At 67.1% G+C, this 56,593-nt stretch carries 55 protein-coding genes and 1 other RNA gene (1 of these 56 cut by a window edge); 36 read left to right on the top strand and 20 right to left on the bottom strand.

The features are described from left to right. From TL10_RS17000 to TL10_RS16985, 4 genes are all read right to left on the bottom strand, one after another. Window positions 1-338, bottom strand: partial view of a thiocyanate hydrolase gene (locus tag TL10_RS17000; protein ID WP_043986513.1) — the 5' portion only. The gene continues 1 nt to the left of window position 1, outside the view; only the first 338 of its 339 coding nucleotides appear in the window; the start codon lies at window positions 336-338; only part of the stop codon is in view: it crosses the left edge, with 2 bases visible at window positions 1-2. Beyond that, a complete protein-coding gene (gene scnC, locus TL10_RS16995; RefSeq protein WP_043986512.1) occupies window positions 335-1,066 on the bottom strand; it encodes a thiocyanate hydrolase subunit gamma in 732 nt (243 codons plus the stop codon). The genes TL10_RS17000 and scnC overlap by 4 nt, the downstream gene beginning before the upstream one ends. A gap of 30 nt (window positions 1,067-1,096) precedes the next feature. After that, entirely contained in the window at window positions 1,097-1,936 is an 840-nt protein-coding gene (locus TL10_RS16990) for an SH3-like domain-containing protein (RefSeq protein WP_043400629.1), read from the bottom strand. 198 nt (window positions 1,937-2,134) lie between these two features. Further along, window positions 2,135-5,383: a helix-turn-helix transcriptional regulator gene (locus TL10_RS16985; RefSeq protein WP_043986511.1), complete on the bottom strand. Its 3,249-nt coding sequence runs from the start codon at window positions 5,381-5,383 to the stop codon at window positions 2,135-2,137. Between the two features lie 151 nt (window positions 5,384-5,534). On the opposite strand from TL10_RS16985, the gene TL10_RS16980 reads away from it, so the two are divergent. From TL10_RS16980 to TL10_RS16965, 4 genes are all read left to right on the top strand, one after another. Next, window positions 5,535-6,770 carry a cytochrome P450 gene (locus TL10_RS16980; RefSeq protein ID WP_043986560.1) on the top strand — a complete coding sequence of 412 codons (1,236 nt, stop codon included), beginning with the start codon at window positions 5,535-5,537 and terminating at the stop codon, window positions 6,768-6,770. A 43-nt stretch (window positions 6,771-6,813) separates the two neighbouring features. Next, on the top strand, window positions 6,814-7,638 hold the full coding sequence (locus TL10_RS16975) for a class II aldolase/adducin family protein (RefSeq protein ID WP_081936818.1): 825 nt from the start codon (window positions 6,814-6,816) through the stop codon (window positions 7,636-7,638). Beyond that, window positions 7,638-8,516, top strand: a complete 879-nt coding sequence (locus TL10_RS16970; RefSeq protein ID WP_043986510.1) for an alpha/beta fold hydrolase — start codon at window positions 7,638-7,640, stop codon at window positions 8,514-8,516. The genes TL10_RS16975 and TL10_RS16970 overlap by 1 nt, the downstream gene beginning before the upstream one ends. A gap of 73 nt (window positions 8,517-8,589) precedes the next feature. Then, window positions 8,590-9,300, top strand: coding sequence for a DUF5666 domain-containing protein (locus tag TL10_RS16965; RefSeq protein ID WP_043986509.1), 711 nt, complete (start codon window positions 8,590-8,592; stop codon window positions 9,298-9,300). 3 nt (window positions 9,301-9,303) lie between these two features. Here the strand turns inward: TL10_RS16965 and TL10_RS16960 are convergent, their stop codons facing one another. Continuing rightward, a complete protein-coding gene (locus tag TL10_RS16960) occupies window positions 9,304-9,699 on the bottom strand; it encodes a VOC family protein (protein ID WP_043986508.1) in 396 nt (131 codons plus the stop codon). Between the two features lie 28 nt (window positions 9,700-9,727). After that, window positions 9,728-10,555, bottom strand: a complete 828-nt coding sequence (locus TL10_RS16955) for an oxygenase MpaB family protein (protein WP_043986507.1) — start codon at window positions 10,553-10,555, stop codon at window positions 9,728-9,730. A 36-nt stretch (window positions 10,556-10,591) separates the two neighbouring features. Here TL10_RS16955 and TL10_RS16950 point away from each other — a divergent pair, with 36 nt between their 5' ends. After that, complete coding sequence (locus TL10_RS16950) at window positions 10,592-11,545, top strand: cobalamin biosynthesis protein (protein ID WP_043986506.1); 954 nt, start codon at window positions 10,592-10,594, stop codon at window positions 11,543-11,545. Here the strand turns inward: TL10_RS16950 and TL10_RS16945 are convergent. Genes TL10_RS16945 through TL10_RS16935 form a run of 3 tightly spaced genes read right to left on the bottom strand, consistent with a single transcriptional unit; the run spans window position 11,499 to window position 13,463 of the window. After that, the gene (locus tag TL10_RS16945) at window positions 11,499-12,344 is read right to left on the bottom strand and encodes an SURF1 family cytochrome oxidase biogenesis protein (RefSeq protein WP_043400645.1); all 846 of its coding nucleotides are present in this window, start codon (window positions 12,342-12,344) and stop codon (window positions 11,499-11,501) included. The genes TL10_RS16950 and TL10_RS16945 overlap by 47 nt on opposite strands. Further along, window positions 12,344-12,832, bottom strand: a complete 489-nt coding sequence (locus TL10_RS16940) for a low molecular weight protein-tyrosine-phosphatase (protein WP_043986505.1) — start codon at window positions 12,830-12,832, stop codon at window positions 12,344-12,346. Before TL10_RS16940 ends, TL10_RS16945 begins: the two co-directional genes overlap by 1 nt. Continuing rightward, on the bottom strand, window positions 12,825-13,463 hold the full coding sequence (locus TL10_RS16935; RefSeq protein ID WP_043986504.1) for an HAD-IA family hydrolase: 639 nt from the start codon (window positions 13,461-13,463) through the stop codon (window positions 12,825-12,827). The genes TL10_RS16940 and TL10_RS16935 overlap by 8 nt, the downstream gene beginning before the upstream one ends. 55 nt (window positions 13,464-13,518) lie before the next feature. Here TL10_RS16935 and cobC point away from each other — a divergent pair, with 55 nt between their 5' ends. The 18 genes from cobC to TL10_RS16845 all read left to right on the top strand — a co-directional run bounded on the left by cobC (window position 13,519) and on the right by TL10_RS16845 (window position 31,918). Continuing rightward, window positions 13,519-14,529 carry an Rv2231c family histidinol phosphate aminotransferase CobC gene (cobC, locus tag TL10_RS16930; protein ID WP_082067980.1) on the top strand — a complete coding sequence of 337 codons (1,011 nt, stop codon included), beginning with the start codon at window positions 13,519-13,521 and terminating at the stop codon, window positions 14,527-14,529. Continuing rightward, window positions 14,526-15,650 carry a Nif3-like dinuclear metal center hexameric protein gene (locus tag TL10_RS16925; RefSeq protein WP_043986503.1) on the top strand — a complete coding sequence of 375 codons (1,125 nt, stop codon included), beginning with the start codon at window positions 14,526-14,528 and terminating at the stop codon, window positions 15,648-15,650. The genes cobC and TL10_RS16925 overlap by 4 nt, the downstream gene beginning before the upstream one ends. An 11-nt stretch (window positions 15,651-15,661) precedes the next feature. Continuing rightward, window positions 15,662-16,414: a zinc ribbon domain-containing protein gene (locus TL10_RS16920; protein WP_043399786.1), complete on the top strand. Its 753-nt coding sequence runs from the start codon at window positions 15,662-15,664 to the stop codon at window positions 16,412-16,414. Between the two features lie 11 nt (window positions 16,415-16,425). After that, window positions 16,426-17,514 carry a bifunctional RNase H/acid phosphatase gene (locus TL10_RS16915; RefSeq protein WP_043986502.1) on the top strand — a complete coding sequence of 363 codons (1,089 nt, stop codon included), beginning with the start codon at window positions 16,426-16,428 and terminating at the stop codon, window positions 17,512-17,514. A gap of 272 nt (window positions 17,515-17,786) precedes the next feature. Beyond that, window positions 17,787-18,845 (top strand): LuxR C-terminal-related transcriptional regulator, encoded by a 1,059-nt coding sequence (locus tag TL10_RS16910; RefSeq protein ID WP_052506443.1) that lies wholly within the window; start codon window positions 17,787-17,789, stop codon window positions 18,843-18,845. Next, window positions 18,842-19,912, top strand: coding sequence for a helix-turn-helix transcriptional regulator (locus TL10_RS16905; protein WP_043986501.1), 1,071 nt, complete (start codon window positions 18,842-18,844; stop codon window positions 19,910-19,912). Before TL10_RS16910 ends, TL10_RS16905 begins: the two co-directional genes overlap by 4 nt. 344 nt (window positions 19,913-20,256) lie before the next feature. Continuing rightward, window positions 20,257-21,030, top strand: a complete 774-nt coding sequence (locus tag TL10_RS16900; RefSeq protein WP_043399751.1) for an MlaE family ABC transporter permease — start codon at window positions 20,257-20,259, stop codon at window positions 21,028-21,030. A gap of 9 nt (window positions 21,031-21,039) precedes the next feature. Next, the gene (locus TL10_RS16895; RefSeq protein WP_043399748.1) at window positions 21,040-21,894 is read left to right on the top strand and encodes an ABC transporter permease; all 855 of its coding nucleotides are present in this window, start codon (window positions 21,040-21,042) and stop codon (window positions 21,892-21,894) included. Between the two features lie 3 nt (window positions 21,895-21,897). Further along, a complete protein-coding gene (locus TL10_RS16890) occupies window positions 21,898-23,331 on the top strand; it encodes an MCE family protein (protein ID WP_043399745.1) in 1,434 nt (477 codons plus the stop codon). 60 nt (window positions 23,332-23,391) lie between these two features. Next, window positions 23,392-24,396: an MCE family protein gene (locus TL10_RS16885; RefSeq protein WP_043986500.1), complete on the top strand. Its 1,005-nt coding sequence runs from the start codon at window positions 23,392-23,394 to the stop codon at window positions 24,394-24,396. Then, complete coding sequence (locus TL10_RS16880; RefSeq protein WP_043986557.1) at window positions 24,393-25,730, top strand: MCE family protein; 1,338 nt, start codon at window positions 24,393-24,395, stop codon at window positions 25,728-25,730. The genes TL10_RS16885 and TL10_RS16880 overlap by 4 nt, the downstream gene beginning before the upstream one ends. After that, entirely contained in the window at window positions 25,727-27,037 is a 1,311-nt protein-coding gene (locus TL10_RS16875) for an MCE family protein (RefSeq protein ID WP_043399740.1), read from the top strand. The genes TL10_RS16880 and TL10_RS16875 overlap by 4 nt, the downstream gene beginning before the upstream one ends. Then, window positions 27,034-28,191, top strand: a complete 1,158-nt coding sequence (locus tag TL10_RS16870; RefSeq protein WP_043986499.1) for an MCE family protein — start codon at window positions 27,034-27,036, stop codon at window positions 28,189-28,191. The genes TL10_RS16875 and TL10_RS16870 overlap by 4 nt, the downstream gene beginning before the upstream one ends. Further along, complete coding sequence (locus tag TL10_RS16865; RefSeq protein ID WP_043986498.1) at window positions 28,192-29,643, top strand: MCE family protein; 1,452 nt, start codon at window positions 28,192-28,194, stop codon at window positions 29,641-29,643. After that, on the top strand, window positions 29,607-30,236 hold the full coding sequence (locus tag TL10_RS16860) for an Rv1363c family protein (protein WP_043986497.1): 630 nt from the start codon (window positions 29,607-29,609) through the stop codon (window positions 30,234-30,236). Before TL10_RS16865 ends, TL10_RS16860 begins: the two co-directional genes overlap by 37 nt. Continuing rightward, the gene (locus TL10_RS16855) at window positions 30,233-30,859 is read left to right on the top strand and encodes a membrane protein (RefSeq protein WP_043986496.1); all 627 of its coding nucleotides are present in this window, start codon (window positions 30,233-30,235) and stop codon (window positions 30,857-30,859) included. Before TL10_RS16860 ends, TL10_RS16855 begins: the two co-directional genes overlap by 4 nt. 5 nt (window positions 30,860-30,864) lie before the next feature. Further along, window positions 30,865-31,227, top strand: a complete 363-nt coding sequence (locus tag TL10_RS16850; protein WP_043986495.1) for a DUF732 domain-containing protein — start codon at window positions 30,865-30,867, stop codon at window positions 31,225-31,227. 28 nt (window positions 31,228-31,255) lie between these two features. After that, window positions 31,256-31,918 carry a CAP domain-containing protein gene (locus TL10_RS16845; protein WP_043986494.1) on the top strand — a complete coding sequence of 221 codons (663 nt, stop codon included), beginning with the start codon at window positions 31,256-31,258 and terminating at the stop codon, window positions 31,916-31,918. 135 nt (window positions 31,919-32,053) lie between these two features. Here the strand turns inward: TL10_RS16845 and TL10_RS16840 are convergent, their stop codons facing one another. Further along, window positions 32,054-32,632, bottom strand: coding sequence for a helix-turn-helix domain-containing protein (locus TL10_RS16840; RefSeq protein ID WP_043986493.1), 579 nt, complete (start codon window positions 32,630-32,632; stop codon window positions 32,054-32,056). Window positions 32,633-32,679: 47 nt separating this feature from the next. On the opposite strand from TL10_RS16840, the gene TL10_RS16835 reads away from it, so the two are divergent. From TL10_RS16835 to rnpB, 4 genes are all read left to right on the top strand, one after another. Next, a complete protein-coding gene (locus TL10_RS16835) occupies window positions 32,680-33,660 on the top strand; it encodes an NAD(P)/FAD-dependent oxidoreductase (protein WP_043986492.1) in 981 nt (326 codons plus the stop codon). Beyond that, window positions 33,647-34,276, top strand: coding sequence for a class I SAM-dependent methyltransferase (locus TL10_RS16830; protein ID WP_043399717.1), 630 nt, complete (start codon window positions 33,647-33,649; stop codon window positions 34,274-34,276). Before TL10_RS16835 ends, TL10_RS16830 begins: the two co-directional genes overlap by 14 nt. A 14-nt stretch (window positions 34,277-34,290) precedes the next feature. Next, complete coding sequence (locus TL10_RS16825) at window positions 34,291-34,641, top strand: hypothetical protein (protein ID WP_043399714.1); 351 nt, start codon at window positions 34,291-34,293, stop codon at window positions 34,639-34,641. A 25-nt stretch (window positions 34,642-34,666) separates the two neighbouring features. Continuing rightward, an RNA gene (gene rnpB / locus TL10_RS29700) (RNase P RNA component class A) lies at window positions 34,667-35,056 on the top strand. Window positions 35,057-35,061: 5 nt separating this feature from the next. Here the strand turns inward: rnpB and TL10_RS16820 are convergent. Then, window positions 35,062-36,567 (bottom strand): CYTH and CHAD domain-containing protein, encoded by a 1,506-nt coding sequence (locus TL10_RS16820; protein ID WP_043986491.1) that lies wholly within the window; start codon window positions 36,565-36,567, stop codon window positions 35,062-35,064. Window positions 36,568-36,664: 97 nt separating this feature from the next. Here TL10_RS16820 and TL10_RS16815 point away from each other — a divergent pair, with 97 nt between their 5' ends. Beyond that, the gene (locus TL10_RS16815; protein ID WP_043399708.1) at window positions 36,665-37,444 is read left to right on the top strand and encodes an enoyl-CoA hydratase/isomerase family protein; all 780 of its coding nucleotides are present in this window, start codon (window positions 36,665-36,667) and stop codon (window positions 37,442-37,444) included. Window positions 37,445-37,523: 79 nt separating this feature from the next. Here the strand turns inward: TL10_RS16815 and panB are convergent, their stop codons facing one another. After that, window positions 37,524-38,369: a 3-methyl-2-oxobutanoate hydroxymethyltransferase gene (gene panB, locus TL10_RS16810; protein ID WP_043399705.1), complete on the bottom strand. Its 846-nt coding sequence runs from the start codon at window positions 38,367-38,369 to the stop codon at window positions 37,524-37,526. 162 nt (window positions 38,370-38,531) lie between these two features. On the opposite strand from panB, the gene TL10_RS16805 reads away from it, so the two are divergent. The 7 genes from TL10_RS16805 to TL10_RS16775 all read left to right on the top strand — a co-directional run bounded on the left by TL10_RS16805 (window position 38,532) and on the right by TL10_RS16775 (window position 49,083). Further along, window positions 38,532-39,935, top strand: coding sequence for a WS/DGAT/MGAT family O-acyltransferase (locus TL10_RS16805; protein ID WP_043399702.1), 1,404 nt, complete (start codon window positions 38,532-38,534; stop codon window positions 39,933-39,935). Between the two features lie 58 nt (window positions 39,936-39,993). Next, window positions 39,994-41,520, top strand: coding sequence for an alpha/beta hydrolase (locus tag TL10_RS16800; RefSeq protein ID WP_110789111.1), 1,527 nt, complete (start codon window positions 39,994-39,996; stop codon window positions 41,518-41,520). Window positions 41,521-41,643: 123 nt separating this feature from the next. Further along, complete coding sequence (locus TL10_RS16795) at window positions 41,644-43,185, top strand: alpha/beta hydrolase (protein WP_043986489.1); 1,542 nt, start codon at window positions 41,644-41,646, stop codon at window positions 43,183-43,185. An 82-nt stretch (window positions 43,186-43,267) separates the two neighbouring features. After that, entirely contained in the window at window positions 43,268-44,611 is a 1,344-nt protein-coding gene (gene glnA, locus TL10_RS16790; protein WP_043986488.1) for a type I glutamate--ammonia ligase, read from the top strand. Between the two features lie 28 nt (window positions 44,612-44,639). Beyond that, window positions 44,640-47,594, top strand: a complete 2,955-nt coding sequence (locus tag TL10_RS16785) for a bifunctional [glutamine synthetase] adenylyltransferase/[glutamine synthetase]-adenylyl-L-tyrosine phosphorylase (protein WP_043986487.1) — start codon at window positions 44,640-44,642, stop codon at window positions 47,592-47,594. Between the two features lie 62 nt (window positions 47,595-47,656). Further along, window positions 47,657-48,232, top strand: a complete 576-nt coding sequence (locus tag TL10_RS16780) for a PaaI family thioesterase (protein WP_043986556.1) — start codon at window positions 47,657-47,659, stop codon at window positions 48,230-48,232. Then, window positions 48,229-49,083, top strand: a complete 855-nt coding sequence (locus TL10_RS16775) for a TIGR03619 family F420-dependent LLM class oxidoreductase (protein WP_043986486.1) — start codon at window positions 48,229-48,231, stop codon at window positions 49,081-49,083. The genes TL10_RS16780 and TL10_RS16775 overlap by 4 nt, the downstream gene beginning before the upstream one ends. Here the strand turns inward: TL10_RS16775 and TL10_RS16770 are convergent, their stop codons facing one another. The 3 genes from TL10_RS16770 to glnA (TL10_RS16760) all read right to left on the bottom strand — a co-directional run bounded on the left by TL10_RS16770 (window position 49,084) and on the right by glnA (TL10_RS16760) (window position 51,773). Further along, the gene (locus TL10_RS16770; RefSeq protein ID WP_043986485.1) at window positions 49,084-49,500 is read right to left on the bottom strand and encodes a DoxX family protein; all 417 of its coding nucleotides are present in this window, start codon (window positions 49,498-49,500) and stop codon (window positions 49,084-49,086) included. A gap of 280 nt (window positions 49,501-49,780) precedes the next feature. Beyond that, on the bottom strand, window positions 49,781-50,107 hold the full coding sequence (locus TL10_RS16765) for a darcynin family protein (protein WP_043399684.1): 327 nt from the start codon (window positions 50,105-50,107) through the stop codon (window positions 49,781-49,783). 229 nt (window positions 50,108-50,336) lie between these two features. Continuing rightward, window positions 50,337-51,773 (bottom strand): type I glutamate--ammonia ligase, encoded by a 1,437-nt coding sequence (gene glnA, locus TL10_RS16760; protein ID WP_043399683.1) that lies wholly within the window; start codon window positions 51,771-51,773, stop codon window positions 50,337-50,339. A gap of 167 nt (window positions 51,774-51,940) precedes the next feature. On the opposite strand from glnA (TL10_RS16760), the gene TL10_RS16755 reads away from it, so the two are divergent. After that, window positions 51,941-52,417 carry an RDD family protein gene (locus tag TL10_RS16755; protein WP_043399774.1) on the top strand — a complete coding sequence of 159 codons (477 nt, stop codon included), beginning with the start codon at window positions 51,941-51,943 and terminating at the stop codon, window positions 52,415-52,417. Window positions 52,418-52,479: 62 nt separating this feature from the next. Here the strand turns inward: TL10_RS16755 and TL10_RS16750 are convergent, their stop codons facing one another. The 5 genes from TL10_RS16750 to sucB form a co-directional block, all read right to left on the bottom strand. Then, window positions 52,480-53,235: a DUF4191 domain-containing protein gene (locus tag TL10_RS16750; RefSeq protein WP_043986484.1), complete on the bottom strand. Its 756-nt coding sequence runs from the start codon at window positions 53,233-53,235 to the stop codon at window positions 52,480-52,482. Window positions 53,236-53,250: 15 nt separating this feature from the next. Beyond that, a complete protein-coding gene (lipA, locus tag TL10_RS16745; RefSeq protein ID WP_043986483.1) occupies window positions 53,251-54,183 on the bottom strand; it encodes a lipoyl synthase in 933 nt (310 codons plus the stop codon). Then, window positions 54,180-54,866 carry a lipoyl(octanoyl) transferase LipB gene (gene lipB / locus TL10_RS16740; protein WP_043986482.1) on the bottom strand — a complete coding sequence of 229 codons (687 nt, stop codon included), beginning with the start codon at window positions 54,864-54,866 and terminating at the stop codon, window positions 54,180-54,182. The genes lipA and lipB overlap by 4 nt, the downstream gene beginning before the upstream one ends. A gap of 25 nt (window positions 54,867-54,891) precedes the next feature. Further along, on the bottom strand, window positions 54,892-55,800 hold the full coding sequence (locus tag TL10_RS16735) for a TIGR01777 family oxidoreductase (RefSeq protein WP_043986481.1): 909 nt from the start codon (window positions 55,798-55,800) through the stop codon (window positions 54,892-54,894). Window positions 55,801-55,816: 16 nt separating this feature from the next. Further along, window positions 55,817-56,593: 2-oxoglutarate dehydrogenase, E2 component, dihydrolipoamide succinyltransferase (sucB, locus tag TL10_RS16730; RefSeq protein ID WP_043986480.1), on the bottom strand; the 777-nt coding region annotated here is incomplete at its 5' end.

Genomic DNA, 56,593 nt, shown 5'->3' with positions numbered 1-56,593 from the left:
CAGGCCTCCAGCCTGGCCCGGACACTCGTGAGTCGTTCCCGCAACTCGGCCTCGCTGATGACGCCGCGGGCGACGAGCGAGTGTGCGAGCGAGACCAACTGGCTCTCGGGGTACGGCACGCCGGCGTACACGGTGGCCGAGAGGGCGTCTTCCTCGTCGCGGCGTTCCTTGAAACTGAGCACTTCGGTGTGGCACGCCGAATGGTCGAGCGCGTCGCATAGGCCGTCGAGGCTGGTTTTCCATGGGGGAACCGGGTTTTCCACGCCCCACTTGGCTGCCATGCGTGACCAGACCTGGTCGCGCGCCACGATGTCTTGCAGGGGAGCAATCTCGCTCATCCGGCCGTCCCCGGGTGCGTGGCCGGGCGGGTTGTCACGATCACATTGGTGGTCACGCCCGGCTTGGGGAGCGCCACCCCGATCAGGCAGTCGCGCGTGATGATCTCGGCGAGTTGATCTTCGGTCCACCCGTCGGTGCCCTCGGGGCGCATCGGCATCACCATGAAGCGATGTTTCTGGTTCGAGTCCTCGACCCGGACCTCGATGTCGTCGGGCAAATAGAGCCCGAATTCGGCCAGCACCTGACGGGGCCAGCGGACCAGGCGCCGCCGGTAATTGGGCGTGCGGTACCACTCGGGCGAGTTTCCAAGAATCGGCCGCGGATAGCACGAGCACAGCGCGCAGACGATGACGTGATGCACCGTGGGCGTATCGGCGAGGATCTGGAATGCGACGAAATCGCTTGGGGTGCCGAAGCCGGTGGGCTCCAGCCAGTCGACGCCGACGGCCTTGCTGGCGGCCAGTGAGTCGTTGACGGCGAGTTCGGCGAACTCGGGGTCGAGCCAGGCGCGGGCGACCAGTCGGGCAGCGGGGGTGGGGCCGATCTGCTCGGCGAACTCGGTGAACCGCCGATGCTCCTCGGCGGTGAAAATGCCCTTCTCGATACACAATTCGCGCAGCGCGATCTCGAGCACCTCGAAGTCGGTGATCTCGTCGACCATGGGTTTCACCGTGCGGGCGTGATCGTGGTCATGATCATGGTGGTGATCGGAGCCGTGATCCGTCATGTAGATCCTTTCTGGCAACAGTGAATTGAGTTAGGTGGCGGCTTGGAGCCAGCGTTCGGGGATTTCGGTGCGCAAGGTGTCTTTGGTCGTCCCGGTGTAGTCGTGCCACAGCTCGGACTGGTTGAATTCGACGACGTAGAACCACTCGGGAGGCGCTTCGGGGATGTCCCAGGTCTCGTCTTCCGGCGCCGGGCTTTCGTAGGCCAGGACGGCGACGGTGCCGGTCGCGCCGCGCACATATTCGGGAGTGCGGGTGTAGAAGATGACGGGCAGCTCCCGCACCGTCACCTTGTCGCCGATCTTGAATTTCGGCGTGCCCGCCTTACCGGCATAGATCTGCGGATCGCCGATGCCGACTGCCTCGATGTGGTGCTTGTTGCGTATGACATTGGAGCCGTCACCAACCGACTTGGGTTGGGCGTCGAGAGTCTTCCCGTTGAGCCCGCCCTCGTACCGGCCCTTGACCTCGGCCATGCGCTCCATGAGTTCGCCGAGGGCGATGTGGTGCTTCTCGATCAGCACCCGCGCGACCGACAACAACCAGCGGCCGTAGTAGGGCAGGCCCAGGTATTCGGCCCGGCCCACGTCGACGTTGCCGATCCGGCGCCGTTCCTCCGACAGCCAGATCCCGCGCCAGGCCAGCACCTCGCAGATCACGTACGTCATGTGTTCCCACAGTTCGTACTGCTTGTTGACGTACTCCATGGGCGCATCGGGTTCGCCGCCCACGTCGTGGACCGGTTTCAGGTACGCCGCGATGCGGGCGGAGTCGAGCATGTCGGGGTAGGGGGCGTCGGGAAGTTCCGGATAGGACGATTTCAGTCGGGACGTCAAGCCCAGTTGGGCTGCGCGCTCGGCCGCTGTGCTCATGACAGCTCCTCGGGTTGTGCAGACGCAACAATCTGACGCGAGGGGCCGATTCGGCATCCAACACATGCTGAGGAACGAACGCACCCCCGGCGTCCTCGCTCACATGACTACGTGACGACGATAGCTCCGTGCCCGTGACCTCGCGTCATTTTCCTCAAATTTACTGAATGCTGTTGATGCTCAGCGGTATTCGTCTGTTTACAACGCTCGCCGGCTGGCCTCATGGGCCAGTTGCACTCGGGACGTCAGCCCGAGCTTCGAATAGATGTGTGACAAATGAGCCTGCACCGTGCGCGGCGAGACGAACAGGCGCGCCGCGATCTCCTTGTTGCCCAGCCCGTCTCCGGCAAGCTTCACCACATCGAGCTCGGCGCGGGTGATCGAGTCCCATCCGCTAGTCGAGCGTCGGCGTTCACCGCGTCCGCGCTGTACGTAGGCGATGGCCTCGTCCGTCGTCAGCCCCGCACCTTCGTCCCACGCCGCGGTGAAATCCTCCGGAGACATCGCCGCGCCAAGTGTGGCGACGGATTCGTCGTACGCGGCGTCGTACATCGGGAAGCGGATCATGCCGGTCCGCTGTCGGAATGCCTCGGCGGCCCCCAGGATTCGGGCCGCGCGCCAGGCGTCGTGGCGAAGGATCAGCGCGGCAAGCTGTTCGAGGATGTCGGCAAGAGGCACGAGGGCTCCACTGTCGGCGACTGCGGCCACCGCCTCATGAGCGTGCCGTTCGGCCTCGTCTGATCGGCCCTCGGCCTGCGCGATTCGCGACAATGCCAGCGACGCGAGCGCCAGGTGCCAGCCGGTCGACGAACCGAGGGCCGTCTCGGCCCAGCTGCGTGCAAGCGGCAGGTCATGGTCGGCGATGGCGCTGTGCACAGCGTGGTGGGCCAGATGCACCGCGGCAAGGTCGGGATGCGTACCGCTGAGCTGCTGCCAGTTGTCGGCGCTGGCGGCGCGTGCCGCAGCAATGTCGCCGGCAGCCAGCTCGGCGATCGCCAGTGTCCCGTTGGCCAGCCCGAGGAAGTAGTGGTCGAGTCCGCGGGCCAGGTCGACGGCCTGCAGCGACGTCGCGCGGGCTTCGTCGGTCTGCCCCAAGTTGGCGTAGACAATGCTCAGGCCGAGGGCGGCGCCGACCGCGCTCATCTCGTCGTGTGCCTCCTCGATCTCGGCCAGGACGGCGTGGAATTGCGCGGCCGCTTCGATGAACTCGGCTCGCTGGATGTTGATCCAACCGCAGGACAGTCGGCAGATCCGGAGGCCGTGCCGGTCGTCGATGGTCGCGCCCAGAGTGCAGCCTTCCTCGGCGTACTGCCGTGCGACCAGTGGAAAGCCCGCCGTCTCAGCGACATTGGACTGCCACGCCAGAATCTGGATCAACGACCAGTTGTCACCCACTGCGCGGGCGAGTTCGCCGGCTTCGAGGAAGAAAGTCGCGGCCAGATCGGCATCACCGGTGTACCCGGACGTGAAGCCGCACGCGGTCAGCACCCGGGCGAGTAGGGCGGGGTCAGCGAGCTCGCGGGCAATGGTCAGTGCCTGGCGCGCTGAGTCCATGGTGGCCGACCCGGTGACCCAGGTGTCGAGAAATGCATGCTCAGCCAGAGCGCGAGCGTAGACAGCGGGGGATACGCCGGATTGCTGGTATTGGGACAACGCGGCGTTGAACCACGTGCGCCCCTGCTGGATGCGGCCCCGGGTCCACCACAGCACGTGGAGTGACGAGGTCAGCGCCAATGCTTGTTCGGTGTCGCTGTTTTCCAGGCTCCACTCGAATGCGCCTCGCAGATTGTCCATTTCGGCCTCGGCCTGCGCGACGCGCTGCTCGTGACCAATCTGCACCGGTGCGCTCAGTTGGGCGACCATCGCCGTGTAGTAGTCGCGGTGCCGCGAACGGATGGTGTCGGCTTCGCCTGATTCGCCCAGCCTTTCCAGCGCGTACTGACGCATGGTCTCCAACAGCCGGTATCGGGTGTGGCCGCCGGTGTCGTCGATGACCACCAGTGACTTGTCGGCCAACAGGGTGAGTTGGTCGAGAACCTGGTAGCGCTCGATGGTGTCGTCACCCGCGATGGCACGGACGGCCGTGAGATCGAAGCTGCCGAGAAATACGGCCAAGCGACGGAACAGGATTCGTTCGTTGTCGGTCAGCAGTGCGTGCGACCAGTCCACCGAGGCGCGCAGCGTCTGCTGGCGCCGCACCGAGGTTCGGGAGCCGCCCGTCAGCACCCGGAAGCGATCATGAAGGCTGTCAACGATTTCCGTCAATGTCAGCGTCCGGACCCGGGCGGCGGCCAGCTCGATGGCCAGCGGCATGCCATCGAGGCGACGGCAGATTTCGATCACCGCGGAGGTGTTGTCCTCGGTGAGGGAGAACCCGGCGCGGGCCAGCCGCGCTCGATCGGCGAACAATGCGACGGCCTCGTCGGCCAATGGCAGCGACGGCACCTGCCAGGTCGCCTCGCCGGCGACCCCGAGCGGTTCCCTGCTGGTCGCCAGGATCGAAAGTCGCTGGGCGTCGGCAAGTATCGCCGTGGCCAGCTGTGCGCTGGCCTCCAGCAAGTGCTCGCAATTGTCCAGCACAAGTAGCAGGTGGCGGTCACGCAGGAAGCGCCGAAGGGTGTCGGTGGTCGAGCGGCCGGGTTGGTCCGGCAGGTTCAGCGTCCGCGCTGCGGTGGCCGCGACGGCCTCGGGGTGGTTGATGGGCGCCAGATCGATGTAGCAGACACCGCCGAAGTCGCCGGCGGCCATGGCGGCCACATGCACCGCCAGCCGGGTCTTCCCGGCTCCGCCGGCTCCCGTCAGCGTCACCAGCCGGTGGTCGTCGAGCGTCCGCCGGACATGCTCGATTTCCGTCTGTCGCCCAATGAAATTGGTCAACTGGATCGGTAGGTTGGAACTGCCGACCGCAGTCCGTAGCGGTGGAAACTCGTTGTGCAGGTCGGGGTGACAGAGCTGCGCGACACGTTCGGGCCGGGGCAGATCGCGCAGGGCGTGGGTGCCCAGGTCGATGAGCGTGACCTCGGGCGGAAGCTGTTCGGCCACAAGGGCTTCGGTGACCCCGGACAGGACGGTCTGGCCGCCGTGGGCGAGATCGCGAAGCCGGGCCGCGCGGTTGATGGTGGGGCCGACGTAGTTGTTCTCGTCGCGCAACTGGATGTCCCCGGTATGCAACCCGATGCGCAGCGCGATCGGGGACAGCGGGGCGCGTTGCAGGTCCACAGCGCATGCCACGGCGTCGGCCGCTCGCTGGAAGGCGATGACGAAGCTGTCGCCTTCACCCTGTTCAAGGGGGCGTACGCCGTGGTGGTTCAACGCGACAGCGGAAATGACTTCGTCGAGGCAGGTGATGGCGGCGCGCATCGTGTCGGGTTGGGTGTCCCAGAGCCGTGTCGAGCCCTCGATGTCGGCTAGCAGCAGCGTGACGGTTCCGGTGGGAAGTTCGCTCATGTCAGTCAGCTTGCGTCGGTGCGGATGGGCTAAGCATCAGCCAAATGGCCAATAGTTGTCCAGCATCCACTCCCGCGTAAGCATGTCGGTGGCCAGTTTTTACGCACATCAGCCGACGCAGTACCGGCTGCCGTACCGCGATAGTCGAAACATGACCACTGCAACGGCTTTGCCGACCCTGACTTACGGGCCCGAGAGCACGCTCGACGAGTTCCGTACGGCGCTCACCGGAGCACGTCGGCGCGGGCCGATCGCGTTGGGCCAGTATGGGCCCGAGGTGCTGAGTTATGACCTGGTGCGCACAGTGCTGCGCGACTCCCGGTTCGTCAACCCGCAAGGCAGTGGCCTTGTGGTGCAGGGGATTACGTCCGGGCCGGTGTGGGACCTGGTCGCCAAGCTGTTGATCAGCCTGGAAGGTGCCGAACACAATCGGTTGCGTCGGCTGGTGGCCCGCGCCTTCACCCCGCGGGCGGCCGAGCGGATGCGCGAAGCGTGCGTCGAGGTCATCACCGAGTTGGTGGACCGCCGGCTCGGCGCCGGGCGGTGCGACGTCGTCGCCGACATCGCCACGCCGTACCCGGTACCGATCATTTGCGCCCTGCTCGGCGCGCCCGCGTCGGACTGGCAGTCGTTCACCGGCTGGGCGGCCGACATCACGCAGGTCTTCGGGCTCAGCGTGCGGGAGCACGAGGCGAGAATCCTGCGCGCCTGGACGGAATTGAGCGTGTACGTGGAGCAGTTGATCGCCGACCGCAGAAGTGCCCTGGGCGACGATCTGATCTCCGAACTGATCCGCTCCGAGGATGACGGCGACCGGCTGAGCCACGCCGAGTTGGCGAACCTGACCGCACTCCTGCTGATCGCCGGCACCGACACCACGCGCAATCAACTGGCCGCCGCGGTGCAGGTGCTGGCCGGGCACCCTGAGCAATGGGAGCTACTGGCGCAGCGTCCCGACCTGGCGCCGCAGGCCGTCGAAGAACTGATGCGGCACACGCCGATCGTGCTCGGTGCGATGAGGGTCGCCACCGTCGATGTCGAGCTGGGTGGCATGACGTTCCCGGCGGGCTCGACGCTGATCGTCAATTCCGCTGCGGCCAACCGCGATCCGCAGGTTTTCACCGATCCCGATCGCCTCGACATCACCCGGCAGGGCGCTGCACCGATGCAGACCTTCGGCGGCGGCGTGCACTACTGCCTCGGCGCCCACCTGGCCCGCGTCGAAATGACCGAGGCGCTGCGCGTCATCACCGCGCGGCTGACCGAGGTGCGCGTCGCCGGCCCGGTGCCCTGGAAGCCGATGACGGGCATTTCCGGTCCGGTCGCGCTGCCGATCGAGTTCACTCCCCGACGGTCAGCAAATCCCATCTTTCCCCGCGGGGCCTGACGTGTGATGCTGGGCTCGGCGACCGCGGCGGAAGGGCCTGGCGATGGACGTGAGCACGATCAGCGACGAAATGCGGGAACTGCTGGAACGCGCGCTGGGCCCGTTGCCCGATCCGTGCGATCTGCCGCTTCCGCCCATGGGCCTGTCGCTCGAGGAAGAACGCGAGCAGCGCAAGCGCGACCTCGCGGTGGCGTTTCGCGTGTTCGGCAAGCTCGGGTTCTCCGAAGGCGTCGCCGGGCATATGACAGCCCGCGACCCGGAGCACCCGGAATTGTTCTGGGTCAATCCGTTTGGCATGAGCTTCAACCACATTCGCGTCAGTGACCTGATCTGCGTGGACCACCACGGCCGTGTCGTGCACGGCACCCGGCCGGTCAACGCCGCGGCGTTCACGATCCACGCGCAGGTGCACAACGCCCGGCCGGACGCCGTCGCCGCCGCCCACACCCACTCGCTGTACGGCAAGGCGTTCTCCGCGCTGGGCATCCCGCTGGAGCCGCTCACCCAGGACGCCTGCCCCTTCTACGAGGACCAGGGTCTCTACCTCGACTACCGCGGGGTGGTCCTCGCCGAGGAGGAGGGCAAGAACATCGCCGCCGCGATCGGTGGCAACAAGGCGGCCATCCTGCGCAACCACGGGCTGATCACCGTCGGCACCTCGGTCTCGGCGGCCGCGTGGTGGTTCGTCACGATGGAGCGGTCATGTCAGGCGCAGCTGCTCGCGATGGCTGCCGGCACGCCTACCGTCATCGACCACGACACCGCCAAGCTGGTGCACGGCCAGATCGGCAGTGACCTGGTCGCGTGGTTCCAGTTCCGGCCGCTATGGGAACAGATCGTCGCCGGCCAGCCGGACGTCTTCGACTGATGCGATTTTTCCCGGGTTTCACCGACGAGCGGCTGGCCGTCAACGGGGTCGAGATTCAGGCGGTGATCGGCGGGTCGGGTCCACCGCTGCTGCTGCTCCACGGCGCACCGCAATCGCATGTGATGTGGCATCACATCGCACCTCGACTGGCAGAACGGTTCACCGTGGTCGCGACCGACCTTCGCGGCTACGGTGACAGCTCAAAACCGGCCGGCGGAGGCGACCACGCCGACTACAGCTTCCGGACGATGGTGGCCGATCAGGTCGCCGTGATGAACCAGCTGGGGCACGACTCCTTCAGCGTCGTCGCCCACGATCGTGGTGCGCGCGTGACGCATCGGATGATGCTCGACCACCCCGAGGCCGTGACCCGGGCTGCGCTGCTCGACATCGTCCCCACCAAGTACGTCTACGACCACGCCGACACCGCGCTCGCCACGGCCTACTTCCACTGGTTCTTCTTCATCCAGCCCGCGCCGCTGCCCGAGCTGATGATGCAGCCGACGGCCGCACTGCTGCTCAAGGCGTTTCTGGGGGCCTTCGGTGGCACGGACGTCTACGACCCCGAGGCCATGGCCGAGTACGAACGCTGCTTCGCCACACCGGAATCCATCCATGCGATGTGCGAGGACTACCGCGCCGCGGCCACCATCGATCTCACTCACGACGCCGCGGACGAAGGACGCACGGTCGACTGTCCGTTGTTGATCCTGTGGGGATCACGCGGCGTCGTCGGCCAGCTCTACCAGCCACTGGAAGTATGGCGGCGGTACGCCAGCGACGTGCGTGGCCAAGGCCTCGACGGCGGCCACTTCCTGGCGGAAGAGCGCCCGGACGACGTGCTCACCGCACTGGATGAATTTTTCGGTACCAGTTGACCGCGGCTGCGCGCCCAGCGTCTTCATATCAATATCTGAGCTGATTCATTGCTGGGCCGTTCACTGTGGGCTCATGTCCACTACAACTCGTGCGCGGCGCTACGGCGTCGTCACCCTCGCCGGATTCGCTGCGCTCTCCCTGTCGGCCTGCGGATCATCGAACACACCGGCGCCCAGCTCGAAAGCTGCCAGCACCTCGTCGTCGCCGTCCGCCAGCCCGGCTCCCGGAGGTCCGGGCGGCAAGGACCGGGTGTCCGGGCTGGTCAACTCGGTGTCGGGCGGCACCGTGTCGGTCACGGGGAAGGACGGGCCGGGCACCGTGAACATCACCTCCTCGACGCGCATCACCCAGCTCGCCCCCGGCCAGCTGACCGACGTCACCGCCGGCGAGTGCGTCGCCGTCCGCCCGGTCAAGGGCAACGACAACAACAACAGTGCGGCGGTGACCGCCGCGAACGTCCTCGTCGGCCAACCGCGCAACGCACAATGCGGCGAGAAGGGCGGGAAGCGCGAACATGGCATCAACGGCACGGTCGCCTCGGTGAACGGCAACACGATCACGGTCACCGACGCCGACAACAGCCAGATCACCGTGACGGTGACGCCCGATACCCGCTACACCAAGAGTGCCGGCGCGGACGCGAAGGCGATCGCCGCAGGGATGTGTCTGGGCGCGCGCGGTACCAAGGACGGCAGCGGTGTCCTGCAGGCCACGTTTGCGATGGTGCGGCCCGCGATGAACGGTGCGTGTGGCGGCGGAGGTGGCGAGCACCAGCACCGCTAGCGATCACGCCGGCGGCGCGAAGAACTCCAGCGCGATGCCGTCGGGGTCGCGGAAACTCAGGCCGGACCCGTAGGGCGCGTCGATGACGCCGCCGTGCGTGACGCCCAGCTCTTCGAGCCGGCCGGCCCATTCGACGAGGTCGGCGCGGGAGGCGCAGCCGAAGCCGACGTGATCGAGGCCGGCCCGGAACTCGCTGAACTGGCCCGGCTCGATGGCGCGGTCGTGCTGGTGGATGCCGAACAACGTGCCGCCGGGCAGTGCCCACACCAGATGTCGGTAGCCGGCGTCGGTGTGCTCGTCGAGCACCGGGTCGTCGCCGATCAGGGCGCGATACCAGGGACCGCTGACGGCCATGTCACTGACCGTGACTGCGACATGGTTCAGTGCTGCGAACGCCATGAGATGCCTCCTGATTGTGAATGTTGGGTCATACCACCGGTTTTCCGCGCCGCGCGCGGGCCCGCATATCCCACAGGTACAGCTGGTAGCCGAACAGCCACACATCGCGCGGGACCACCCGGTCGGCCAGTCGCAGCGCCGTCATGAGCCGGTCGAACCAGCGCTGGTGCGCGGGCGTCCAGGCCAGCTTCATGTGGGTGCGGAACTCGGCGGGCAGGAAGCCCGTCGTCGCGAACAGGTTGAACGGACCAGCCAACTGCCGCAGCGGGGTGGGCAAGAACGCCAGCGAAGCCACGCCGTGCAGATGTTCGCGCACGGGTTCGTCGATCTGCAGCTGGTCGAGCGTGCGTTTCCAGTACTCGTCGAAGGCGAGCCGGTCGGCCGGCCACATGCTGTCGCGCACCTGCAGCGTGGTGCCGAGGGTGCGGGCGTCCCGATAGACGGCGTCGGCGGCCTCGGGGCTCAGCGGGCCGTACAGGAACTCGTGCTGATCGATGTAATAGCGGTACAGGCAGGACGCCACCCACAACTGCAGCTTCGGATCGAACGCGCTGTACTTCACGGGACTGGACGCCGTCGACCGCACCAGGGCGTGCACCCGGTCCACCTCGCCGCGGATCAGGGCGCGGTCGTCGTCGGTGCCGTACACGGCGGCCGCCAGATAGGTGCCGGTGGTGCGGGCGCGTTTGAACGGGTGCTTGTAGACATTGCCACTGTCGACGGGGCTTTCCAGCACGCCGTAGCCGACTCCGGGCAGAGCCAGTTGCATGATCACGTTGGCCGCCGGTGCCAGGGCTGCCGCGGGGTTGATGAGGTCGACTACCCGCTTCGGGTGCCGAGGAGGACCGAGCCGCATGATGCCGAGTAAACACCCTGTGAGACGCTGCCCGGCGTGTTTGACAGAAGCGCCGCGCGTGCGGCTGGTCTGGCGCTCGGCTACCTGGCCGATGTGTGCTGGGCCGACCCCCGCCGCGGCCATCCCGTAGCTCTGTTCGGAACGGCGGCCGCCGCCCTGGAGCGCCGTACCTACCGCGACGATCGGCTGGCAGGTGCAAGTCACACCACGGCCTTGCTGTTCGGTTTGGGGGCACTGGGTTTCGGGCTGGAACGCATCGCGCGGGGTCCGGTTGCGAAGACCTTGGTCACTGCCGCGGCGACCTACACGGTGCTGGGCGGCACGTCGCTGGCCCGTACCGGCGCCGACATGGCGGCCCGGTTGGACCGCGACGACGTGACCGCGGCCCGCGAACTGCTGCCGTCACTGTGCGGGCGGGATCCGGCGTTCCTGGACGCCGACGGGCTGGCCCGGGCCGCACTGGAATCGGTCGCGGAGAACACCTCCGACGCGCAGGTCGCACCGATCCTGTGGGGCGCGATCGCTGGAGTGCCGGGCCTGCTGGTGTACCGCGGCGCCAACACCCTGGACGCGATGATCGGGCACCTCAACCCGCGCTACACCCGGTTCGGTTGGGCGGCAGCTCGATTCGACGACATCCTCAACTACCTGCCGGCCCGCGTGACGGGGCTGTGTGTGCTGGCGGTGTCCGGCCGGCCGGCTGCGGCGTGGCGGGCCTGGCGAGCCGACGCGCACAAGCACCCGAGCCCCAATGCCGGTGTGGCAGAAGCGTCATTCGCCGGTGCGCTCGGCGTGCAGCTCGGGGGACCGACGCAGTACGCGCACCGTCTGGAGATGCGGCCGACGCTCGGCGACGGTCCTCCGCCGGCCGTCGCGGATCTGAAACGAGCTGTCCGGCTTACCCGCCGGGTTCAGACGCTGGCTGCCGCCATGGCAGTCGGGCTCAGCGCCGCCGGCCGTAGCGGTCGGCCATTTTCTCCTCGGCGGTGAGCGGCGCGGCCGGCTCGTCGGGGTCGGGGCCGCCGGAAGTCTCTGTGCTCGAACCGGATTGGGCTTTCTCCAACCGACGCTGCCGCATCTCGGCGACCACGAAGTAGCCCAGCCCGATGGGCGCGACGATGCCGAACGCAATCCACTGGATGCCGTACGACAGGAACGGACCGGCATCGAGGTGAGGCAGTGCGATGACCCCGAGACCGCCCGGCTGACCTTCGACCAGCTGCAGGTACTCCGAGGTCAACGGCACGCCGGTCAGCTGCGCGATCTGGGTCGAGCTGATCGAGTACACCTGCGTGATGCCGTCCTGTTTGAACGGTTCCTTGCCTGACATGACGGGTTCGGCGTCCCGGAGCCGCCCCGTGATCGTGACCGTTCCCGGCGGCGGCGCCGCGAACGGCGGGACCCCTTCACCGGCCTTGATGTAGCCGCGGTTCACCAGCACCGTCGGGCCACCGTCGACCGCGAACGGGGTGAGGACTTCGTAGGACGGGTCGCCGTCGTCCGTCCGCAGCCGGACCAGCACCTGCGCCTCGGGGCGGTAGTGGCCCGTCGCCGTCAGCCGTCGCCACTGCGCGTCCGGGGCCGACGAATCCTGGTGCGGCAGGACCGAAGTCAGGGGTACGGGCTCGGTGTTCAACGACGACGCGATCTGGTTGTTCTCCCGCGAGGTGCGGGTGTTCTTGCCCAACTGCCACGGCGCGAGCACCGTGAAGCACAGATAGGCGAACGCGATCACCACGACGAACAGGGCCAGCCACTGCGGCCGGAACAGGAACCCGAGCCGGCGCATCAGTCGCCTCGCTCCGCCAGTTGCTTGTCGACCCAGTCGTGCAGGCCGGGCAGCGAGGCCTCGATCACCACGAAGGTCTCTTCGAAGTCGTCGATGCCGCCGTAGTACGGGTCCTCGACATCCAGCGCGTGTGCGCCCGAACGCGGGTCGAACGAACGCATCATGCGGACCCGGTCCGGGTCGGCGCCCAGGTCACCGAGGATGCGGGTGTGGTTGCGGCCCATGGCGACGACCATGTCGGCCGCGAGGTGCTCGTCGCTGATGGCCGCCGCGGCGTGCGCGGTGGGGTAGCCGTGCGCGCGCAACACCCGCTCGGCCCGGCTGTCGGCAGGGTCACCGGCATGCCAGCCGCCGGTGCCGGCGCTGGTCACCCGGACCAGGTCGGCCAGCCCGCGCTCGTTGATCTGGTGGGTGAACATCTTCTCGGCCATCGGCGACCGGCAGATGTTGCCCGAGCAGATGAACGTCACGTGCACGGCGTCAGACACCCAGCACCTCCCGTAGTTCGTCGACGGTGGCGACCCGCCGGACCGTCGAGTCTTCAGTGAAATCGGTTGCGCCGTAACCCCAGTCGACGACGACAGTGTCGATGCCGTGGTGTGCGGCACCGTGGACGTCGTGCGAGCGGTCGCCGACCATCAGCACCTCGTCGGGCACCGGGGCCAGCTGGGCGAGCGCATGGGCGACGACGTCGGCCTTCGCCGACCGGGTGCCGTCGATGCTGGCGCCGGCGACGACCTCGAAATGCTCGTCGATGCCGAAGTGCTCGACGATGCGCCGGGCGGTCGGCTCGGCCTTCGACGTCGCGACGGCCAGGCGCACCCCGGCGGCCCGCAGGTCAGCCAGCAGGTCCTCGATGCCGTCGAACATGCGGTTCATGGACCAGCCGCGGGTGGTGTAGTCGGCGCGGTAGGCGGCGATGGCCTCGTCGGCCTTCTCGCCAAGGCCGAGGGAACCCAGCGTCACATGCATCGGCGGGCCGACGATGCGTTCGACGAGGTCACCGTCGGGCACGTCAGCGCCGATCGCGCCGAGCGCATGGCGGAAGCTGGCGACGATGCCCTCGGCGGAATCGGTCAGCGTCCCGTCGAGGTCGAACAGCACCAACTGGGGGGTCACGGTGTCATTGTCCCCGATGGACCTGGGGAGCTGTGCCGCGCACTAGGGTCTAGCTGTGGAACCCGGGACGCGCTATCACGGTGATCAGGCCGTGGCGCCCGGCATGCTCGACTTCGCGGTGAACGTCCGCGGTGCCGGCCCGCCGCAATGGCTGGCCGACCGGCTCGCGGCCCGGCTGGCCGATCTGGGTAGCTACCCGACCTCCTCCGACGTGGACGGCGCGCACGCGGCCGTGGCGGCCCGGCACGGGCGTGACCTCGACGAAGTGGCTCTGCTGGCGGGCGGCGCTGAGGGGTTCGCGCTGCTCCCGCAGCTGCGACCCCGCCTGGCGGCGCTGATCGCGCCGTCGTTCACCGAGCCCGAAGCAGTGTTCGACAGCGCGGGGGTGCCCGTCGCCCAGGTGGTGCTGGAGGCACCGTTTCGGCTGTCGAACGCGTCGGTGCCGTCCGACGCCGATCTGGTGGTTGTGGGCAATCCCACCAATCCGACCGGGGTGCTGCACCGCCGCGACGAGATTCTGGCGCTGCGGGCCCCCGGACGCCTCGTCGTCGTCGACGAGGCCTTTGCCGACGCGGTGCCCGGCGAACCGGAGTCCCTGTCCGGCCGGTCACTGCCCGACGTCGTGGTGCTGCGCAGCCTGACCAAGACCTGGTCGCTGGCCGGGCTGCGGGTCGGCTACGCGCTGGGCGCGCCGGAGGTGTTGGCGCGGCTGACCGCCCAACGGCCACACTGGCCGCTGGGCACGCTGCAGCTGGAGGCGTTGACGGCGTGCAGCGAGCCGGCCGCGGTCGCCGAGGCCGAGGCCGGCGCGCGACGGCTGGCGGAACTGCGCACCGAGATGGCGGCGGGTCTGACGGCCGCCGGCTTTCCGGTGGCCGACGGCGTCGCACCCTTTGTCCTGTTCTCGGTGCCGGACGCCGACCTGGCCCGGAAACATTTGGCGGAGAAGGGGATTGCGGTGCGCCGCTGCGACACGTTCTTCGGGCTGCCCGACGGCTACCTGCGTGCGGCGGTCCGTCCCGAGTGGCCCGTCTTGGTCGAGGCATTACAGGAGGTGCTCTGGTGAGTGTGCCCTTGCGTGACGTCATCGCCGCGCTGGACCGCGCGTATCCGCCGGCGCTGGCGCACAGCTGGGACTCGGTGGGCCTGGTCTGCGGCGACCCGGCTGAAGACGTGGAGTCGGTGACCGTCGCGGTCGACGCCACCGCGGCCGTCGCGGCGTCGGTGCCCGATGGCGGACTGCTGCTGGCGCACCACCCGCTGCTGCTGCGCGGGGTCGACACCGTGGCCGCCGACACCGGCAAGGGCGCGCTGATCCACTCGCTGATCCGCCGCGGCGCGGCGCTGTTCAGCGCGCACACCAACGCCGATGCCGCCGCACCCGGGGTGTCGGACGCGTTGGCCGAGGCGTTGGGACTGCAGGTCGACGGCGTGCTCGACCCTGCTGAATCGCGTGCTGACCTGGACAAATGGGTTGTCTTCGTGCCCCATGCGAACGCCGATGCGGTCCGGGACGCGATGTTCGCCGCCGGTGGCGGCCAGATCGGCGACTACTCGCACTGCAGCTGGATGACGATGGGTGTCGGCCAGTTCCTGCCGCACGAGGGCGCGACGCCGACCATCGGCATGGTCGGTGCCATCGAGCAGGTGGCCGAGGACCGGGTCGAGGTGATCGCCCCGTCCCGGCTGCGGCGTGCGGTGCTGACGGCGATGCGCGCGGCGCATCCCTACGAGGAACCGGCCTTCGACGTGCTCACCCTGGCGCCGCTGCCGTCGGACGTCGGGGTCGGGCGCATCTGCTCGCTGCCCGAGCCGGAACCGTTGTCGGCCTTCGCTTCCCGCGTCGCCCGCGGTCTGCCCGCGACATCGTGGGGGGTGCGGGCGTCAGGCGATCCGGACGCGCTGGTGTCCCGGGTCGCGGTCTGCGGGGGAGCGGGCGATTCGCTGCTCGGCGCGGTGACCCGGTCGGGCGTCGACGTCTACGTGACCTCCGATCTGCGCCATCATCCGGCCGACGAGCACCGTCGCGCGTCGGACGTGGCGCTGGTCGATGTGGCGCATTGGGCGAGTGAATTTCCGTGGTGCGAGCAGGCCGCCGGGGTCTTGCGTGCACAATTCGGTGATGCGTTGCCGGTGCGGGTCAGCCAGATCCGTACCGACCCCTGGAACGTCGAGATAACCTGCTGAGAGACGTGAACATGAAAGCTGAAGTGTCGCAACAACGTTTGTTGCTCGAGGTGGCCGAAGTGGACGCCGCGCTGACCCGCCTGACGCACCGGTCGACGCACCTGGTCGAGCAGCAGCGCTTCGACGCAGTGCAGGCCGAGCACCGCGAAGCCAACGACCGGCTGGCGGCACTGAGCATCGCCGTCGAGGATCTGGACGCTCAGATCGCCAAGTTCGAGTCCGAGATCGACGCGGTCCGCCAGCGTGAGACCCGTGATGAGCAGCTGATGGACAGTGGTTCGGTCGGGGCCAAGCAGGTGGCCGAACTGCAGCACGAGCTGGAGACGCTGCAGCGCCGGCAGGCCGCGCTCGAGGAGCAGCAGCTGGAGATCATGCAACGTCGTGAAGAGCTGCAGGGCGAGCAGGCCGAGGAGCTGGCGCTGATCGACGCACTGCAGAGTGATCTGACCACGGCGCAGGTCGAGCGCGACAACGCACTCGTGTCCATCGACGAGGCCCGTCAGGTGGCAGGTGACCGCCGCGTGGCACTGCTGGGCTCGGTGGCGCCGGAACTGGCCGAGATGTACGAAAAGCAGCGCAAGCTGGGCGGCCCTGGTGCCGGGCTGCTGCAGGGGGCCCGCTGCGGTGCGTGCCGCATCGATCTGGATCGTGGTGAGCTGTCCCGGATTTCGGCGGCCGCCGACGACGATGTATTGCGCTGCCCCGAGTGTGGGGTGATTCTGGTGCGGGTCAAGGACTTCCGCGCTGGGGCTAGTGATTTGTGAGTGCAGGGTCTGTGAGAGTTCTGGTCGAGGCCGACGGCGGGTCGCGCGGTAATCCGGGACCCGCGGGCTATGGCGCCGTGGTGTTTTCGGCCAACCGCGCCGAGGTGCTGGCCGAGCGTAGCGACTCCATCGGCGTGGCGACCAACAATGTCGCCGAATACCGGGGCCTGATCGCCGGCCTGGAGGCCGCGGCCGCCCTGGACGCCGATGACGTTGCGGTGTCGATGGATTCGAAGCTGGTGGTCGAGCAGATGTCCGGCCGCTGGCAGGTCAAGCATCCGGACCTGATCCCGTTGAACCGGGAGGCGGCCGCGTTGGCCAGGCGATTCGGGCAGGTGAGCTACACGTGGATTCCGCGGGCGCAGAACTCACACGCTGACCGGCTGGCCAACGAGGCCATGGACGCGGCGGCGGCTCCGGCTGCATCGGTTCCCGAGCCGAAAGCCGCTGCGGTGCAACCATCCCCGCCGGGTTGGACCGGCGCCGTGGGGGCGCCGACCCGGTTCCTGCTGCTGCGGCACGGACAGACCGAGCTGTCGGTGCACCGCCGCTATTCGGGCCGGGGTAACCCGCCGCTGACCGAGTTGGGTCGTCAGCAGGCCGCAGCGGCCGCCGCGTATGTCGGTGGTATCGAAGGAATCTCGGCCGTGATTAGCTCGCCGTTGCAACGGGCGCTGGACACCGCGAAGGCGGCCGCCGATGCGCTCGGGCTGCATGTCACCGTGGACGATGACCTGATCGAAACCGACTTCGGCGATTGGGAAGGCCTGACGTTCGGTGAAGCGGCCAAACGGGATCCGGAGCTGCACGGTCGCTGGCTGGGGGACACCAGTGTCGCGCCACCGGGCGGCGAGAGCTTCGATACGGTGACGCACCGGATCCGCCGGGCCCGCAACCGGATCATCGCCGAGCACGGCGCCACGACGGTACTGGTGGTCTCGCACGTGACGCCCATCAAGACGATCCTGCGGCAGGCCCTCGATGCCGGGCCCGGCATCCTGTACCGGCTTCATCTGGACCTGGCGTCGCTGAGCATCGCCGAGTTCTTCGGCGACGGCGGCTCGGCGGTGCGACTGGTCAACCAGACCGCCTATCTGTAGACGCTCCCTCTACACAACACTGGGGTTTGCTGATTCACAGGTTTGTTGCGTCAGGACAGAGCGGGACGGGTAGTTCTCGTTTTTTCGTCGGTTGCGGACATAGTCCCAAAGCTGTCGCCCGCGCAGAATCTGCGTAGCAACATTCCGAACGGCTGTTGAACGCGATTTGACCGCAGCTGGGCAGAGCTGCCGCCGCTGCCGACCCGTTTGGCCATGGACGTCATGGAACTTGTTGGCATCAGTCATGATTCGACCTCAAGGCAGGGGAGTGAATGGCCACGCTCATCGCCGGGCACGCTGAGATGACGACAGGCGCGGACCATCTGCATTCGCTGGGTCGCAATCTTCGTGGTCCCGGCGCGTACCGCGAGCTGGATCGTCAACTCGATTGCTTCCGGCGCCGCCTCGAACGGCAGCGCACGGCCGGCAGTGCGACCGAGGAACTGTTGGCTGGGGTCCAGCGGCTCCGGCGGGAGCTGAACGGTCGCGTGGTCGCTCCTGGTGCCGGACGTCTGAACGCCCTTCGTCAGGCCGTCGATTCGCTGCGTGGCACTTCGTCGCGGGAGGCGATCAAGACCGCGATGACGCTGTTGTGCCGGGACTTCGGATTCACCCGGGTGATGGTGTCCACAGTTCGCGAGCACGACTGGCTGCCACAGCATCTGCATGGCCGCGGCGCGACGTCTGGTTTCTTCCACGGGTTCTCGGTGGGCGTGCCCGTCCGGTTCGAGGATTCCGAAGCGGAGGCCGCCATGATCCACGGGCGGCACGGCGTTGTCGTATCCCGCCCGACCGCGTCGGCACGGCAGGACTACCTCGCGGCGCCGATCACCGTCGGTGGTGTGGCGATCGGGATGCTGCACGCCGATTTCCCGGAAGCCGGCGATACCACGGTGATGGATCAGTTCGATCTGCTCGAAGCGTTCGCCGAGTGCCTGGCAGTGGTGTACGAGCGGGCCGCACTTGAGGAAAAGGTACTGCAGCAGCGCATCGAGGTCGACAGGCTGTGCGCCACAATGGATCAACTCATGACACCGTCGGTGTCGGGAGGGGCTGAGGCGTCGCATGCGGGTGACTGCGACCGGATTGCCCAGCCCCCGAGCGATCCCGCCATAGTGCCCGAACTGACCCCGCGTGAACGGGAGGTCATGTCCTACGTGGCGACCGGTGCCACCAACCGCGACATCGCGCGGTGTCTGTTGATTTCCGAGGGCACGGTGAAGTCGCACCTCAAACGCATTGCCGAGAAGTTCAACACCACCAACCGGGCGGCGGCGCTGGCGATGTACCTGGCGATGGACGCCGGCGTGGGGAGCGGACGGCCACGATGACGCGCCGTGCAATGGTGACCAGGCTCAATCAGATCGACGGACACCTGCGTAGCGTGCTCAACCTGCCGAGGCCGACCAAGGCGACCACCCTCGAACAAGCCATCGCCAACTCTGCGGCGACGACCGAGGAGGTGCTCTTCGGAGATGACGGCGAAGGCATCGCCCTCATGCCCGCCGTGGCGCAGCGGCTCCTGATGGCCTCCCTGCAGGCGCAGGTCGAGGCCCGACTGATCAGCGGTGACGACTCCGGCGCGACGGCGCGGTCGGTGATCGACAGCATCCGGCGGTTGAAAGCGGCCCCGTCGGTGCAGGCGCTCGAGCGTCAGGTGTGCACCGAGCTGTGCCACACCATCGGGTTCAGTAGTGCGGTGCTGTCGTCGATAGCGCCCGACAAGTTCATTCCCGTCACATCGCACGGCACGCGCGGCACCGGAAAACCGGTGCCGCGCAGCGCCTGTATCGCTGAACAAGACTGCGTCAGGTTCCGGCGGATCGTGTACGCCGGCGGCGACGTGCCGGCCACCGAGGGCTTCTGCGACGTGCTCAGTGCCGCCGACTATCTGGTCGCGCCCATCGTCGTCGAGTCGAAAGTGGTGGCGCTGGTTCACATGTCGCGGGCCAGGGGCGCCATCGCCGAGGGCGACATCGACACGCTGGGACTGCTGCTGTCGGTGTATTCGTTCGTCTACGAGCGATTGCTGAATTCCCAACGGGTGGAACAACTTCGGATCTCGATCATCGGAGCCGCCGCCCGGCTGGCGGAGGAAGCCGACCGCATTGCGGGAACGGCCGTCAGCCTCGACGCCGGCGGCGACGATGACGCGTTCGAGGCGGACGCGGCCGTCGACGCGTTCACCGCGGCATTGTCCAACCGCGAGCGTGACGTGTTCGCCAGGATGGTGCTGGGCGACTCCAACGCGGAGATCGCCGATGAGCTCGTCGTTTCGGTGGAAACCGTCAAGACGCACGTCAAGCGGATCCTGCGAAAGATCGGCGCCGCCAATCGGTTGGAAGCCATCACCCTCTATATGGACGCGCAATCCGGATTCGGTGAACAGGCGCAATAGTCCCGCGCCAATCTCTGTGGTGGTAATTCTTCGGCCTGTCGCGAATTTTGCCGATGCCGTGAATTGAGTCGTGCGCAAAATGGTCATTCTGTCGCGGATTCAGCTATTTCCTGATATGGATTATTTGTGGTGCCATCGCGGAATTCTGATTCCGGCGCGCATGATGTGGCACAGGACACACCTGTCCCCCCGATGGGGGGTACCTCACAGGACTAGATCCCTCCATCTGGAGGTGTCGGCCGATGACCTGCATTGATAGCGTCTCCACTCATGTTGGCCGCAGCGATCGCTTATCGACCATATGTATTGGATTACGCGCCATGGTTGGAAAGCGCAGGCGATAAATGGTAGCGATTGCTCGCACTGCGGCTAAGCCGGTCACCTCATTGGGTGGCTTCTTTGCCATGACTTTCGACACCTTTGTACAAATGTTCCAGCCGCCGTTCGCGTGGCACGAATATGTGATGCAGACATGGTTCGTCGCGCGGGTTTCGGTGCTGCCCGCCTTGCTGCTGACAATGCCGTTCGCGGTGCTGCTGACATTCACCTTCAACATTCTGCTGACCGAATTCGGCGCGGCCGATTTCTCGGGCACCGGCGCTGCGATCGGCACGGTGAACCAGATCGGCCCGATCGTCACGGTGCTGGTCGTGTCGGGGGCGGGCGCCACGGCAATGTGCGCCGATCTCGGGGCGCGGACCATCCGCGAGGAACTCGACGCGCTGCGGGTGATGGGCATCAACCCCATCCGGTCCCTGGTCGTGCCCCGCGTGCTGGCCGCGACGACGGTGGCATTGGCCCTGTCCGCCACAGTGATTCTCGTGGGTCTGATCGGCGCGTTCCTGTTCTGCGTGGCGGTGCAGCACGTCTCGGCGGGCGCGTTCGTCGGCGGGCTGGACCTGCTCACCGGCCCCGGGGACATCATCGTCGCGTTGATCAAAGCGACCTTGTTCGGCATGGCGGCCGGCCTGATCGCCTGCTACAAGGGCACTTCCGTCAAAGGCGGCCCGGCAGGCGTGGGCAACGCGGTGAACGAAACCGTGGTGTTCACCTTCATGGTGCTGTTCGCCATCAACGTCATCGTGACTGCGGTCGCGATCCAATACACGGTGTCGTGAGGTGAATCGATGACTGTCGACGTCCCCAGCCGCATGCACCCGCGGCTCGACAAGCTGAACAAGACCGTGGTCAATCGCTGGAACAGGTTGGGCGAAGAGGCCGCGTTCTACGTGAAGACCATCACCGCGATTCCGGACGCGGTGATGAATTACCGCGCCGAGCTGCTTCGGCTCATCGCCGCAACGGGATTGGGCACGGGCGCGCTCGTCGTCGTCGGTGGCACCGTCGCGATCGTCGGCTTCTTGACGATGACCACCGGTGCCCTCGTGGCGATCCAGGGCTACAACCAGTTCTCATCCGTCGGCTTCGAGGCCCTCACCGGCTTCGCGTCGGCGTTCCTCAACGTCCGGATGATCGTGCCGGCGACCACCGCGGTGGCGCTGTCGGCCACGATCGGGGCCGGTGCCACCGCGCAGATCGGCGCCATGCGCATCAACGAGGAGATCGACGCGCTCGAGGTCATCGGTATCCGCAGCATCACCTATCTCGCCTCGACGCGGGTGCTGGCGGCGGTGGTCGTGGTGATCCCGTTGTACTGCGTGGCGGTGATGATGGCGTTCTTCGCCGCGCGGATGGGCACCACCACCATCTACGGGCAGGGCGCCGGCGTGTACGACCACTACTTCAACACGTTCCTCAACCCGACCGACCTGATGTGGTCGTTCGCGCAATGCGTGGCCATGACGGTCGTGATCATGCTGGTGCACACCTACTTCGGGTTCAACGCCTCCGGCGGTCCGGCCGGGGTCGGTGAGGCGGTCGGCGGTGCGGTGCGCTTGTCCATGGTGATCGCGGCCATCGAGATCGTCTTCATCTCACTGGCCATCTACGGCCAGACCGGCAACTTCAACATGGCGGGTTAGCGGGTGGAAACACGCAAGGGAGATCGACGGATCCCGAACTCATGGTGGGCACTGGCGCTGGTCGTGTTCACGGCAATGTTCATGGTGGTGACCGTGGTCATCTTCACCGGCGCGGCGAAGTCCTACGTGCCGGTGACGGTGATGGCCGACCGCGCGGGACTGGTGCTGGAGAACAACGCGAAGGTGAAGATGCGCGGCGTGCTGGTGGGGCGCGTCAGCCAGATCGACGTGAACAAGTCGGGGGCGACCCTGCAACTCAAGCTCGATCCGGACCAGGTGAAGTACATTCCCGCCAACGTCGGCGCCCAGGTGAGTGTGACGACGGCGTTCGGCGCCAAGTTCGTGGATCTGGTGTATCCGCAGACACCCAGTAGCGCTCGCATTGCCGACGGCACTGTGTTGCATGCGGTCCACACGACAACAGAGGTCGACACGGTCTTCGAGAACATCGTGAATCTGTTGGACATGGTCGATCCGGCGAAACTGAACTCGGTGTTGAGCGCCGTCGCCGACGGCGTCCGCGGCCAGGGCGAGCGAATGGGCCAGGCCACAACGGATCTCAACGAGGTGCTGACCGCACTCAACGCTCGCTCGGACAAGATCAAGGACGACTGGCGGTCGTTCAAACAGTTCAACGACACCTATGGCCAGGCCGCGGACAACATCGTGAAGATCTTGAATGCCGCCAGCACCACCAGCGTCACGGTCACGAACAAGTCCAAGTCGCTCGACAGCCTGCTGATGAACGTCATCGGATTCTCCGAGGCCGGCACCGACTTGCTGGGGCCGAGCAAGGACAACTTCGTCGACGCGATCAACACCTTGGAACCCACGACGAACCTCTTGCTGAAGTACAGCCCGGGATACACCTGCTGGCTGGAAGGCACCAAGAAGTTCCTCGACTCGGGTGCCTGGGGAGTGTTCGGAGGCGACGACGGTCGGTCTCTGATCCTCGACGCGACGCTGCTGCCGGGCAAGAATCCGTACGTCTTCCCCGACAACCTGCCGATCAACGGGGCGAAGGGCGGACCGGGCGGAAAGCCGGGTTGCGGTTCGCTGCCCGACATCGCCAAGAACTTCCCGGTGCGACAACTGATCGCCAACACCGGGTGGGGCACCGGGCTCGATATCAGGCCCAACCCCGGCATCGGGAGCCCGTGCTACGCCCAGTGGTTCCAGACCACCCGTGCCGTGCCGGAAGCGCCCAGCGTTCGGCAGTGCCTGCCCGGTCCTGCTCCCGGTCCGATCCCGTACCCCGGGGCGCCGCCCTACGGCGCGGCGCTGTACGGACCCGGCGGGGTGCCGCTGTGGCCGGGCGTGCCGCCCGCGGCGCCCAATCCCGCTGACGCGCAACCACAATCGGCTCCCGGGCCCGCGGCGGAGGTCCCGCCGGCGGTAGACGCGCCTGCGTTGCCGGCCGAGGTGGGCGGGAACTGACCATGACGATCAACCAACGACCGAGACAGGAGGAGTGCCGTGGAGAGTCTTAAAGGCACGATGGTGCGTCTGGCCATCTTCCTGACGGTGTGTGCGCTCGGCACGGTGGCTCTCTGGGCCGTCTTCGCCGATCTACGATTCGAGAAGGGCCGCAACTACTTCGCCACGTTCGCCAACGTCTCGAACATGAAGAAGGACAGCCACGTTCGCATCGCGGGTGTGGAAGTCGGCCAGGTTCAGGGCGTGAAGATCAACCGCGACTCGACGGTGACGGTGGAATTCAGTGCGGACAGTTCCGTCGTGCTGACGGAGGGCACCCGTGCGGTGATTCGGTACGACAACGTGGTCGGCGATCGGTTCCTGGCGCTGGAGGAAGGCGCCGGCGGTACCAAGAAGCTCAACGCGGGCGACACGATTCCCGTCAGCCGCACCCAGCCTGCGCTCGACCTCGATGCCGTCATCGGTGGGTTCCGTCCGCTGTTCTCCGCCCTTAGCCCCGACAAGATCAACGATCTGAGCGGACAGCTGATCCAGGCGCTGCAGGGGCAGGGCCCGTCGATCGGGTCGTTCCTGGCGCAGGCCGCAGTCGTCACCAACACGTTGGCCGACCGCGATCAGTTGATCGGAGAGGTCGTCGTCAATTTGAACTCGGTCCTCACCGCTTTCGGTGGCAAGAGCGACAAGCTCGACAAGGCCGTGGTCTCGTTGTCGGAGCTGGTTGACCGTCTGGCACAACGTAAGACGGACATCTCGAACGCGGTTGCCTACACCGACGCGGCCGCGAACTCGATCGCCGGCTTGCTGACCGAGGCCAGGCCTCCGTTGGCCAAGACCGTCCACGAAGTGGACCGGGTCGCGGGCCTCGTGGTGGCTGACCACGAGTACTTCGACAACTTCCTCAACACCCTGCCCGACAAGTACCGCGCGCTGTCCAGGCAGGGCATCTACGGCGACTTCTTCAGCTTCTATCTGTGCGATGCGGTGCTCAAGCTCAACGGCAAAGGCGGACAACCGATGTACGTCAAGGTCGCCAGCCAGACCACGGGACGGTGCACGCCCAGATGAAACCTTTTGCCGAGCGAAGTCATTTCGCCCTGGGCGCCATAGGCATCGGCGCCGTGGTGCTTGTCGCCACGGTCGCGCTCCTGTTCCAGAAGATTCCGTTTGTCAGCGGCACGACCACGTACTCGGGCTATTTCGAAGACGCCAGTGGCCTGCATACCGGTGCGCCCGTGGATATTTCGGGATTCCCGGCGGGTCGGGTCGCCAGCATCGACCTCGACGGTCCCAGGGTGCTGGTGAAGTTCAGCATCGACGACAACGTGCACCTCGGGGAGCGCACCGAGGCCGCGATCAAGACCAAGGGCATCCTGGGCAGCAAGATGCTCGAGGTCCTGCCCAAGGGCGATGGGGACCTCACCGGCACCATCCCGCTGGAACGGACAACGTCGGCCTATCAGCTCCCCGATGCCCTGGGCGACGTGACCACCGCCATCAGCGGGCTGGACACGCATCAGCTGTCGGATTCGTTGGCCACCGTCTCGGAGGCTTTCGCCAATACCGCACCGGACCTGAAGGAAGCGGTGAACGGCATCGCGCGGTTCTCCAAGACGCTCAACGACCGCGATGCGCAACTGCGCACCCTGCTCGAAAATGCGTCGAAGGCGACGACGGTGCTGGCCAAGCGCAGCGACCAGGTGGTGGGCTTGGTGCGGAACACCAATGCGCTACTGGTGCAACTGCGTTCGCAGAGCGCCGCGGTCAGCCAGCTGTGGAACAGTCTGTCGTCGGTCTCGCAGCAACTCAAGGGATTGATCGCCGAGAACCGGGCCCAATTGCGGCCGGCACTGGACAAACTCAACGGAGTGCTGGCGATTGTCGACAACCGCAAGGAACGTCTGACGCAGGCGATGAAGGGCCTCAGCCAATACGCCATGGCGTTGGGTGATGCGGTCGGTTCGGGCCCGTTCTTCAAGGCGTACATCGTCAACCTGCTGCCCGGTCAGTTCGTGCAGCCGTTCGTCGATGCCGCGTTCTCGGACCTCGGGGTGGACCCGAACACGAAACTGCCGTCGCAGCTTCAGGATCCGCAGACCGGGCAGCCGGGCACCCCGCCGTTGCCGGTGCCGTTCCCGCGGACCGGTCAAGGCGGCGAGCCGCATATGACCATCCCCGACGCCATCACCGGTAAGCCCGGCGACGCCAATTGCGGCCCCCAGCTGCCCGGTCCCGGTTGCTACCCGTACCGCGAACCGTTACCGGCACCGCCTCCCGGTGGGCCGCCACCAGGACCACCGGCGCTGGCGCCCGGTCAGACAGCCATGCCGGAACCACCGAAGGCACCGCCAGTGAATGTGTCGGACCCGGTTGAAATCCCCAGGGCAGGAGGACAGCAATGAGCAAGCTGCCCACGCGCGCGCTCATCGTGGCAGCCGTGGTGGCCCTGGTTCTCGGCGGCGGCTACTTCGCGCTGCAGGCGTTCGACCGCATGTCACACACCGAGGTCGTCGGCTACTTCGACAACAGCAATCAGCTGTTCGCCGGCGACGACGTGATGATCCAAGGGGTGCCCGTCGGCAAGGTCGAGAAGATCGAACCGGAGCCGCAGCGGGTGAAGGTCACCTTCTGGTTCGCCGACAAGTACAAGGTGCCGGCCGACGCGAAGGCTGTCATCCTGTCGCCACAGTTGGTGACCGGCAGGGCAATTCAGCTGATTCCCCCGTACCGGGGCGGGCAGACCATGCACGGCGGCGCCGTCATCCCGCAGAACCGGACGGCCGTTCCGGTGGAATGGGATCAGGTTCGGTCCCAGCTGCAACGGCTCGCCGATCTGCTCAAGCCAGACCAGCCGGGTGGGGTGAGCACTCTCGGCGGGTTCATCAACACCGCGGCCGACAACCTGCGGGGGCAGGGCGCCAGCATCAGGGAGTCGGTGATCAAGCTGTCGCAGGCGGTCTCGATCCTCGGCGACCACAGCAATGACTTGTTCACGACGTTCAAGAATCTGTCGACCTTGGTGTCGGCGCTTCAGGACAGCACCGGACTGCTGGAGCGGCTGAACGGCAACCTCGCCGAGGTGTCCGGACTGCTCGCCGACGATCCGACCAAGATCGGTCGGGCGTTGAACGATATGGGTTCGGTCGCCGACGATCTGCGGACCTTCGTCGCGGACAACAAGGAAGCCGCCGGAACGGCGTCGGACAAGCTGGCCTCGATCAGCACCGCGATCGTTGGCAGCCTCGATGACATCAAGCAGGTATTGCACGTGGCGCCAACGGCATTGGCCGATCTCAACAACATCTACGAGCCGGCGGTCGGCTCGCTGACCGGCATCCTGGCGGTCAACAACTTCGCCAACCCCGTCAGCTTCATCTGCGGTGCGATCCAGGCCGCGTCCCGCCTCGGCGCAGACCAGTCCGCGAAGCTGTGCGCGCAGTACCTGGCACCGATCGTCAAGAACCGCCAATACAACTTCCCGCCGCTGGGCGAGAACCTGTTTGTCGGCACCCAGGCCAGGCCCAACGAAGTCACCTACAGCGAGGACTGGATGCGGCCCGACTACGTGCCACCGTCCCGGCCGGCAGCAGCTCCGGTAGCGCAACAGGCGGCTCCCGCGCCCGAGCCACCGGCAGCCCCGACAGTGACCACCGACGCCAACGCCGGGTTGGCCGGGATGATGACGCCAACAGCTGGAGGTGGGTCATGAGCCGCCGCTTACGCTCTGCGGCCGGCTGCGCCCTGGCCGCTCTGACGTTGCTTGCTTCGGCCGGCTGCTCGGGGTGGCGCGGCGCGAACAGCCTGCCGCTGCCGGGCACCGAAGGCGGGGGACCCGGGGCGTTCGAAGTCCAGGCCCAGATGACGGACGTCACCAACCTGCAAGAGAATTCGCGGGTCCGGGTCGCCGACGTCACCGTCGGCACGGTCACCAAGATCGAGCGGCAGGATTGGCACGCGCTGGTCACCATGAAACTCAACGGCGATGTGAACGCGCCCGCCAACTCGACCATCAAGCTCGGTCTGACGAGTCTGCTCGGCACTCTCCACATCGAGCTCGGGCCGCCCAAGGATGGCCGGCCGCAAGGAAAGCTGCACCAGGGGTCGGTCATTCCGCTCGCGAGCAGCGGCAGTTTCCCGTCGGTGGAACAGACGCTGTCGGCGGTCTCGATGGTGCTCAACGGTGGCGGCATCGGCAACGTCCAGGACATCACGGAGGCCTTCAGTACGGCGTTCCACGGGCGCGCCGAGGACCTACGCAGCCTTATCAAACAGCTCGACATCTTCACCGCGAACGTCAAGGACCAGACCCCTGACATCATCGCGGCGTCGGAGAGCCTGAACGTCGTCGTCGGCAAGCTCGCCGCGAGCCAGCCGGTCCTGGACAAGGCCATCGACACCATCCCGCAGGCGCTGGCAGTGCTCAATGGTGAGCGCGAGAACCTGGTCACGGCCGCCAACAAGCTGAGCAAGTTCGCGGCGCTCGCGGCAGACACCGTCGACCGGTCAAAAGAGAACGTGATCAAGGAATTACGTGCTCTTGGACCCACGCTCGAACAGCTCGCCAACGCCGGGCCGGCCCTGACGCGGGCACTGAGCTTCATCCCGACGGTGCCGTTCCCGGGCGACACGATCGAGAAGTGGCAGCGCGGTGACTACGCGAACCTCACCGCGATTGTCGACCTCACCCTCAGCCGCATCGATCAGGCGTTCTTCACCGGTACGCGCTGGGAGTGCGACCTGACCGAACTCGAACTGCAGTGGGGCCGCACCATCGGTCAGTTCCCCAGCCCGTGCACCGCGGGCGGGCCGAACAACCCGGGTAATCCGCTGACCATTCCGTACCGCTGGGACCAGGGGCCGTAAATGCACCTAGACAAACGCGTGAGAATTCAGCTCGCGATCTTCGCCGTCATCGCCCTGATCGCGGTGACGATGATGGGCCTCATCTATATGCAGTTGCCCGCCAAGCTGTTCGGCATCGGGCGTTACGTGGTCAAGATGGAGCTGCCCGAGACCGGTGGCCTGTACGCCACCGGCAACGTCACCTACCGCGGCACCGTGGTGGGCCGGGTGCAGTCCGTCGGCCTGACACCGACCGGGGTGCAGGCCGAGCTGTCCCTCAACTCGGGCACCGATATCCCGTCCGATGTGCAGGCCGATGTCCACAGCCAGATGGCGATCGGTGAGCAGTTCGTGTCCCTGACCCCACGCGGCACCGGGTCACGTCCGCTCAAGGACGGCGACGTCATCCCATTGGCACACACTTCGGTACCTCCGGACATCAACACCGTGATCGACTCACTCACCAAGGGCCTCAGCGCGGTACCCAAGGAGAATCTCAAGACGGTCATCGACGAATCGGCCACGGCTGTCGGTGGTTTGGGGTCGGAGTTGTCGCACATCGTCAAGGGCGGCAGTCAGCTGACCATCGATGCGCGGGCGAACCTCGACCCCATGCTCAAGCTGATCGATCAGGTCAAGCCCGTGCTCGACTCGCAGTCCAACACGTCCGGCGCGATTCAGGCGTGGGCGGCGAATCTAGCCACGGTGACCGGTGAGTTGCAGGCGCAGGACAAGGCGGTCGGCACGCTGCTGGACAAGGGTGGGCCGGCGTTCGGCGAGATGGGGCAGTTGTTCAACCGGCTCCGTCCGACACTGCCGATCCTGTTGCAGAATCTGGTGTCCATCAACAAGGTCGCCATCACCTACCAACCGAACCTCGAACAGCTCCTGGTGCTGTTACCTCGCACAACTGAAGCGGCACAAGGCGTTACGCTCGCCAACCGCGACACGAAGCAGGCCTACAAGGGCGCGTATCTGAGCTTCAATCTGAACATCAACCTGCCGCCGCCGTGCACCACCGGATTCCTGCCGGCCCAGCAGATGCGTAACCCCGCACTGGAGGACTATCCCGAGCTACCGGCCGGTGACCTGTACTGCCGGACTCCGCAGGACTCGATGTTCAACGTGCGTGGCGCGAAGAACCTGCCGTGCGAGACGGTGCCCGGCAAGCGCGCGGCCACCGTCAAGCAGTGCGAGAGCAACGAACAGTATGTGCCGCTGAACGACGGCTACAACTGGAAGGGCGATCCCAACGCCACGTGGACCGGGCAGGACGTGCCGCAACTGCGACCCGGTTCGCCGCCGCCGGAGGGCGCGGCCAAACCGCCGCCGGTCGCGGTGGCCGAATACGACCCGGCCAGCGGGACGTATATCGGTCCGGATGGAAAGACTTATACCCAAGCCGATTTGGCCCACACGGCTCCGAAGGAGAAGACATGGCAAAGCATGATGACGCCGCAGCCGGGGAGCTGACGGAAGGCGGTGGGGTCGCCGTACTCGATCCCGATATCGACGACGTCGATGATATCGATGAGGTGGCTGAGGTCGGTGCTGACGAGCTGGCCGATGAGCCCACGAAGCCGAAGTCGGTGCGCAGGCTTGCGGCGGTAGTCGGGTTGGTGCTGGTGGTCGCCCTCGGCGCTCTGGTCGGTTGGTTGGCGGTACGGACGCACCGCGCGACGGCGGTCGACGAGCGGCAGAGCCAGATCGTCCAGGCCGCGCGGCAGGGCGCGCTGAACCTGACGACCATCGACTGGCAGCGGGCCGATGCCGACGTCCAGCGCATCCTCGACAGCGCGACGGGTGAGTTCTACGACGACTTCGCCAAGCGCTCCGCACCTTTCATCAAGGTGGTGAAGGAGGCGAAGTCGACGTCCACCGGCGCGATTACCGAGGCCGGGCTCGAATCGGAGGCGGGCGACTCGGCGCAGGTGCTGGTCGCGGTGGCCGTCAAAACCTCGAATGTCGGTGCGCCGGCGCAGGAACCACGCGAGTGGCGGATGCGGATAGCGGTACAGAAAGTCGGTGATGTGATGAAGGTGTCGAACGTGGAGTTTGTGCCGTGAAGCTGATCAAATCCCGCAGCGGCAACGCCACAGCTGAAAAGTCCATCGACGCAACAGCTTCGGCCGACGAGCTCAACGACGAGGTCGAGGTCGACGCCGCAGAGACCACCGACGCGGCGCCTGCAGCTGAGCGGCGCCGCGTCGGGTGGGCGAGCGTGGCCGTCTACGGGCTGCTGCCGGCGATCGTCCTCGCGCTCGGCGGCGCAGCCGGCTACCTGCAGTGGAAAGACGTGTCCCTGGCCCAGGCCGACACGGCCAAGAAGGATTCCACCAAGGCCGCCACCGATGCCACCATCGCGCTGCTGTCCTACAAGCCCGAGACGGTCGAGAAGGACCTGGAAGCCGCCAAGAAGTACATGACCGGCAACTTCCTGAACTCCTACACCTCACTGACCCACGACGTGGTGATTCCCGGGTCCAGGCAGAAGAAAATCTCGGCCGTCGCGACGGTCCCCGCAGCGGCGTGGACCAAGGCGACCCCGAACCATGCGGTGGTGATGCTGTTCGCGGATCAGACGATGATCATCGGCGAAAGCGCCCCGACCAGCACTGCGTCGAGCGTGCGAGTGACCCTCGACAAGGTCGAGGGCCGTTGGCTCATCTCGCAATTCGATCCGATGTGAGCCACATGCGCAGACGGTGGACTTGTGGGTTACTCGCCGCGGCGGCAGTGAGTGTGCCGGCGGTGTTCGCGCCGGTGTCGCATGCCGACGCGACCGCGTATCTGATCGGCGTGACCGTGCGGCCGGGCTACAACTTTCCGAATGCCGATGCGGCCCTGGGCTATGGCTACGGCATCTGCGACAAGGTGGCGGCCGGGCAGCCGTTCGGCCAGGTGATGGGCGACGTACGAGGCGATTTCGGTACCGACGATGACTACCAGGCGTCGTATTTGATCTCGCAGGCCGTCAACGAACTGTGCCCCGCGCAAATCTGGCAGCTGCGCAAGTCAGCCGCGCACTACCAGTCGCCGCCAGGTGTCCATCCATGAAAATGATTCTCACGCAAAGGATTCCAACATGAGATGCCGGCCGCTGGTGCTGTCTGCGTTGGCTGTCGTGCCCGTAAGTGCCGTGCTATGCATGCCGCTCGCGCACGCCGACAACGGGAACACTCTGATTCCGAACAACAAGCGGCTCAACGATTCCGTCGTGTCCAACGTCTACACCGTGCAGCACCAGGCCGGTTGCACCAACGACGTCGCCGTGAACCCGCAGCTCCAGCAGGCCGCCGAGCGGCAGGCCAAAGACATGATGGCCAACCGGGACCTGGACGGGGACATCGGTTCTGACGGATCCACGCCGCAGATGCGGGCCGAACAGGCGGGGTACCGCGGTGGTCCGGTGGCGCAGACGGTGGCCACCAATCCGGCGCTCGCGATCAGCGGCGTCGAGCTCATCAACCAGTGGTACTACGACCCCGCCATCAAGGCGATCATGGCCAATTGCGCGAACAACCAGATGGGCGTGTGGTCCGAGAACAGTCTGGACCGCACCGTCGTCGTCGCTGTCTACGGCCAGCTGCCCGAGCCGCCGCACCGGTCGGAAAAGGAGGGTGGCGGCAACAACGGCTTCGACCCGAGCCCCGACTACGACGGCAGCGACGAGATCGAGCACTTCTTCACCTGGTTCCCCTGGATCCTCCGCGGGGTGAACCCGCCTCCGGCATATCCGGCGAACTAGGCAGTTCGGCGTGTCGGCTCTCCTGCGACACATTTGATCTGGAGGCGTCAACAGAGCCAGGAAAGCTGACGGCTCCGGGCGCGAGTTGTGTAGAGAGACAGCTCGCGCGCTAGATCTCGCTCGTCGCGCTGGATCTCAGTTGCGTACGTGCAGCTTCTCGCCATGAGGCCCGAAGATCGCGATCGCCTCCACGGGGCCGTCGACAGTGCCGAACCAATGCGGTGTCCAGGTCGAGAACTCCACGGCCTCACCGGGTTTGATGGTGAAGTCGCGCTCTCCCAGCAGTAGCCGCAGGTGCCCCGACAGCACGTAGAGCCACTCCTGGCCGTCGTGTACCGGCAGCTCGGCGGGTGGGGTGCGCCGCCGGGTGCTCACGCGGATCTTGAAGGTGTGCAGACCACCGGCCGGCCCGCCGCGGGTCAGCGGCCAGTAGGTGATCCCGTCGCGGCTGTGTGACGCCCCACGGACCCGCGGATCCTCGGCCTCGGGGGCGCGCATCAGTTCGTCGGTGCTGATCGACAGCGCCGCGGCGAGCCGGGGCAGGTGGTCGAGCGCGAATCGGCGCTTGCCCGACTCCAGGCGGCTCAACGTCGAGATGTCGATATCGGCCGCGCGCGCAACATCTTCCAGCGTCATGCCGCGTTGGGTGCGCAGCTCCCGCAACCGCCGCCGGACCCGCGCTTCGATGTCGTCGTCCTCAGGGTTTGCCTGCATGGCAAATTAGCTTGGCATTTTCGGCACCACCCGGCAAGGTCGGTGTCATGAACAACGAATGGGAATGCGCCATCGTCGGTGGCGGGGCGGCGGGACTGAGCGCCGCATTGGTGCTCGGCCGCGCCCGCCGCCGCACACTGGTCATCGACGCCGGCGAGCAGAGCAACCGTGCGGCACACGGCATCGGGGGACTGCTGGGCCACGACGGGCGGCCGCCGGCCGACCTGTACGCCGACGGACGCCGCGAACTCGCCGAGTATCCGTCCGTGCAGGTCATCGACGGTCAGGTCACCGGCGCGACCGCGCATGACGGCCCCACCTTCCGGCTCGAACTCGCCGACGGCTCCGTGCACCACGCGCAGCGGATACTGCTGGCCGGCGGCATGCACTACGAGACCACCGACATCCCGGGATTGGACGAACACTGGGGCCGCTCGGTCTTCCACTGCCCGTTCTGCCACGGCTGGGAAGCACGCGACCAGGCGTTGGCCGTCCTCGCCGACGGGGACCGGGCAGTGCACATGGCGCTGATGCTGCGGGGCTGGACCGACGACATCGTCGTCGTGACCAACGGCCCCTCCGGCCTGGACGACGACCAATACCGCGCGCTGGCCGCCGTCGGTGTGCGCGTTGACGAGCGCAAGATCATCGAATTCGCCTCGCACGAAGGCGCATTGGCGTCCGTGGTGTTCGCCGACGGTGACGAATTGAAGCGCCAGGGCGTGCTGGTCGCCAGCGCGCTGCGGCAGCGTACCGACCTGGCGGCGCAACTCGGCGTGCGGATCGCGCCGCCCGGCCCGGTCGTCGTCGACGCGGTGATGGTCGACCAGATCAACCGCACCTCGGTTCCCGGCGTCTTCGCCGCGGGCGACGTGTGCGCGCAGATGCCCCAGGTGGCGGCGGCCATCGCCGCCGGTTCCGCAGCTGCCGCTGCCATCGTGCAGAGTCTGCTGCACGACCAGTTCGGCCTCCCCGTCATGCCATGGCCCGTCTTCGATCAGCAGGAGGAATCCGATGTCCGCAACTGAAACACCGCAGGAACACTGGGAAGGCCGGTATGCCGAGAAGCCGCAGATGTGGAGCGGACGGGTCAACGCCCATCTCGCGACGATCGCCGGCGGCTTGACCCCGGGCCGCGCTCTCGACCTGGGATGCGGGGAAGGCGCCGACGCAGTCTGGCTGGCCACCGCGGGCTGGCAGGTGGTGGCGGTCGACATCGCCACCAATGCCCTCGATCGGGCCCGCGCCGCGGCCGTGGACAGGGGAGTGGCCGAGCGCATCGACTTCCAGCACCACGATCTGTCCCACAGTTTCCCGGCGGGCAGCTTCGATCTGGTGTCGGCGCAGTTCCTGCATTCCACGGTTCATCTGGAGCGCCGGCAAATACTGCAGCAAGCGTCGGCTGCTGTCGCGCCGGGCGGCACACTGCTGATCGTCGACCACGGCGAGCCGCCGCCCTGGGCCTCGAAACACATCCATGACCACCGCTTTCAGTCCGCCGACGAGGTCGTCGCCGAGCTCGGTCTGGCAGACGAAGGCTGGCACACCGAACACGTCGGTACGCTGGAACGCGAGGCAATCAGCCCTGCTGGCGAATCCGCCGTTTTGCGGGACAATCTGATTGTCCTGCGCCGCACGCCCTGATCGGAGGTCACCAGGTGGTCAAGCACCGGCTCGACATGCGGCTGGTTGCCGAGTCGATGCTGCTGGTGACCGCTTGCCTGTGCCTGCTGATGGGCAGCGTCAAGGCGGTCCACCTTCTGACCGACGCCATGGGCAACTCATTGGCCACCTCCGGCGACTGGTCGCTGGGGCCGGCTGCCGCGCTACTGATGTACGGACCGCGGCAGGTGTGGTCCGAGTGGGCCATCACGGTGCCGGTGATCGTGGTCCTCGGCATCGGCCTGGCCCTCGCCCGCACCCGCCGCGACGGGCCGCGATGGCTGAAACAGGTGCTCCTGGCGTATGGCGCGATCGTCGTCCTGGACTCGCTGGTCGCGGCGCTCTGACCAGCTGATATGGTATCGGCGCGGACGAGTTGGCCGGGCGGCCGCGGGACCGAGAGGTTTCGAGGAAAGTCCGGACTTCACAGAGCAGGGTGATTGCTAACGGCAATCCGAGGTGACTCGCGGGACAGTGCCACAGAAAACAGACCGCCGTCGCAAGACGGTAAGGGTGAAACGGTGCGGTAAGAGCGCACCAGCATTCCGGGTGACCGGAGTGGCTAGGTAAACCCCACCCGAAGCAAGGCCAAGAAGGCCGCAACCTGGTTGCGGTTGCGCAGGTGCCCGAGGGCTGCTCGCCCGAGCCTGCGGGTAGGCCGCTCGAGGTACCCGGCGACGGTGTACCCAGATGGATGGTCGCCGCCTCGCCACCAGTGATGGTGGCGGGGAACAGAATCCGGCTTAGAGGCCAGCTCGTCCGCCCCGCTACCTCTTCACTTTGCGCATCGCGCGGGCCAGCGCCTTTAGCGAGGCATCCAATTGCAGCCGGGCGTACTCGGCGACCTCCGCCTCCTGCTGATGCAGGATGCCGTACGTGAAGGTGTCCTCGCCCGCGGCGTGGGCGGCCTCGGCCTGCTGCACCAGATGCCCGCGGCTGACGTAGCTGTCCTGATGATCGCCCAGCAGGGTCTGGATGTCCTTGGCGCAGTCGGCCACCTTCGACTCGCCCATGGCGGCGGCGGTGTAGCGAAGACGCTTGGCGCCCTTGCGGATCCGGTGCAGCGCCTCCTCACTGTCCTCGGCGCCGGCAGCCTCCGCGGCCTCGGCACGCCGCACCGACTTGCGGACCCGGCGATAGGCGCCGCCGACCGTCACCGGCGTCGCTTCCTCGTCGGCGGAGGCAGGCTGGGTGTTGTCGACGACGATCGCATCGAGTGCGTCGAGCAGCCGGAAGTACCGCTCCGAGCGCATGGCCGTCAGCGACCGCCGCAGCCCGGACTGGTAGCGCCGCTGCGAACCGTCGACCAGTCGCTCGTGCACCTGCCCGCGAACCAGCTCCGGTGCGAGCCCCTTCAGTGCTTCTTCGTACCGCTGGGCGAGCACCTCGGCGTCGCGCGCCGTGCCCAGGATCCCGGCCAGCAGCTTCAGCTCCTCAAGCACCCACTCGCGGTCGCCCAGATCGCCCGTCTCCTGCAGCAGGCTGCGGATCTTGCGGATGGTGACCCGCATCTGGTGCACCGAATCGAAGGTGTCGGCACGCACCGCGCGGTCCCAGTCGATCAGTTCGGACACGTGCGCCGCGATGGCGCGGTGCACCTTGTCCGTCGGCTCGGGGGATGGCTCCGGTGCGTCCTCGCCCCGGGCCGCCGCGAGGACCTTGGCCAGCTTCGATCCGTGCCCGGCCGGTTCGGCACCCGCGTCGAAGAGCCGGTTGGCCAGCCGGTCGAGCAGCTCGGCACCCGAGTCGGCGCCCTCTGAGCCGGCACCGACCAGTTCCAGCTCCCACTCGCGCCAGTTCTGCAGCGAGTCGCCCGCCGTGGCGGTCACCCGGTCGTCGCAGAACTCGGCCAGCTCGGTGTCGTCGGGCGCGTGCAGCATGAAGACGGTGCGCTCGGTTTCGATCCGCGCGACGGGCTGCAGCGAGCGGTCGCGAACGATGGCCAACACGATGTCGCGCAGTTCCTCGGGCACGCTCTCGCGCGCCGCGGTGATCGGCAGCCGGACCTCGGTGCGCGCGTCGGCACCGGCGGGCAGCTTCAGGTGCCAGCCCGCGTCGGTGCCGCCGGTGCGGCGGCGCAGGGTGATCTTGTGTGCCGCGAGATCGTGGTTCGGGGTGTCGAAGTACACCGCGTCCAGGTGCGCGACGGGCAGCTGCTCGACCCGGCTGACGGCGGACAAGCCGTCGAACGACGGGGATACCGTGCTGTCGACCACCGCGAACTTGCGTTCAATCTCGGTGTGGCGGGACGGTTTACGCTTGCCAGCGGCCATGTTCACCTTCGTTTGCGACCCGGGACGGGCAGTACCAACGCTGCCATTAGCGTGCCACATCGCAGTGCGCGACCGGCTGCCGATAACGTCTTGACCCGTGACCGAATTCGAGACACTGAAGTTCGCCCAGTCCGGCGCCGTCGTGAATATCGTGCTCGACCGGCCCGAGGCGGCCAACGGCATGAACGACGTCCTCACCCGCGACCTGGCGGTGGCCGCTGCGCTGTGCGATACGCCGGCAGTGAAGGTCGTCACCCTGACCGGTGGTGGCCGATTCTTCTGCGCCGGCGGCGACCTCAAGGCGATGGCCGCCGCCGATGACCCGGGTGTGTTCGTGAAGGGCATGGCCGACGACCTGCATCGCGCCATGTCGACCTTCGCCCGGATGAATGCCGTGCTGATCACCGCCGTCAACGGCGTCGCCGCCGGCGCGGGCTTCCCGCTGGGTGTGTCCGGTGATCTGGTGCTGGCCGCCGAGTCCGCGTCGTTCACGATGGCGTACACCAAGGCCGGCCTGAGCCCGGACGGCGGATCGTCGTACGTGCTGCCGCGGCTGATCGGCCTGCGCCGCACCCAGGAACTGATGATCACCAACCGCGTGCTCACCGCGGCCGAGGCCGCCGACTGGGGCCTGGTCACGCGCGTCGTGCCGGACGCCGAGCTGCCTGCCGCGCTGGACGCCCTGGCGGCCGAGGTCGCCACGCAGGCCGGTGGTTCGAACGCCGCGGTCAAGCAGCTACTGCTGACCACCTACGGCGCCGACTACGAGACCCAGCTCGAGCGCGAAGGCCGGCTCATCGCCAAGTGTGCGTCGTCGGCCGACGGCAAGGAGGGTGTCGGCGCCTTCGTCGGCAAGCGCAAGCCGGAATTCGGCTAGCGGTTTACGCGCGAGCAGACACAAAACTGTCCCTTTTCACGCGAAACGGGACAGTTTTGTGTCTGCTCGCGCAGAAAAACTAGTAGGAGTGTTCGTCGGCGGGGAACACGCTCGATGCCACCTCGGCGGCGTATTGCCGTGCGGCCCGGCCCAATTCGGCCCCGACATCACCGAAGCGCTTGACGAACTTGGCCGTCTTGCCGCTCGTCATACCGGCCATGTCCTGCCACACCAGCACCTGCGCGTCGCAGTTGGCGCCGGCGCCGATGCCGACGGTCGGGATGGTCAGCTTGCCGGTGATCTGGGTGGCCAGCTCGGCCGGCACCATCTCGAGCACCACGGCGATCGCGCCGGCCTCGGCCACCGCGATGGCGTCGTGGATGGTCTGGTCACCGGCATCGCCGCGGCCCTGGACGCGGAAACCGCCCAGCCCGTTGACGCTCTGCGGGGTGAAGCCGATGTGGGCGACGACGGGGACGCCGGCCTGGGTCAGCGCGGCGATCTGCTCGACCATCCGCTCACCGCCCTCCAGCTTGACCGCGTGGGCACCGGTTTCCTTCATGAAGCGGGTCGCCGTGGCGAGCGCCTGCTGCGGGCCGGCCTCATAGCTGCCGAACGGCAGGTCGGCGACCACCAGCGCGTGCGGGGCACCCTTGACGACCGCGCGGGCCAGGGGGATCAGCTCGTCGATGGTGATGGGCAGGGTGGTGTCGTAGCCGTAGACCACGTTGGCCGCGGAATCGCCGACCAGCAGTACCGGAATCTCGGCGTCATCGAAAATACGGGCGGAGGAGTAGTCGTAGGCCGTGAGCATCGCCCACTTGTGGCCTTCGGCCTTCCATTTCGCCAGGTGGTGAGTGCGGACCTTGGTGCGCGGGGTCGTACAGACAGACTCCGGGGCAGCGCCGTAAAGCTGATCAGACATCGTCGTCCTCAAATGTGTTGGTCGGTTCGAACCTCGAGGCCCAAATCGGGTCCCCGGGACGTATGACGGGGTCAAGTCTGCCACCACCAGACCCCGAAGGTGAACGACACGTGAAGTGGAATGCCTCACATTGGTTCAAGACGGCCGCCTACGATCACGCCCATGCCCGGATACCAACGGCTCAGCGGCCTCGACGCCAGCTTCCTCTATCTGGAAACGGCGGTTCAGCCCCTGCACGTGTGCTCGGTGCTGGAACTCGATGCCGCGACCATTCCGGGTGGCTACACGTTCGACAAGATGCGGCAGATGCTCAGCGAGCGCATCGCGGCCATGCCCGAGTTTCGCGAGAAGCTGGCGGACTCGCCGCTGAACCTCGACCACCCCGTATGGGTGGAGGACCCGGATTTCGACATCGACCGGCACCTGCACCGGATCGGGCTGCCGGCCCCGGGCGGTCGTACCGAGCTCGCCGAGATCTGCGGGCACATCGCGGCACTGCAGCTCGACCGCAGCCGCCCGCTGTGGGAGATGTGGGTGATCGAGAACATCGCGGGCACCGACGCTCACAACGGTGGCCGGCTGGCCGTCATGGTCAAGATGCACCACGCGGGAATCGACGGCGTCACCGGCGCCAACCTGATGTCGCAGCTGTGCACCCTCGAACCTGACGCACCGGCGCCCGAGCCTGTCGCGGGCAGCGGCACCGCCTCAGAGCTCGAGATCGCGGTCGGCGGCGCGGTCAAGTACTTCAGCCGCCCGCTCAAGCTGGCCAACGTGCTGCCCTCGACGGCGACCAGCGTCATCGACACCGTCCGCCGCGCCGCCAAGGGCCTGACCATGGCGGCGCCATTCGCCGCGCCGAAGACCGCGTTCAACGTCAACGTCACCGGGCACCGCAATGTGGCGTTCGCCCAGCTGGACCTCGAGGACATCAAGACCGTCAAGAACCACTTCCACGTCAAGGTCAACGACGTGGTACTGGCGTTGGTGTCCGGCGCGCTGCGGCGCTACCTGCTGGAGCAGGACGCGCTGCCGGAGTCCACCCTGGTGGCCATGTGCCCGGTGTCGGTGCACGGGAAATCCGACCGCCCCGGCCGCAACCAGGTATCGGGCATGTTCTCCAAACTGGAGACCACCATCGAGGACCCGGCCGAGCGGCTGCGCGCTATCGCCGACTCGAGCACAGTTGCCAAACAACACAGTTCGGCGATCAGTGCGACGCTGCTGCAGGACTGGTCGCAGTTCGCCGCACCGTCGGTGTTCGGCGCGGCGATGCGGGTGCTCGCGGTGACCAAACTGGCCGAGGCCATGCCGGTGCACAACCTCGTCGTCTCGAACGTGCCCGGTCCGCAGGATCCGCTGTACATGCTGGGCGCCGAGGTCAAGGCGATGTACCCGCTGGGCCCGCTGTTCCACGGCTCCGGGTTGAACATCACCGTGATGTCCCTCAACGGCACGCTGGACGTCGGCCTGATCTCTTGCCCGGAGCTGGTTCCGGACCTGTGGGCCATGGCCGACGAATTCGCCACCGAGTTGGACGAGCTGGTTGCCGCTGCCACCGTATGACGGCGCGCGGCAACGCCCTCATCAGGTCAGACCTGGGCACATGGCACCATGGTCGACCATGAACCTCAGACGGGGGAGTCTCGCCTGCGCATCGGGACTGGCAATGGTCCTGGTGCTCGCGACGGGCTGCAGCACGGTGATCGACGGACGCGCCATCCGCGCGGTGCCGAAGCCGGGCGCGCCCCTGCAGTGGTCGCCGTGCCAGACCACGTCCCCGGACTCGCAGTCGCGCATCCCCAAGGGGGCCGAGTGCGCGATGCTGTCGGTGCCCGTCGACTACAGCAAGCCCGACGGCGACGTCGCGCAGCTGGCGTTGCTGCGGATCAAGGCGACCGGCGACAAGATCGGTTCCCTGGTGATCAACCCCGGCGGGCCGGGGGAGTCGGGCGTCAGCGCGGCAGTGTCGTTGCTCAACAACATTCCCGACTCGGTGCGGCAGCGCTTCGACCTCGTCGGCTTCGACCCCCGCGGCGTCGGGTCCTCCAAGCCCGCGGTGTGGTGCAACTCCGATGCCGACAATGACCGGCAGCGCGCCGACCCGCAGGTCGACTACTCGCCGGCCGGTGTCGCGCACATCGAATCCGAGACCAAGGCGTTCGTGCAGCGCTGCGTCGACAAGATGGGCAAGGACTTCCTCGAGAACGTCGGAACCGCCAACGTCGCCAAGGATTTGGATGCCATCCGGGCCGCGCTCGGCGACGACAAGCTGACCTACCTGGGTTACTCGTACGGCACCCGCATCGGCGCCCAGTACGCCGAGGACTACCCGGACAAGGTGCGTTCGATGATCCTCGACGGCGCCGTCGACCCCAACGCCGATCCGATCGAAGCGGACATCAACCAGGCCGCCGCGTTCCAGACCGCGTTCAACAACTACGCCGCCGACTGCGCGACCAGCCCCGACTGCCCGCTGGGCACCGACCCTGCCAAGGTCAACGACGTCTACCACAGCCTGGTCGACCCGCTGGTCCAAAAACCCGCTGCCACAAAGGATCCGCGTGGTCTGAGCTACAGCGACGCGTTGGTCGGCACCATCCTGCCGCTCTACTCGCCGGCCATGTGGAAGGACCTCACCGCGGGCCTCACCGAGCTCAAGGAAGGCCACGGCGACATCATGCTGCGGCTCGCCGACGCCTACATGGGCCGCGATTCAGATGGCCACTACGACAACTCGACCGACGCCCGGGTGGCGGTCAACTGCGTCGACGAGCCGCCGATCACCGACCGCACCAAGGTCATCGCGGAGGACAAGCGCACCCGCGAGGTGGCGCCCTTCATGAGCTACGGCCAGTTCACCGGCGACGCCCCGCTGGGCACCTGCGCGTTCTGGCCGGTGCCCCCGACGTCGAAGCCGCACGAGATTTCGGTCAAGGACCTGGCCGCGCCGCTGGTGGTGTCGACGATCCACGACCCGGCCACGCCGTACAAGGCCGGCGTGGACCTGGCCAAGGAACTCGGCGGCAGTCTGCTGACGTTCGACGGCACCCAGCACACCGTGGTGTTCCAGGGCAACAGTTGTGTCGACGACCATGCCAGCAGCTATCTGGTCAATGGGACCCTGCCCGACGCCGGCGCGAAATGCTGAGTCGCGAAATGCCCAGTCTCGGAATACCGAGTGCCGTCGCAAGATAACTGTTTGGTCACCGTCTGATTGCCGGGTTGTCTCCCTCCCTGGCCAGGCTTCGACTCGGCTGTGCGCCGTGCGACCATGTTTGCCATGTTGCGGGCGGGCAGTCGAGGACGACGGTGTGCGGTAGGGGTCGTCGGATTGCTGGTGGCCATCAGCGCCGAGCCGGGGTCGGTCGCGCACGCGGCCCCCGAATCCCTGCAGTCCTACTACGAACAGGCGCCGGCCTGGAGTGGTTGCGAGCCGTTCATCGGTGACACCACGGACCTGCCGACGGCGCGGTGCGCCAACATCAGCGTCCCCGTCGACTACGCGGATCCGCAAGGGCCGCAAGCGAAGCTGGCTGTCATCCGGGTCCCGGCCTCAGGTCAACGACTGGGCGTCCTGCTGGTCAATCCCGGCGGCCCGGGTGCGTCGGCCGTCAACACCGTCGCGGGCATGGGCGCCGTCCTGGCCGATACCGAGATCGGCCGCAGCTTCGATCTGGTCGGCTTCGATCCGCGCGGCGTGGGACATTCGACGCCGCAACTGCGGTGCCGCAGCGACGCCGAATTCGACGCCAATCGCCGGGACCCGATGGTCGATTACAGCCCGGCCGGGGTGGCGCACATCGAAGCCGTCAGCCGTCGCACTGCGCAGGACTGCCTGCAGCAGATGGGCAGCAGCTTCCTCGCCAATGTCGGAACTGCTTCGGCGGCAAGGGATATGGACGTGGTCCGGGCCGCGCTCGGAGAGCCGCAGATCAACTATCTGGGCTTCTCGTATGGCACCGAGCTGGGTGCGGCGTACGCCGAACGGTTCCCGGACCGGGTGCGGGCCATGGTGCTCGACGGCGCCGTCGACCCCAACGCGGACCCGGTCACCGAGAACCTGCTCCAATTGGCCGGATTCCAAACGGCTTTCAACGACTATGCGGCGGACTGCGCGCAGGCGCCCGGCTGCCCCCTGGGCACCGACCCGACGCAGTTCGTGGCGCGGTACCAGCAGCTGGTCAATCCGCTCGCCGTGCGCCCGGGTTTGACGTCCGATCCGCGTGGCCTGAGCTATCCCGACGCGATCACCGGCACCATCAACGCGCTCTACACGAAGAAGTACTGGAAGTTTCTGACCAGCGGGCTGCTCGGTCTGCAGCGCGGCGGCGATGCCGGTGACCTGCTGCTGCTGGCCGACGATTATCAGCACCGTGATCAGAACGGTCAGTACGCGCCGCTGCAGGACGCGTTCACCGCGATCCGGTGCGTCGACGCGCCGTTCCCGACCGATCCCGCGACGTGGGCGGCAGCCGACCAACGGGCGCGCCAGCTGGCACCGTTCATGAGCTACGGCCAGTTCACCGGCTACGCGCCGCGCGACGTGTGCACCATGTGGCCGGTGCCCGCGACGTCCCGTCCGCACGCGCCGGCGTCGCCCGGCCCGGGCAAGGTCATCGTCGTATCCACCACGCATGACCCGGCGACGCCGTACCAAGCCGGCGTGAACCTGGCGCGCGAACTCGACGCCTCGCTGATCAGTTACGAGGGCACCCAGCACACCGTGGTGTTCAACGGCGACCGGTGCGTCGACACGGCCGTGGTGGCGTTCCTGACCCAGTCGGTGCTGCCGGCGGCGGGATTGCGGTGCTGACCACAGCGTCTCACCGGTGATACATGCCGAACAGAGTCCACTTGGTAACACGGATTTAACAGCCGCTGCCTACGCTGCGGACATGGATCGCCAGAAGGAATTCGTGCTGCGCACGCTGGAGGAACGCGACATCCGTTTTGTCCGGCTGTGGTTCACGGACGTGCTCGGATACCTCAAGTCCGTGGCGATCGCGCCGGCCGAGCTGGAAGGCGCCTTCGAGGAGGGCATCGGCTTCGACGGATCCGCGATCGAGGGCTTTGCCCGCGTCTCGGAAGCCGACATGGTGGCCCGTCCTGATCCGTCCACTTTCCAGGTGCTGCCGTGGACCACCAAGAGCGCCGGCAAGCACTACTCGGCCCGCATGTTCTGCGACATCACCATGCCCGACGGTTCGCCGTCCTGGGCGGATTCGCGCCATGTACTGCGTCGTCAGCTGTCCAAGGCCGGCGATCTGGGCTTCTCCTGCTACGTGCACCCGGAGATCGAGTTCTTCCTGCTGCAACCCGGCCCCAACGACGGCTCGGTGCCGGTGCCGGCCGACAACAGCGGCTACTTCGACCAGGCCGTGCACGATTCGGCGCCCAACTTCCGCCGGCACGCCATCGACGCGCTGGAGTCCATGGGCATCTCGGTGGAGTTCAGCCACCACGAGGGCGCACCCGGCCAGCAGGAGATCGACCTGCGCTACGCCGACGCCCTGTCGATGGCCGACAACGTCATGACCTTCCGCTACCTGGTCAAGGAAGTCGCGCTCAACGAAGGCGTGCGCGCCACGTTCATGCCCAAGCCGTTCAGCCAGTACCCCGGCTCGGCGATGCACACCCACATGAGCCTGTTCGAGGGTGAGACCAACGCCTTCCACAGCGCTGACGATCCGCTGCAGCTGTCGGACGTCGCTAAGTCCTTCATCGCCGGCATCCTGACGCACGCCAGCGAGATCAGCGCCGTCACCAACCAGTGGGTGAACTCCTACAAGCGGCTGGTGCACGGCGGCGAGGCCCCGACCGCCGCCTCGTGGGGTGCGGCCAACCGCTCGGCGCTGGTCCGGGTCCCGATGTACACGCCGCGCAAGGCCTCGTCGCGCCGCATCGAGGTGCGCAGCCCCGACTCGGCATGCAACCCGTACCTGGCCTTCGCGGTGCTGCTGGCCGCCGGCCTGCGCGGCATCGAGAAGGGCTACGAGCTCGGGCCGCAGGCCGAGGACAACGTCTGGAACCTGACGTCCGAGGAACGCCGCGCGATGGGCTACAAGGAGTTGCCCGGCAGCCTGGGTGTGGCACTGGCGGAGATGGAGAAGTCCGAACTCGTCGCCGAGGCGTTGGGAGAGCACGTCTTCGACTACTTCCTGCGCAACAAGCGCGCGGAGTGGGAGACCTACCGCAGCCACGTGACACCGTTCGAACTCAAGGAATACCTGTCGCTGTAACGGCATGACTGTGCGCTAACGTCGGGTGATGCCCAACCCCTCGACGCAGCGCCCCACGCAGCCCAGCGTCGGCCGGCTCGGGTTGGTGGCGCCGACAGCCCGGGCGGATCTGGATCGGCTCGGCTGGAACACCGACGCACACGTGGCGTTGTTGTGGTCGTTGTCGCGCGCCCCGGACGCCGACAGCGCGCTGCGCGCCATGGTGCGCATTGCCGACGCCCTCGAAGCCGACTGGGCTGAGCTCAGCGCACTACTGGTAACCGACACGTCCCTGCGGGGCCGGCTGTTCGCCGTGCTGGGGTCATCGCTGGCCCTGGGCGATCATCTGGTGGCGCACCCCCTTTCGTGGCGCCTGCTGCACGGCGACGTCACGCTGCCGTCCCGCGCCGAACTGCTGGACGACTTCGAGCGGCTGGCGGCCGAAATCGCCGGTACCGCAGGGGCTTCGCACGTGCTGCAGACCTATTACCGTGACCGGATCCTGGTGCTGGCGGCCCTGGACGTGGCGCCGACGGTCGAGAACGAACCGGTGCTGCCGTACGTCACCGTGGGGGAGCACTTGTCGGACCTCGCCGACGCGGCGCTCGGCGCGGCGCTGGTCGTCGCGACCCGGACCGTGTGCGGCGATGATCCCGGTCCGCGGCTCGCGGTCATCGCTATGGGCAAATGCGGTGCGCGCGAACTGAATTACGTCAGCGACGTCGACGTCATCTTCGTGGCCGAGGCGGCGGACTCGGTGACCACCCGGGTGGCCGGCGAGATGATGCGGTTCGCCGGCGAGACCTTCTTCGAGGTCGACGCGGCGCTACGGCCCGAGGGCAAAGCCGGTCAGCTGGTCCGCACCCTGGAGTCGCATGTCACCTACTACCAGCGGTGGGCGAAAACCTGGGAATTCCAGGCACTTTTGAAGGCCAGGGCCGCGGTCGGCGACCCGGAGCTGGGTGAGCAGTACATCGACGCGCTGATGCCGATGGTCTGGACCGCTTGTGACCGTGAGGATTTCGTGCCCGATGTGCAGGCCATGCGCCGCCGCGTCGAGGAGCTGGTGCCCGCCGGGGTGCGTACGCGAGAACTGAAACTGGGCAAGGGCGGCCTGCGGGACGTCGAGTTCGCGGTCCAGCTGCTGCAACTGGTGCACGGCCGCAACGACGATTCGCTGCATGTCGCCTCGACCGTCGACGCGTTGGCGGCACTCGGCTCCGGCGGTTACATCGGCCGCGACGACACCGCGAATCTCACTGCGTCCTATGAGTTTCTGCGGCTGCTGGAGCACCGGCTGCAACTGCAGCGGCTCAAGCGCACCCACCTGTTGCCCGAGGAGGGTGACGACGAGGCGTGGCGCTGGCTGGCGCGGGCGGCACACATCCGGCCCGACGGACAGCACGACGCACTCGGGGTCCTGCGCGAGGACCTGAGGCGGCAGAACACGCGAGTGTCCCGTCTGCACGCCAAGCTCTTCTATCAGCCGCTGCTGGAAGTGGGCAACCAATTCGGTCCTGGGCTGACCACCGCCGCGGCCGAAAGGCAGCTGGCCGCACTCGGTTACGAAGGACCGCAGAGCGCGCTGACCCACCTGGCCGCGCTGACCAGTTCCAGCGGCCGCCGCGGCACCGTGCAGCAGGTACTGCTGCCGACGCTGCTGGACTGGCTGTCGGACACCCCGGACCCGGACGCGGGCCTGCTCGCATACCGGCGCATCAGCGAGGAACTGGGGGACCAGCGCTGGTTCCTGTCCACGCTGCGCGACGAGGGCGCCGTCGCCAAGCGGCTGATGCGGGTGCTCGGCACGTCGGCCTATGTGCCGGACCTGCTGCTGCGGGCGCCGGAGGTCATCCGGCAGTACGCCGACGGTCCGCAGGGGCCGAAACTGCTTGACGTGGAACCGGATGCGGTGTTCCGCGCGCTGGTCGCCTCGGCCGGCCGGCACGCAGACCCCGCCCGGGCCATCGCCGCGGCGCGCACCCTGCGCCGCCGGGAACTGGCGCGGGTCGCCTCAGCCGACCTGCTGGGCTTGCTCCCGGTGGTCGATGTCTGCCGGGCACTGACCTCGGTGTGGGTGGCGGTGCTGCAGGCCGCGCTGGAAGTGGTGATCCGCGCGAACTCGAGCACCGACGGTCCGTTGGCGCGCATCGCCGTCATTGGGATGGGCCGGCTCGGCGGTGGAGAACTGGGCTACGGGTCCGATGCGGACGTGATGTTCGTGTGTGAACCCACGGACACCGCAGCGGACGAGTCCGCTGCGGTCCGGTGGGCAATCGGGGTGGCAGAACAGGTGCGGACCTTGTTGGGGCAGCCTAGTAGCGATCCACCGCTCGAAGTTGACGCAGGATTGCGTCCAGAAGGCCGAAATGGCTCTCTGGTAAGGACTTTGGCGTCGTACGAGCAGTACTACGCGCAGTGGGCGCAGCCGTGGGAGGTGCAGGCGCTGCTGAGGGCCCATCGGGTGGCCGGGGATCTGGAGCTCGGCGAGCGCTTCCTGCTGATGATCGACCGCACCCGCTACCCGTCCGATGGTGTGTCGGCGGATACGGTGCGCGAAATCCGCCGGATCAAGGCCCGGGTCGACGCCGAGCGGCTGCCTCGCGGCGCGGACCCGAACACTCACACCAAGTTGGGCCGCGGTGGCCTGGCCGACGTGGAGTGGACCGTGCAGCTGCTGCAATTGCGTTACGCGCACAAGGTTCCCACGCTGCACAACACCTCGACGCTGGAAGCGCTCGATGCCATCGAGGCGGCGCAGTTGATCGAGGGCGACGAAGCGGACACGCTGCGCCAGGCCTGGCTGACCGCCACCCGCGCGCGCAACGCGCTGGTGCTGGTGCGTGGCAAGCCCACCGACCAGTTGCCCGGGCCGGGCCGTCAGCTCAACGCCGTCGCGGTGGCCGCCGGCTGGCCCAGCGGCGACGGCAGTGAGTTCCTGGACAACTACCTGCGCGTGACTCGTCGTGCCAAAACGGTGGTACGCAAGGTTTTTGGGGAGTAGGCAACGTGAGTGATTTCCCGGTCGACTCGATCAGCGGTGCGGAATACGAGCGACAGCTGGCAATGTACCGGCCGTTCACCGATGCGGTGCGCAACTTGATCGACGCCAGTATCCGGACCGGTGTCGACGAGGCCACCATCGCCGAGGCGCAGGCCGCCATCGAAGCCGTGACCACCACGCTGCGGCAGGTGGAACGCACCAACGCGTGGACGGTGCGCCACGAGGTCGACGGCCGTCCGCTGGCATATACGAATCCCGCTGTGGGCATGCGCAATGCGATCGCCCCGCCGATGGAGATCACGCACGAGGGCGGCCCCGACTACAAGGCATGGGCGGAATTCGAATTGGGCCTGCCCTACGAAGGCCCACCCGGTCTGGTGCACGGCGGCATCTGCGCATTGGTACTCGACCAGCTGCTCGGCGAGACTGCCAGCGCCCAGTTCACCAAGCCGCACTTCACCGGCACCATCACCCTGCGTTATCTGCGCGGGACGCCGCTGGGCCGCGTGCGGACCGAGGCCTGGATCGACCGTACCGACGGCATCAAGACCTTTGCCCGCGGGACCCTTTCCGACTCAGCCGGGATCACCGTCGAGGCCGACGGTATCTTCATCCGGCCGTCCTGGGCGCGCGAGTGAAGTTCTACGTCAGCCTGGCCTTCCTGGATGTCGGTGAGCTGGTCGAGATCGCCCGGGCCGCGGACGAACTCGGCTACGACGGCATCGCGATCCCGGACCACGTGGTGAACCTGGAGACGCTGAGCACGCCCTACCCGTACACGCCCGACGGGCAGCGGCGCTGGCAGCCGTTCACGCACTGGCCGGACCCGTGGGTGCTGGTCGGTGCGCTGGCGCAGGTGACGAGCCGGGTGAAATTCGTGACGACGGTGTACATCCCCGGCATGCGCGACCCGTTCTCGGTTGCGAAATCGGTCGGGACGGCGGCCTGTCTGTCGGGCGGCCGCGTCGAATTCGGTGTCGGCGTGGGCTGGTGCGCCGACGAATTCGCCTTGATGGGGCAGGCTTTCGAGCGCCGTGGGAAACGCACCGACGAGATGCTCGAGTTGATCCGGCAGCTGTGGCAGCCGGGGTGGACGTCGTTCGACGGCGAGTTCTACCAGGTGCCGCGGCTGGAAATGGAGCCGACACCGCCGCGGGTGCCCATCTATGTCGGCGGACTCAGCGAGATTGCTCTGCACCGCGCCGCGCGCAACGACGGCTGGATCGGCGACCTGATCACCACTGACCAGGCCATCGCCGCGGCGACGCGGGTGCGCGAGATACGAGCCGAAAACGGTTTGCCGCTCGAGGGTTTCGAGATCCTGACGCCGCTGGCCGACGCCTACCTGCCGGAGCATTTCGCGCGCGCCGAGCAGGCCGGCATCACCGGCAACATCACGATGCCGTGGATGTTCTATAGCGGTCCGTCGGCCACACTGCCCGAGAAGATCGACGGACTCAAGCGCTTTCGCGCGGACCTGGGCCTCTAGCTAGCGTTTGCGTAGCGCGTCGAGGCCGATGGCACCACCGCCGGTGAACACCAGCAGGAACAGCGAGAAGCAGTAGAGCACGGCGGGCTCGCCGCCGTTTGCGATGGGCAGCAGACCCTGCGGCTGGTGGGCCATGAAGTAGGCGAAAGCCATCTCGCCGGAACCGATGAACGCGGCGATACGGGTGGCCAGGCCGGTGACGAGCAGGATCCCGACGATCAGCTCGATCGCGCCGGCATACCAGCCCGGGAAACTGCCGAATGCCGGTGCGGCAACGCCGGGATTGGTGTCGACAGGCCACTTGAACAACGTGGTGACACCGTGCACCGTGAACAGGAAACCGATGACGATCCGGAAAACGGACAGTACGAGTGGGGCGACAGCGTCGAGCCGGGATTCGATGTCAGTCTGAGCCATTGCTCGATCCTAAGGGGCAGCGAGCCACGGCACCGATGTGCGTCAGCCTTTTCGGCGCATCGCGTCGAGCGCGTAGACGCCCCCGCCGATGAACACCAGCAGGAAGTAGGCGAAGCAGGCGTCCAGTTGGGTCGTCATGAACTGACGGTACGACTCGCGGTCGATGTTGGGTGGTGGCGTTGTCGGACCGTCATGGTTGCGTGCCGGAGTGTTGGGTGAGCAGACGTCAAACCCCGTGAACCGCACGGTGCGGGGTTTGACGTCTGCTCGCGCTGGGTGGTTACCCGAGCGCCGCTCTGCCGTAGTTGTCCGCGTAGGCGTTCGCGACGCCGGGCAGGATCTCGACGACGGCGAAATACCGGTCCCACAGCGGTGTTTCGCGGAGCTCTTCGACGGCCAGTTCGTACTGGTGCGGGTCGGCGGCCTCGAGCACCCACACGTCGGTGACCCTGGCGGTGTAGAACTCGGTGTCGACCCACTTGAAGGTGACCGCCTGATGGCGGTCGAGGATCGGCTGCAGATGCAGCGCGAGTTCGTCGAACCGTTTGGCGACCGGGAATCCGAGCCACTCGGGATTTGTCTTGACCAACAGGAAAACCGTGAACATGGGCGAACCTCGTTCTCTCGCTTGCGAATAGGGTTGGAGAGAAACGAAAACAGGCCAACGAATCTCTCCGTTGACCTGTGAGGTTGTCAGCACCGCGAGCAGTGACGCTTGCAATGGTGAGGCTACCGTACTTGTTGGCGTGCGGCGAGCGGCGCTGGCCGAGCTGCACACCGGCAGACGCAAAAACTGCCCCTCTCGCGAAGGAGAGGGGCAGTTTTGTGCTCGCGACTCAGCAGTCGTAGTAGAGCGAGAACTCGTACGGGTGAGGGCGAATCTGCACCGGCAGGATTTCGTTCTCCCGCTTGTACGAGATCCAGGTCTCGATCAGGTCCTCGGTGAACACGCCACCCTCGGTGAGGTAGTCGTGGTCGGCCTCGAGGCGGTCGATGACGGCAGCCAGCGAGGTCGGGGCCTGCGGGATGCTGGCGGCCTCGTCCGGCGGCAGCTCGTAGAGGTCCTTGTCGATCGGGGCCATGGGCTCGATCTTCTTCTTGATGCCGTCGATACCGGCCATGAGCATCGCCGAGAAGGCCAGGTACGGGTTGCCCGAGCTGTCCGGGCAACGGAACTCGAGGCGCTTGGCCTTCGGGTTGTTGCCGGTGATCGGGATACGCACACATGCCGAGCGGTTGCGCTGGCTGTACACCAGGTTGATCGGGGCCTCGTAGCCCGGCACCAGACGCTTGTAGGAGTTCACCGTCGGGTTGGTGAACGCCAGCAGCGACGGGGCGTGGTGCAGGATGCCGCCGATGTAGTGGCGCGCCATGTCGGACAGGCCCGCGTAGCCGGACTCGTCGTGGAACAGCGGCTTGCCGTCCTTCCACAGCGACTGGTGGGCGTGCATGCCCGAGCCGTTGTCGCCGAACAGCGGCTTCGGCATGAAGGTGACGGTCTTGTTGTTCGCCCACGCGGTGTTCTTGATGATGTACTTGAACAGCAGCACGTCATCGGCCGCAGCCAGCAGCGTGTCGAACTTGTAGTTGATCTCGGCCTGGCCGGCGGTGCCGACCTCGTGGTGGCCGCGCTCCAGGGTGAACCCGGAGTTGATCAGGTTGGTCGACATCTCGTCGCGCAGGTCGACGTAGTGGTCGTACGGAGCGACGGGGAAGTAACCACCCTTGGGGCGGACCTTGTAGCCGCGGTTGGGGGAGCCGTCTGCCTCGAAGGGCTCGCCACTGTTCCACCAGCCCGACTCGGAGTCGACCTCGTAGAAAGTGCCGTTCATCTTGGAGTCGAACGCCACCGAGTCGAAGATGTAGAACTCGGCCTCGGCACCGAAGTAACAGGTGTCGGCGATGCCGGTGCTGGCCAGGTAGTTCTCGGCCTTGCGTGCGACGTTGCGCGGGTCACGGGAGTAGGCCTCACGCGTGAACGGGTCGTGCACGAAGAAGTTCATGTTCAGCGTCTTGGCGGCCCGGAACGGGTCGATGCGCGCGGTGTTGGCATCCGGCAGCAGCATCATGTCGGACTCGTGGATCGACTGGAAGCCACGGACCGATGAACCGTCGAAGGCCAGGCCGTCTTCGAAAACGCTCTCGTCGAACGCCGAAGCCGGGATCGAGAAGTGCTGGACAACACCAGGCAAATCGCAGAAACGAATGTCCACGTACTCGACGTTCTCGTCCTTGATCAGCTTGAAGATGTCGTCAGACGTCTTTTCTGCCACGTAAGTGATCTCCTTTACTGGTGTTACCCGCGGTTGAACCTAGGGACACGATGTTGCACGCCAATCAACCGTATGTTTCGCGGACGTTACGCGATCCCATGTTGGTGAATCGCGGACCACCCACCGCACGGTTCGGTTGGACGAGTGTGCACGCCTATCCTGACAGCATGTCCGGTGCAGATGGATTTCGGCTCGGTTCGTGGCTGTCCGGGCCCGAATCTGAGCGCCCCGTTGATGAGTCTTCGTACCCGGGTAAAGCCCTCGGCCTGCCGGAAACGGGCTCGCGATCCTTGGCTCGGATGGGACGCCGCACCGTGGCCCTGCTGGTCGACTGGCTGATCGGCTACGGGCTGGCCGGGCTCGCCATGGCCTTCGGCCTGCTGTCGGTGTCCACGCTGTCCACGGCTGTGCTCGTGGTGTGGCTCGTGCTCGGCATCGTGTCGCTGTCGCTGTTCGGGTTCACGCCCGGTCAGCTGGCCCTCGGCCTCATGGTGGTGCCGCTCGACGATGCCCCGCGCGTCGGCGTCATCCGTGCCGTGGTGCGCGGGGTGCTGGTCGCACTGGCCGTGCCGGCACTGCTCACCGACGCCGACGGCCGCGGCCTGCAGGACCGGCTGACGAACACCGCCGTCCTGCGCCGCTGACCCGTCTTCCTGTGCACGAAAATCCGCGGTCGGCGCGGAAAATCGTGCACAAATCGCGGGCTCTACTTGCGCCGGGCGGTGCGCTGCATGCCCTTCATCTTCGCGCCGGCAGGCAGCGGGCCCTTGGGCAGGCCGCCGGGACCCAGCTTGGAACCCAGGGCGGCCAGGCGGGACTCCAGCGCATCCAGCTGCTTGGCGGTGATGTTGGCGGGCAGCTTGGTCAGGTGCCGTTCCAGCTTGGACAGCGGCACCTGGTCCTCTTCGTTGCCGACGACGACGGTGTAGATCGGCACTTCGCCGATCAGCCGTGCGGTGCGCTTCTTCTCCTGCGCCAGAAGCGGTTTCAGGCGCTGCGGCGATCCCTCGCCGACGAAGATCACACCCGGCCGGCCGACCACGCGGTGCACGGCATCGAAGCTGCCGGTGGCGGCGACGGCCTGCGTGACCCGCCACTGGCCACGCATGTTGTCCAGCGCCCAGGCCGCCGCGCCGGTCTGGCCGTCAGCCTTGCTGTACACCGACTTCTGCGCCCGCCGGCCGAAGATGATGAACGCGATCAACCCGCCGAGCAGCACACCCAGGATGGGCAGCGTGATCCAGCTGAAGATGCCGCCGGAGTACGCGGCCATCGCGACGGCGAGCGCAACGATCAGCACGAACGCGCCGATCATGTACGGCAGCAGCCGCTTGTCCTCTTTGCGCTGAATCTGGAATGCCTGCCAGAGCTGGGCGCGGCGTGCCTTGGAGGCGGCCTTACGGGCAGCCTTCGCCTCGGCCTTCGCAGCCTTCACAGCGGCAGCATTGGTGGTCTTTGCCATGCCACCAGGATAGGTTCAGGAAACCGGTGGCCGTAATCGGGCAGCTTGGGCGTACAGCTTTCCGGCCCGGTACGACGAACGGACCAGCGGTCCGGCCAGCACTCCGGCGAAGCCAAGACCCTCCGCGAACTGCTGGTGCTCGACGAATTCCTCCGGCCGCACCCAGCGCTCGACCGGATGGTGCCGCGGCGACGGGCGCAGGTACTGGGTGATGGTGACGATGTCGCAGCCCGCGTCGTACAGGTCCTGCAGGGCCATCTGGATCTCCTCGGGCGTCTCACCCATGCCGAGGATCAGGTTGCTCTTGGTCACCAGGCCGTAGTCGCGGGCCGCGGTGAGCACGCTGAGGCTGCGCTCGTAGCGGAACGCGGGGCGGATGCGCTTGAAGATGCGGGGCACGGTTTCGACGTTGTGCGCGAACACTTCTGGGCGCGAGTCGAAGACCTCTTCGAGCAGCGCGGGCACGCCGTTGAAGTCGGGGGCGAGCAGCTCGACGCCGGTGTTCGGGTTCAGCGCGTGGATCTGGCGGACCGTCTCGGCGTACAGCCAGGCGCCGCCGTCGGGCAGGTCGTCGCGCGCCACCCCGGTGATCGTGGAGTAGCGCAGGCCCATGGTCTGCACACTCTCGGCGACCCGGCGGGGTTCGTCACGATCCAGGTCGGCGGGCTTGCCGGTGTCGATCTGGCAGAAGTCGCAGCGGCGGGTGCACTGCTCGCCACCGATCAGGAAAGTGGCCTCGCGGTCTTCCCAGCACTCGTAGATGTTGGGGCAGCCCGCCTCTTCACAGACGGTGTGCAGGCCCTCGCGTTTGACCAGGCTCTTGAGGTCCTTGTACTCGGGACCCATCTTGAGCTTGGTCTTGATCCACGGTGGCTTGCGCTCGATCGGCGTCTCCGCGTTGCGGACCTCCAGGCGGAGCAGCTTGCGGTTACCGGGATCGACGCTCATGGTGACGATATTAGTGCGGTACGGGGTGCGTCGACGGCCGCCCCGAGTGCCGAGCACACCGCGGAGGCCACCCGGTCGATGACGTCCTCGGGCGTGATCTCGCGGCCCAGCTCCTTCGTCAGCGACGTGACGCCGGCGTCGACGATGCCGCACGGGACGATGCCGCCGAACGCGCCCAGGTCGCAGTTGCAGTTGAGCGAGAACCCGTGCAGCGTCGTGCCGCGGGCGACCCGGATGCCGATGGCGGCGATCTTGCGCTCGGGCCGCAGTCCGTCGGAGGCCAGCCACACGCCGGACCGCCCGTCCACCCGGATGGTCTCCAGGCCGAGCTCGGCGCACACCGACATCAGCGCATCTTCAAGCAGCCGAACGAATTTCACCACGTCGAGCGGCTGAGCCAGGCCGATGATCGGGTAACCCACCAACTGTCCGGGACCGTGCCAGGTGATCTTGCCGCCGCGGTCGGTGTCGATGACGGGGGTGCCGTCGGTCGGGCGCTCGTGCGGTTCGGTGCGACGGCCGGCGGTGTAGACGGGCGGGTGCTCGAGCAGCAGCAGGGTGTCGTTGCCACGCTCGTCGGAGCGGGCGGTGGCAAGCTCGCGCTGCAGCTCCCAGGCGTCGTTGTAGTCGATGGTGCCCAGGCGGCGCACGTCGATCGGGCCACCGGCAGATCGGATCGTCACCGAACTGACGCTACGCCTGCGGCAGTCAGGCCGCGTTGGGGGCGGTGACGTACGACAGGGCCTCGCCGATGGTCCGCTGGTGGAACTCGAAACCGGCGTCCTCCAGCGCTGCGGGAATGGCCCGCTGGCCCCCGAGCAGCCCCTCCTCGGCGAACTCACCAAGCGCCGCGCGCAGCGCGAAACCGGGCATCAGCAGCGGTGTGGGCCGGTGCAGCGCACGCCCCAGGGCTTCGGTGAACTCCCCGTTGGTCACCGGCGCCGGGCCCGTCAGGTTCAGCGGACCGGACAGCTCGTCGTGATTCAGCGTGAACAGCAGGGCCCGCACCTCGTCCTCCAGCGTGATCCACGGCATGTACTGGCGCCCGCTGCCCAGCCGGGCGCCGAGACCGAGCCCGAACACCGGCCGCAGCCGGGCCAGCATGCCGCCTGCCGGAGCCAGCACCAGGCCCGTGCGCGCGAGCACGACGCGGACCCCCGCGTCGGCGGCCGGGCGCGTGGCGGCCTCCCAGTCCAGACAGAGCCGGGCCAGGAAACCGGCACCGGCGGGCGACCGTTCGTCGGCGATCCGATCCCGGGTATCGCCGTAGAAGCCGACGGCGCTGGCGTTGATGAGCGTGGGGACCCCGGCGTCGACGACGGCGTCGGTCAGCACCTCGGTCGGAACGATGCGGCTGTCGCGGAGGCTCTGCTTGAACGCCCCGGACCACCGGCGGGATCCGACGCTCACCCCGCATAGGTTGACTACGGCATCGACGTCTTGCAGTGCGCGCCAATCGAAGTCGCCGGTACCGGGGTTCCAATACACCTCGTCGGCGTTGGCCGGTTGGCGGCGCACGATGCGCACCACCCGATGGTCGGTGGCACGGAGCGCCGACACCAGTGCAGAGCCGATCAGCCCGGACGAGCCCGCGATGGCTATGACTGCGTGCGCCATGCGATTACCGCCCGGCCTAGAGGCCGAGGTCGGCCTCGAACGCACCCTCTTCGAGACGACGTTTGATGGTGGTCACGAACCGTCCGGCGTCGGCGCCGTCGATCAGGCGGTGGTCGTACGTCAGCGGCAGGTAGCAGACCGACCGGACACCGATCGACTCGTTGCCGCCCTCGTCCACGACGACGCGAGGCCGCTTGACGATGGCACCGGTGCCGAGCATGGCCGCCTGCGGCGGAACCAGGATCGGGGTGTCGAACAGGGCGCCCTGGCTACCGATGTTGGTGATGGTGAAGGTGCCACCGGCCAGCTCGTCGGGCCGCAGGTTGCCCGAGCGGGCGCGGTCGGCGATGTCGACGATCGCGCGAGCAAGACCACCCAGGGAGAGGTCACCGGCGTTGTGCACGACCGGCGACAGCAGGCCCTGCTCGGTGTCCACCGCGAAGCCGAGGTGCTCGGCGTCGTAGTAGGTGATCTCCTTGGTGTCCTCGTTGTAGCTGGCGTTGACGTTCGGGTGGATCTTCAACGCGTCGATCACCGCGCGGGCGATGAACGGCAGGTAGGTCAGGTTGACGCCCTCGCGCTCGGCGAACGAGTTCTTGGCGCGGGCCCGCAACCCGACGATGCGGGTCATGTCGACCTCGTGCGTCTGGGTCAGCTGCGCCGTGGTCTGCAGCGACTCCCGCGTCTTCTTGGCGGTGATCTGACGGATCCGGGTGGCCTTCTGCGTGGTGCCACGCAGGTGGGCCAGCGCCGGGGCGGGCGCGGCGGCCGGAGCCTTGGCAGCCGGAGCGGC

Origin of the sequence: Mycolicibacterium llatzerense (assembly GCF_000878195.1) — a bacterium.
GTDB classification, from domain to species: domain Bacteria; phylum Actinomycetota; class Actinomycetes; order Mycobacteriales; family Mycobacteriaceae; genus Mycobacterium; species Mycobacterium llatzerense.
Note: the sequence above shows the minus strand (reverse complement) of the source record. Positions and strands in the feature narration are given on the sequence as shown.

What these genes read in the sequence shown, in the direction of transcription:
- scnC (WP_043986512.1), bottom strand. Translation starts at nt 1,066, where the DNA reads ATGACGGATCACGGCTCCGATCACCACCATGATCATGACCACGATCAC.
- TL10_RS16990 (WP_043400629.1), bottom strand. Translation starts at nt 1,936, where the DNA reads ATGAGCACAGCGGCCGAGCGCGCAGCCCAACTGGGCTTGACGTCCCGA.
- TL10_RS16985 (WP_043986511.1), bottom strand. Translation starts at nt 5,383, where the DNA reads ATGAGCGAACTTCCCACCGGAACCGTCACGCTGCTGCTAGCCGACATC.
- TL10_RS16980 (WP_043986560.1), top strand. Translation starts at nt 5,535, where the DNA reads ATGACCACTGCAACGGCTTTGCCGACCCTGACTTACGGGCCCGAGAGC.
- TL10_RS16975 (WP_081936818.1), top strand. Translation starts at nt 6,814, where the DNA reads ATGGACGTGAGCACGATCAGCGACGAAATGCGGGAACTGCTGGAACGC.
- TL10_RS16970 (WP_043986510.1), top strand. Translation starts at nt 7,638, where the DNA reads ATGCGATTTTTCCCGGGTTTCACCGACGAGCGGCTGGCCGTCAACGGG.
- TL10_RS16965 (WP_043986509.1), top strand. Translation starts at nt 8,590, where the DNA reads ATGTCCACTACAACTCGTGCGCGGCGCTACGGCGTCGTCACCCTCGCC.
- TL10_RS16960 (WP_043986508.1), bottom strand. Translation starts at nt 9,699, where the DNA reads ATGGCGTTCGCAGCACTGAACCATGTCGCAGTCACGGTCAGTGACATG.
- TL10_RS16955 (WP_043986507.1), bottom strand. Translation starts at nt 10,555, where the DNA reads ATGCGGCTCGGTCCTCCTCGGCACCCGAAGCGGGTAGTCGACCTCATC.
- TL10_RS16945 (WP_043400645.1), bottom strand. Translation starts at nt 12,344, where the DNA reads ATGCGCCGGCTCGGGTTCCTGTTCCGGCCGCAGTGGCTGGCCCTGTTC.
- TL10_RS16920 (WP_043399786.1), top strand. Translation starts at nt 15,662, where the DNA reads ATGAAAGCTGAAGTGTCGCAACAACGTTTGTTGCTCGAGGTGGCCGAA.
- TL10_RS16910 (WP_052506443.1), top strand. Translation starts at nt 17,787, where the DNA reads ATGGCCACGCTCATCGCCGGGCACGCTGAGATGACGACAGGCGCGGAC.
- TL10_RS16905 (WP_043986501.1), top strand. Translation starts at nt 18,842, where the DNA reads ATGACGCGCCGTGCAATGGTGACCAGGCTCAATCAGATCGACGGACAC.
- TL10_RS16900 (WP_043399751.1), top strand. Translation starts at nt 20,257, where the DNA reads ATGGTAGCGATTGCTCGCACTGCGGCTAAGCCGGTCACCTCATTGGGT.
- TL10_RS16895 (WP_043399748.1), top strand. Translation starts at nt 21,040, where the DNA reads ATGACTGTCGACGTCCCCAGCCGCATGCACCCGCGGCTCGACAAGCTG.
- TL10_RS16885 (WP_043986500.1), top strand. Translation starts at nt 23,392, where the DNA reads ATGGTGCGTCTGGCCATCTTCCTGACGGTGTGTGCGCTCGGCACGGTG.
- TL10_RS16880 (WP_043986557.1), top strand. Translation starts at nt 24,393, where the DNA reads ATGAAACCTTTTGCCGAGCGAAGTCATTTCGCCCTGGGCGCCATAGGC.
- TL10_RS16875 (WP_043399740.1), top strand. Translation starts at nt 25,727, where the DNA reads ATGAGCAAGCTGCCCACGCGCGCGCTCATCGTGGCAGCCGTGGTGGCC.
- TL10_RS16870 (WP_043986499.1), top strand. Translation starts at nt 27,034, where the DNA reads ATGAGCCGCCGCTTACGCTCTGCGGCCGGCTGCGCCCTGGCCGCTCTG.
- TL10_RS16865 (WP_043986498.1), top strand. Translation starts at nt 28,192, where the DNA reads ATGCACCTAGACAAACGCGTGAGAATTCAGCTCGCGATCTTCGCCGTC.
- TL10_RS16860 (WP_043986497.1), top strand. Translation starts at nt 29,607, where the DNA reads ATGGCAAAGCATGATGACGCCGCAGCCGGGGAGCTGACGGAAGGCGGT.
- TL10_RS16850 (WP_043986495.1), top strand. Translation starts at nt 30,865, where the DNA reads ATGCGCAGACGGTGGACTTGTGGGTTACTCGCCGCGGCGGCAGTGAGT.
- TL10_RS16845 (WP_043986494.1), top strand. Translation starts at nt 31,256, where the DNA reads ATGAGATGCCGGCCGCTGGTGCTGTCTGCGTTGGCTGTCGTGCCCGTA.
- TL10_RS16840 (WP_043986493.1), bottom strand. Translation starts at nt 32,632, where the DNA reads ATGCAGGCAAACCCTGAGGACGACGACATCGAAGCGCGGGTCCGGCGG.
- TL10_RS16835 (WP_043986492.1), top strand. Translation starts at nt 32,680, where the DNA reads ATGAACAACGAATGGGAATGCGCCATCGTCGGTGGCGGGGCGGCGGGA.
- TL10_RS16830 (WP_043399717.1), top strand. Translation starts at nt 33,647, where the DNA reads ATGTCCGCAACTGAAACACCGCAGGAACACTGGGAAGGCCGGTATGCC.
- TL10_RS16820 (WP_043986491.1), bottom strand. Translation starts at nt 36,567, where the DNA reads ATGGCCGCTGGCAAGCGTAAACCGTCCCGCCACACCGAGATTGAACGC.
- panB (WP_043399705.1), bottom strand. Translation starts at nt 38,369, where the DNA reads ATGTCTGATCAGCTTTACGGCGCTGCCCCGGAGTCTGTCTGTACGACC.
- TL10_RS16805 (WP_043399702.1), top strand. Translation starts at nt 38,532, where the DNA reads ATGCCCGGATACCAACGGCTCAGCGGCCTCGACGCCAGCTTCCTCTAT.
- TL10_RS16800 (WP_110789111.1), top strand. Translation starts at nt 39,994, where the DNA reads ATGAACCTCAGACGGGGGAGTCTCGCCTGCGCATCGGGACTGGCAATG.
- TL10_RS16795 (WP_043986489.1), top strand. Translation starts at nt 41,644, where the DNA reads ATGTTTGCCATGTTGCGGGCGGGCAGTCGAGGACGACGGTGTGCGGTA.
- glnA (WP_043986488.1), top strand. Translation starts at nt 43,268, where the DNA reads ATGGATCGCCAGAAGGAATTCGTGCTGCGCACGCTGGAGGAACGCGAC.
- TL10_RS16785 (WP_043986487.1), top strand. Translation starts at nt 44,640, where the DNA reads ATGCCCAACCCCTCGACGCAGCGCCCCACGCAGCCCAGCGTCGGCCGG.
- TL10_RS16780 (WP_043986556.1), top strand. Translation starts at nt 47,657, where the DNA reads ATGTACCGGCCGTTCACCGATGCGGTGCGCAACTTGATCGACGCCAGT.
- TL10_RS16770 (WP_043986485.1), bottom strand. Translation starts at nt 49,500, where the DNA reads ATGGCTCAGACTGACATCGAATCCCGGCTCGACGCTGTCGCCCCACTC.
- TL10_RS16765 (WP_043399684.1), bottom strand. Translation starts at nt 50,107, where the DNA reads ATGTTCACGGTTTTCCTGTTGGTCAAGACAAATCCCGAGTGGCTCGGA.
- TL10_RS16755 (WP_043399774.1), top strand. Translation starts at nt 51,941, where the DNA reads ATGTCCGGTGCAGATGGATTTCGGCTCGGTTCGTGGCTGTCCGGGCCC.
- TL10_RS16750 (WP_043986484.1), bottom strand. Translation starts at nt 53,235, where the DNA reads ATGGCAAAGACCACCAATGCTGCCGCTGTGAAGGCTGCGAAGGCCGAG.
- lipA (WP_043986483.1), bottom strand. Translation starts at nt 54,183, where the DNA reads ATGAGCGTCGATCCCGGTAACCGCAAGCTGCTCCGCCTGGAGGTCCGC.
- TL10_RS16735 (WP_043986481.1), bottom strand. Translation starts at nt 55,800, where the DNA reads ATGGCGCACGCAGTCATAGCCATCGCGGGCTCGTCCGGGCTGATCGGC.